This window comes from Agaribacter flavus (assembly GCF_042646125.1).
GTDB lineage: Bacteria > Pseudomonadota > Gammaproteobacteria > Enterobacterales > Alteromonadaceae > Glaciecola > Glaciecola flavus.
Map to the genome: position 1 here is coordinate 288,358 of NZ_JBHRSW010000004.1, position 57,671 is coordinate 346,028.

The 57,671-nt window shown below is 42.8% G+C and carries 44 protein-coding genes and 6 tRNA genes (2 of these 50 only partly in view); 17 read left to right on the forward strand and 33 right to left on the reverse strand.

The window, feature by feature from the left end:
• Positions 1-762 carry the 5' portion of an MATE family efflux transporter gene (locus ACFOHL_RS01310; protein ID WP_376918395.1) on the reverse strand. It extends 663 nt beyond the left edge of the window, so 762 of the gene's 1,425 nt are visible here — the first part of the coding sequence; its start codon is at positions 760-762; its stop codon lies off the left edge, out of view.
• A gap of 475 nt (positions 763-1,237) precedes the next feature.
• On the opposite strand from ACFOHL_RS01310, the gene cysK reads away from it, so the two are divergent.
• Entirely contained in the window at positions 1,238-2,203 is a 966-nt protein-coding gene (gene cysK / locus ACFOHL_RS01315) for a cysteine synthase A (protein WP_376918396.1), read from the forward strand.
• Between the two features lie 74 nt (positions 2,204-2,277).
• Here cysK and ACFOHL_RS01320 read toward each other — a convergent pair whose 3' ends face one another.
• A complete protein-coding gene (locus tag ACFOHL_RS01320) occupies positions 2,278-3,825 on the reverse strand; it encodes a methyl-accepting chemotaxis protein (RefSeq protein WP_376918397.1) in 1,548 nt (515 codons plus the stop codon).
• 194 nt (positions 3,826-4,019) lie between these two features.
• Between ACFOHL_RS01320 and ACFOHL_RS01325 the strand changes: the two genes are divergently transcribed.
• Entirely contained in the window at positions 4,020-5,546 is a 1,527-nt protein-coding gene (locus ACFOHL_RS01325; protein WP_376918398.1) for a tryptophan halogenase family protein, read from the forward strand.
• A 13-nt stretch (positions 5,547-5,559) separates the two neighbouring features.
• Here the strand turns inward: ACFOHL_RS01325 and ACFOHL_RS01330 are convergent, their stop codons facing one another.
• Complete coding sequence (locus ACFOHL_RS01330) at positions 5,560-5,808, reverse strand: Rho-binding antiterminator (RefSeq protein ID WP_376918399.1); 249 nt, start codon at positions 5,806-5,808, stop codon at positions 5,560-5,562.
• Positions 5,809-6,041: 233 nt separating this feature from the next.
• Here ACFOHL_RS01330 and ACFOHL_RS01335 point away from each other — a divergent pair, with 233 nt between their 5' ends.
• A complete protein-coding gene (locus ACFOHL_RS01335) occupies positions 6,042-6,494 on the forward strand; it encodes a hypothetical protein (RefSeq protein WP_376918400.1) in 453 nt (150 codons plus the stop codon).
• 13 nt (positions 6,495-6,507) lie between these two features.
• Here ACFOHL_RS01335 and ggt read toward each other — a convergent pair whose 3' ends face one another.
• Positions 6,508-8,244, reverse strand: coding sequence for a gamma-glutamyltransferase (gene ggt / locus ACFOHL_RS01340; protein ID WP_376918401.1), 1,737 nt, complete (start codon positions 8,242-8,244; stop codon positions 6,508-6,510).
• 169 nt (positions 8,245-8,413) lie between these two features.
• Here ggt and rrtA point away from each other — a divergent pair, with 169 nt between their 5' ends.
• Positions 8,414-9,001, forward strand: coding sequence for a rhombosortase (gene rrtA / locus ACFOHL_RS01345; RefSeq protein ID WP_376918402.1), 588 nt, complete (start codon positions 8,414-8,416; stop codon positions 8,999-9,001).
• 19 nt (positions 9,002-9,020) lie between these two features.
• Here the strand turns inward: rrtA and ACFOHL_RS01350 are convergent, their stop codons facing one another.
• Positions 9,021-11,528, reverse strand: coding sequence for a S9 family peptidase (locus tag ACFOHL_RS01350; protein ID WP_376918403.1), 2,508 nt, complete (start codon positions 11,526-11,528; stop codon positions 9,021-9,023).
• 442 nt (positions 11,529-11,970) lie between these two features.
• Here ACFOHL_RS01350 and rimO point away from each other — a divergent pair, with 442 nt between their 5' ends.
• Entirely contained in the window at positions 11,971-13,419 is a 1,449-nt protein-coding gene (gene rimO / locus ACFOHL_RS01355; RefSeq protein ID WP_376918404.1) for a 30S ribosomal protein S12 methylthiotransferase RimO, read from the forward strand.
• Between the two features lie 13 nt (positions 13,420-13,432).
• Here rimO and kdsB read toward each other — a convergent pair whose 3' ends face one another.
• The 5 genes from kdsB to ACFOHL_RS01380 all read right to left on the reverse strand — a co-directional run bounded on the left by kdsB (position 13,433) and on the right by ACFOHL_RS01380 (position 19,557).
• Entirely contained in the window at positions 13,433-14,185 is a 753-nt protein-coding gene (gene kdsB, locus ACFOHL_RS01360) for a 3-deoxy-manno-octulosonate cytidylyltransferase (RefSeq protein ID WP_376918405.1), read from the reverse strand.
• 1 nt (position 14,186) lies between these two features.
• Positions 14,187-14,387: a Trm112 family protein gene (locus ACFOHL_RS01365; RefSeq protein ID WP_376918406.1), complete on the reverse strand. Its 201-nt coding sequence runs from the start codon at positions 14,385-14,387 to the stop codon at positions 14,187-14,189.
• Positions 14,377-15,405: a tetraacyldisaccharide 4'-kinase gene (lpxK, locus tag ACFOHL_RS01370; protein ID WP_376918407.1), complete on the reverse strand. Its 1,029-nt coding sequence runs from the start codon at positions 15,403-15,405 to the stop codon at positions 14,377-14,379. The genes ACFOHL_RS01365 and lpxK overlap by 11 nt, the downstream gene beginning before the upstream one ends.
• An 18-nt stretch (positions 15,406-15,423) precedes the next feature.
• Positions 15,424-17,163: a lipid A export permease/ATP-binding protein MsbA gene (gene msbA / locus ACFOHL_RS01375; RefSeq protein WP_376918408.1), complete on the reverse strand. Its 1,740-nt coding sequence runs from the start codon at positions 17,161-17,163 to the stop codon at positions 15,424-15,426.
• A gap of 90 nt (positions 17,164-17,253) precedes the next feature.
• The gene (locus ACFOHL_RS01380) at positions 17,254-19,557 is read right to left on the reverse strand and encodes a DNA internalization-related competence protein ComEC/Rec2 (RefSeq protein WP_376918409.1); all 2,304 of its coding nucleotides are present in this window, start codon (positions 19,555-19,557) and stop codon (positions 17,254-17,256) included.
• Positions 19,558-19,606: 49 nt separating this feature from the next.
• Here ACFOHL_RS01380 and ACFOHL_RS01385 point away from each other — a divergent pair, with 49 nt between their 5' ends.
• A complete protein-coding gene (locus ACFOHL_RS01385; protein WP_376918410.1) occupies positions 19,607-20,143 on the forward strand; it encodes a DUF2062 domain-containing protein in 537 nt (178 codons plus the stop codon).
• A gap of 38 nt (positions 20,144-20,181) precedes the next feature.
• Here ACFOHL_RS01385 and ligA read toward each other — a convergent pair whose 3' ends face one another.
• The 8 genes from ligA to gltX form a co-directional block, all read right to left on the reverse strand.
• Positions 20,182-22,209: an NAD-dependent DNA ligase LigA gene (gene ligA / locus ACFOHL_RS01390; RefSeq protein WP_376918560.1), complete on the reverse strand. Its 2,028-nt coding sequence runs from the start codon at positions 22,207-22,209 to the stop codon at positions 20,182-20,184.
• A 39-nt stretch (positions 22,210-22,248) separates the two neighbouring features.
• Complete coding sequence (zipA, locus tag ACFOHL_RS01395; RefSeq protein WP_376918411.1) at positions 22,249-23,787, reverse strand: cell division protein ZipA; 1,539 nt, start codon at positions 23,785-23,787, stop codon at positions 22,249-22,251.
• A 22-nt stretch (positions 23,788-23,809) separates the two neighbouring features.
• Positions 23,810-27,259, reverse strand: coding sequence for a chromosome segregation protein SMC (smc, locus tag ACFOHL_RS01400; RefSeq protein ID WP_376918412.1), 3,450 nt, complete (start codon positions 27,257-27,259; stop codon positions 23,810-23,812).
• A 198-nt stretch (positions 27,260-27,457) separates the two neighbouring features.
• The gene (locus ACFOHL_RS01405; protein WP_376918413.1) at positions 27,458-28,396 is read right to left on the reverse strand and encodes a tRNA-dihydrouridine synthase; all 939 of its coding nucleotides are present in this window, start codon (positions 28,394-28,396) and stop codon (positions 27,458-27,460) included.
• Positions 28,397-28,498: 102 nt separating this feature from the next.
• Positions 28,499-28,574: transfer RNA gene (locus tag ACFOHL_RS01410), tRNA-Glu, on the reverse strand.
• A gap of 71 nt (positions 28,575-28,645) precedes the next feature.
• Positions 28,646-28,721 (reverse strand) — tRNA-Glu (locus ACFOHL_RS01415).
• A 148-nt stretch (positions 28,722-28,869) separates the two neighbouring features.
• A tRNA-Ala gene (locus tag ACFOHL_RS01420) sits at positions 28,870-28,945 on the reverse strand.
• A 101-nt stretch (positions 28,946-29,046) separates the two neighbouring features.
• Complete coding sequence (gltX, locus tag ACFOHL_RS01425; protein ID WP_376918414.1) at positions 29,047-30,456, reverse strand: glutamate--tRNA ligase; 1,410 nt, start codon at positions 30,454-30,456, stop codon at positions 29,047-29,049.
• Between the two features lie 235 nt (positions 30,457-30,691).
• Here gltX and ACFOHL_RS01430 point away from each other — a divergent pair.
• Both ACFOHL_RS01430 and ACFOHL_RS01435 read left to right on the forward strand, forming a co-directional pair.
• A tRNA-Val gene (locus ACFOHL_RS01430) sits at positions 30,692-30,767 on the forward strand.
• 40 nt (positions 30,768-30,807) lie between these two features.
• Positions 30,808-30,883 (forward strand) — tRNA-Val (locus tag ACFOHL_RS01435).
• A 384-nt stretch (positions 30,884-31,267) separates the two neighbouring features.
• On the opposite strand, the gene ACFOHL_RS01440 is transcribed toward ACFOHL_RS01435, so the two are convergent.
• The gene (locus tag ACFOHL_RS01440) at positions 31,268-32,086 is read right to left on the reverse strand and encodes an aldo/keto reductase (protein WP_376918415.1); all 819 of its coding nucleotides are present in this window, start codon (positions 32,084-32,086) and stop codon (positions 31,268-31,270) included.
• A gap of 92 nt (positions 32,087-32,178) precedes the next feature.
• Here ACFOHL_RS01440 and ACFOHL_RS01445 point away from each other — a divergent pair, with 92 nt between their 5' ends.
• From ACFOHL_RS01445 to ACFOHL_RS01465, 5 genes are all read left to right on the forward strand, one after another.
• Entirely contained in the window at positions 32,179-35,481 is a 3,303-nt protein-coding gene (locus tag ACFOHL_RS01445) for an nSTAND1 domain-containing NTPase (protein WP_376918416.1), read from the forward strand.
• A gap of 68 nt (positions 35,482-35,549) precedes the next feature.
• A complete protein-coding gene (locus tag ACFOHL_RS01450; RefSeq protein WP_376918417.1) occupies positions 35,550-35,912 on the forward strand; it encodes a DP-EP family protein in 363 nt (120 codons plus the stop codon).
• A 260-nt stretch (positions 35,913-36,172) separates the two neighbouring features.
• Positions 36,173-37,249, forward strand: a complete 1,077-nt coding sequence (locus tag ACFOHL_RS01455) for a sensor domain-containing diguanylate cyclase (protein ID WP_376918418.1) — start codon at positions 36,173-36,175, stop codon at positions 37,247-37,249.
• Between the two features lie 92 nt (positions 37,250-37,341).
• The gene (locus ACFOHL_RS01460) at positions 37,342-38,541 is read left to right on the forward strand and encodes a glycoside hydrolase family 117 protein (RefSeq protein ID WP_376918419.1); all 1,200 of its coding nucleotides are present in this window, start codon (positions 37,342-37,344) and stop codon (positions 38,539-38,541) included.
• Positions 38,542-38,702: 161 nt separating this feature from the next.
• Positions 38,703-40,496 carry an ABCB family ABC transporter ATP-binding protein/permease gene (locus tag ACFOHL_RS01465; RefSeq protein WP_376918420.1) on the forward strand — a complete coding sequence of 598 codons (1,794 nt, stop codon included), beginning with the start codon at positions 38,703-38,705 and terminating at the stop codon, positions 40,494-40,496.
• A gap of 84 nt (positions 40,497-40,580) precedes the next feature.
• Here ACFOHL_RS01465 and ACFOHL_RS01470 read toward each other — a convergent pair whose 3' ends face one another.
• The 3 genes from ACFOHL_RS01470 to ACFOHL_RS01480 form a co-directional block, all read right to left on the reverse strand.
• Complete coding sequence (locus ACFOHL_RS01470) at positions 40,581-40,958, reverse strand: hypothetical protein (protein ID WP_376918421.1); 378 nt, start codon at positions 40,956-40,958, stop codon at positions 40,581-40,583.
• A complete protein-coding gene (locus ACFOHL_RS01475; protein ID WP_376918422.1) occupies positions 40,955-42,598 on the reverse strand; it encodes a S41 family peptidase in 1,644 nt (547 codons plus the stop codon). Before ACFOHL_RS01475 ends, ACFOHL_RS01470 begins: the two co-directional genes overlap by 4 nt.
• Before the next feature lie 215 nt (positions 42,599-42,813).
• On the reverse strand, positions 42,814-43,224 hold the full coding sequence (locus ACFOHL_RS01480; protein ID WP_376918423.1) for a GFA family protein: 411 nt from the start codon (positions 43,222-43,224) through the stop codon (positions 42,814-42,816).
• A gap of 141 nt (positions 43,225-43,365) precedes the next feature.
• Between ACFOHL_RS01480 and ACFOHL_RS01485 the strand changes: the two genes are divergently transcribed.
• The gene (locus tag ACFOHL_RS01485) at positions 43,366-43,947 is read left to right on the forward strand and encodes a TetR/AcrR family transcriptional regulator (protein ID WP_376918424.1); all 582 of its coding nucleotides are present in this window, start codon (positions 43,366-43,368) and stop codon (positions 43,945-43,947) included.
• 85 nt (positions 43,948-44,032) lie between these two features.
• Here the strand turns inward: ACFOHL_RS01485 and ACFOHL_RS01490 are convergent, their stop codons facing one another.
• From ACFOHL_RS01490 to ACFOHL_RS01505, 4 genes are all read right to left on the reverse strand, one after another.
• Positions 44,033-44,959, reverse strand: a complete 927-nt coding sequence (locus ACFOHL_RS01490) for a hypothetical protein (RefSeq protein WP_376918425.1) — start codon at positions 44,957-44,959, stop codon at positions 44,033-44,035.
• A 16-nt stretch (positions 44,960-44,975) separates the two neighbouring features.
• Positions 44,976-45,653 (reverse strand): hypothetical protein, encoded by a 678-nt coding sequence (locus ACFOHL_RS01495; RefSeq protein WP_376918426.1) that lies wholly within the window; start codon positions 45,651-45,653, stop codon positions 44,976-44,978.
• Positions 45,646-46,188 (reverse strand): RNA polymerase sigma factor, encoded by a 543-nt coding sequence (locus tag ACFOHL_RS01500; protein ID WP_376918427.1) that lies wholly within the window; start codon positions 46,186-46,188, stop codon positions 45,646-45,648. The genes ACFOHL_RS01495 and ACFOHL_RS01500 overlap by 8 nt, the downstream gene beginning before the upstream one ends.
• A gap of 150 nt (positions 46,189-46,338) precedes the next feature.
• Positions 46,339-47,166 carry a helix-turn-helix transcriptional regulator gene (locus tag ACFOHL_RS01505; protein WP_376918428.1) on the reverse strand — a complete coding sequence of 276 codons (828 nt, stop codon included), beginning with the start codon at positions 47,164-47,166 and terminating at the stop codon, positions 46,339-46,341.
• A 140-nt stretch (positions 47,167-47,306) separates the two neighbouring features.
• Here ACFOHL_RS01505 and ACFOHL_RS01510 point away from each other — a divergent pair, with 140 nt between their 5' ends.
• Positions 47,307-47,786 (forward strand): YHS domain-containing (seleno)protein, encoded by a 480-nt coding sequence (locus ACFOHL_RS01510; RefSeq protein ID WP_376918429.1) that lies wholly within the window; start codon positions 47,307-47,309, stop codon positions 47,784-47,786.
• Between the two features lie 56 nt (positions 47,787-47,842).
• On the opposite strand, the gene ACFOHL_RS01515 is transcribed toward ACFOHL_RS01510, so the two are convergent.
• The gene (locus tag ACFOHL_RS01515) at positions 47,843-48,580 is read right to left on the reverse strand and encodes a DNA glycosylase AlkZ-like family protein (RefSeq protein WP_376918430.1); all 738 of its coding nucleotides are present in this window, start codon (positions 48,578-48,580) and stop codon (positions 47,843-47,845) included.
• A 239-nt stretch (positions 48,581-48,819) separates the two neighbouring features.
• Between ACFOHL_RS01515 and ACFOHL_RS01520 the strand changes: the two genes are divergently transcribed.
• Together ACFOHL_RS01520 and ACFOHL_RS01525 are read left to right on the forward strand one after the other, a co-directional pair.
• Positions 48,820-50,841 (forward strand): putative bifunctional diguanylate cyclase/phosphodiesterase, encoded by a 2,022-nt coding sequence (locus tag ACFOHL_RS01520; protein WP_376918431.1) that lies wholly within the window; start codon positions 48,820-48,822, stop codon positions 50,839-50,841.
• 139 nt (positions 50,842-50,980) lie between these two features.
• Entirely contained in the window at positions 50,981-52,318 is a 1,338-nt protein-coding gene (locus ACFOHL_RS01525) for an alpha/beta hydrolase-fold protein (protein ID WP_376918432.1), read from the forward strand.
• Positions 52,319-52,499: 181 nt separating this feature from the next.
• Here the strand turns inward: ACFOHL_RS01525 and ACFOHL_RS01530 are convergent, their stop codons facing one another.
• The 6 genes from ACFOHL_RS01530 to carB form a co-directional block, all read right to left on the reverse strand.
• Positions 52,500-53,849 (reverse strand): class II 3-deoxy-7-phosphoheptulonate synthase, encoded by a 1,350-nt coding sequence (locus ACFOHL_RS01530; protein ID WP_376918433.1) that lies wholly within the window; start codon positions 53,847-53,849, stop codon positions 52,500-52,502.
• 117 nt (positions 53,850-53,966) lie between these two features.
• Positions 53,967-55,262 carry a DNA (cytosine-5-)-methyltransferase gene (dcm, locus tag ACFOHL_RS01535; protein ID WP_376918434.1) on the reverse strand — a complete coding sequence of 432 codons (1,296 nt, stop codon included), beginning with the start codon at positions 55,260-55,262 and terminating at the stop codon, positions 53,967-53,969.
• 82 nt (positions 55,263-55,344) lie between these two features.
• A complete protein-coding gene (locus ACFOHL_RS01540) occupies positions 55,345-56,073 on the reverse strand; it encodes an Eco47II family restriction endonuclease (protein ID WP_376918435.1) in 729 nt (242 codons plus the stop codon).
• 278 nt (positions 56,074-56,351) lie between these two features.
• Positions 56,352-56,428: transfer RNA gene (locus ACFOHL_RS01545), tRNA-Pro, on the reverse strand.
• Positions 56,429-56,598: 170 nt separating this feature from the next.
• The gene (gene greA / locus ACFOHL_RS01550) at positions 56,599-57,075 is read right to left on the reverse strand and encodes a transcription elongation factor GreA (RefSeq protein ID WP_376918561.1); all 477 of its coding nucleotides are present in this window, start codon (positions 57,073-57,075) and stop codon (positions 56,599-56,601) included.
• A gap of 179 nt (positions 57,076-57,254) precedes the next feature.
• Positions 57,255-57,671 carry the 3' end of a carbamoyl-phosphate synthase large subunit gene (gene carB, locus ACFOHL_RS01555; protein WP_376918436.1) on the reverse strand. It continues 2,811 nt past the right edge of the window, so the window shows 417 of its 3,228 coding nt (coding positions 2,812-3,228); its start codon lies beyond the right edge, outside the window; the stop codon is at positions 57,255-57,257.

A 57,671-nucleotide genomic window follows, 5' to 3' on the forward strand; every position in this document is an offset into this window, starting at 1 on the left:
GGCAATAGGCAAACCCAAGGACAAAAGCGTTTTAGCTTTGCTCAGCGAAGGTAAGCACCAGCGCTGATATAGCTCATACTGACGCAATTCTTTTTGCTTTAAGGTATACAAGAAAGTGGACAAGGCCATGCCATAAAAAACTAGCATTGTAGCCAAGCCACAACCTGCCCCCCCCATCTCGGGTATCCATTGCACGCCATCAACTTCTATACCGTTGATAAATAAATAATTTGCGGGAATATTGATGAGTAAACCAATAACCATAATAACCATTGTGGGTCGCGTACGGGAAAGACCTTCACAATAGTTTCTCAGCGTTTGGTATATCGCAAAGCCTGGTGCAGCAAACAGCACAAATTGAACATAGTCCAGCGTTTCGTTTCGCAAGTCAGACGCCATATCTATCTGATTAAAGACACTGGGCAAGACAAAAGACAACAAAGTAAACACGATGCCAACAAAGGTCACTAAGTAAAAACACTGTTGCACCCAAGCCGCCACATCTTGCGTGTTTTTAGCACCGTCTAAACGTGCGATTTGTGGGGATAAAGCAAGACAAATACCTTGCAAAAAAATCAGTAGCGGTATCGTTGCGCCATATCCAATCGCTACCGCTGCCATGTCCAATGAGCTATAGCGACCGGCCATAATCGTGTCAGAAACACCCATCAGCATTTGGGTAACTTGCGCAATTAGCAAAGGCCAAGCCACTGCCGCCAAGCGTTTCAACTCTAGGTAAAACCCTGCACTTATATTTATCACCGTAGCCTTTTTTTGTCATCGATAGCTAATTTGAACAGCCGAAAACCATCGCACATTTCCTGAAAAATTTCAGCTATTAATTTAGGGTCTGTTGACCTTTGGTGTGCAATTTTGCAGCGGTTTGTGCTTCATTTATACAATGCAGAGCGACTGTCGTGTAGTTGTTCTACATCAAGGAGCGATAAAGCAGTAGAAATGAAGCACAAGCCCTGCCCAGAAGGGTTCAATTATAGTCTATCTGCTCCTTGTTGCAGCCTTTTGACTTAAGCCATTAGGCCTGCAAGTCTGCGCCGCGATCAGATAGACTATAATTGAACAAAACTTGCACACCAAAGGTCAACAGACCCTAATAACATATAGCAAAAAAACACTTTCGTTTTTGGCATGAGCGCATAAGCTTAGAGATGAGAAAGAATTGATCAAGGCTACGTGCAACAACGTAGTCGTTTATTATCAGAACAAAAGGACAGAAAGAATGAGTGTATTTGATGATGCATCCCTATCCATTGGCAACACGCCACTAGTTAAATTAAATCGCGTAGTCAGCGGAAATGTTTATGCCAAAATAGAAAGCCGTAACCCGAGCTTTAGCGTAAAGTGCCGAATCGGTGCAAACATGATTTGGGATGCAGAAAAAAACGGAACACTAACCAAAGACAAAGAGATCATTGAAGCAACAAGTGGAAACACGGGTATCGCCTTAGCATTTGTTGCCGCATCTCGTGGGTACAAAATTACCTTGACTATGCCTAGTAGTATGAGTTTGGAACGCAGAAAACTGCTTAAAGCCCTTGGCGCGACACTCGTTTTAACTGAGCCACCAAAAGGTATGAAAGGTGCCGTTGCCAAAGTACAGGAATTAATGGACGCAAATCCTGGTAAATACGTGGCAATGAATCAATTTGACAACCCTGCAAACCCAGCTATTCACGAAGAGACAACAGGGCCAGAAATTTGGGAAGCGACGGACGGCAAAATTGATGCTTTTGTTGCTGGCGTTGGCACAGGTGGAACAATCACGGGTACCTCTCGTTATATCAAAAATACGAAAGGTAAAGCCATCACCGCAATTGCTGTTGAGCCTGTAGACTCGCCGGTTATCACGCAAGCATTAGCGGGTGAAGAGCTAACTCCTGCACCGCACAAAATTCAGGGCATTGGCGCTGGTTTTATCCCAGGTAACTTAGACTTGGATATCATTGACGAAGTCGAGCGTGTATCCAATGAAGATTGTATGGAAATGGCTCGCCGACTCATGAAAGAAGAAGGCATACTAGCAGGTATTTCTTCGGGAGCTGCCGTGGTTGCCGCTAAACGCTATGCAGAACGTCCAGAAAATAAAGACAAAACCATCGTTGTTTTGCTAGCAAGTGGCACTGAGCGTTACTTGAGTAGTCCTCTATTCGCGGGTGAATTTACTGAGCAAGAAGAAGTGCAATAAAAACGCCTATTAAGAAAACTGAAACGGCCAACACTTGGCCGTTTTTTTATGCGTACAGTATGATCCGGCTGAATTTACATGCCAAAGGTCTTTGACAGACCAACTAAGCCTTGAATATTAGCATTTAGCTTAGTCGCGTTTTCCTCCATTTCCATCGCAAGTTGCACATTTGTGTCTGTGCTTGAGCGCATGTTATTCACACTACCGCTTATTTGCTCGCATTTATTGTCCTGAATTTCAGTTGCTTCCACAATACCGCTCAAATGGCTTGAAATACAGTCGATCATGCCATGGATTTCTTTTATTGAATTTGCCGAATGTTCAGCTTGTTCGGCACTTATTAGCGCGTCATCACTGCTCTGTTTCATTTTATCTACCCAATCTTGCAGAGTATTACGCATTGTCTCCAAACTAGACATAATATTTGTCGCAGATTCTTGGGTTCTATTTGAGAGTGCTCGCACCTCATCAGCTACAACGGAGAATCCTCGACCGCTTTCACCCGCTCTAGCTGCTTCTATGGCTGCATTCAGTGCTAGCAAATTTGTTTGATCGGCAATCGCGTTTATTTCACCAATCGTTTCACTGACCTTGTCAGCAGCTAGCAAAAGCTCTGCCGCTGAGCATGAAGCTTTCGATACAACAGTGGATAAGCGATTAACATCATTTTTACCGGCTAAAATCTGTGTACGCGCTTGGTCACACTGCGCATTGGTATCTATCACTTCTTTATTTGTTGTTTCGGTGCTTTGAACTACTTGCCGACTATTGCTAGACATGTCTTCTACCGCTGCTTTTATTGCATGCATTTCTCTTTTTTGCGATTTAATGCTAGCACTCGTGCTTTTCACTATCGTCATTGTATGTGCTGCTATATCTTCGAGCGCTTGGCTAGCATCAATCGTGCGACCCAGTATTGTTCGTCTCATTGCTTTTTGTAAGCCCAAGTGAAATTCAAATACACCTGTCAAGCCCTCACCACACAAGACTCTTCGACTAATGCTATCGTAGTCTCTCGTTAAATCTTGGGCAAAACGCGGTACCGCGAAAAGCTCCTCTCGAAATAAAAATAAACTCAGAGAACAGAATCCCAAAAATATAGCAACAGTTAACCAAGATGAGGTGATCGAAAAATACAGAAGCATCGCCGCCATAGCGCAACTAAGCAATAAACGTTTTTGAAACGCAGATAAAGCAAAGATGCCGAGCTCTTGCCCTGCATTAATCTTATTGTATAAATGCGTAGCTCTTTGGACTTGCTCTCTTGTCGGTTTTACGCGCACGGATTGATACCCAATCAGTGTATGGCCTTCAAAAATAGGCGTAACAAATGCGTCTACCCAATAGTGATCACCATTTTTGCATCTATTTTTAACGATACCTTGCCATGATTTACCAGCTTTCAAGTGTGACCACATATCTTTAAACGCACTTTTCGGCATATCCTGATGCCTCACAATATTGTGATTTTTGCCTTCTAGCTCATCCTTACTATACCCCGCAACCCTACAAAAAGCTGGATTTGCATAGGTGATCACCCCCCTATTATCAGTAGTAGAAACTAGCTGCTCTTGCTCGCCAAAAAGCACCTCGTTACCCGTGTTAAACTGATTTCCTCGCATTCGTTCAATGAATCCACATTAACTAACTATACTTTAGTCTATATCGACAAATAACAGATATGCCTTACTAGATATTGTTTCAAAACACTTGGCTTATGAATCTGTATTGAATAAGATATCAAATGTAAAAACATAGTTTCAAATACGTAAAATAATTATTTTTAATATTTCAACAGAAACCATGAGGGTGTTTTTTGAGCTCAAAAAATAAGCGCATAGTAGTTCTTGGCGGTGGCACAGCTGGTTGGGTAAGCGCAGCAGTATTCTCTAAAGATTTAAAGCATTCAGATTATAATGTAACCATTGTCGAATCATCAGATATATTACCTGTTGGAGTTGGCGAAGCTAGTATTCCCCCTATTTATTCACTAATTGAATATCTCGGACTAAATGACAGTGACCTGATCACCAAAGTTGATGGTAGTCTAAAATACGGTATTCACTTTGAAAACTGGTCTAAACTTGGCGACCACTATATGCATGCTTTCGGAGAGTTAGGGACGCCCTTTAAAGATGTTTCATTTCTTGATTTTTGGATGGCAGCGGGAGAAAGTACTGGCGTGCATGGCATTACTCCCTTTTTTCCCACTGCAATAGCGGCATACAACAACAAATTCGCCCCCCCAGCACCACGTCCCAAAAATACACCAGAGTCAGCGTTTTACCCGCTTTGCAATCTTTCATATGCCTTGCATTTTGATGCTAAATTAATGGCTAACTATCTTAAAGATTACTCGTTGGCCAACGGAGTTAAACATATTTCTGCAACAGTACAAAAAGTTGAGTTAACTAGTACAGGTGAAATAAAAAGCCTCCATCTTGAAAGCGGGCAATCTGTAGAAGGTGATTTGTTTATTGATTGTTCTGGCGCTTCAGGTCGACTCATTCAACAAGAGTTGAAACGTGAAATCGAAGATTGGTCATCTTATTTACCCTGTGATAGAGCCATCGCAGTTCAAACTAAAAATTCTGAAACTGAGTTACCAAGCTACACTAAAGCTATCGCGATGAAGGCGGGTTGGCGTTGGCAAATTCCATTGCAGAGCCGAACGGGTAACGGTTATGTTTATTGCAGTAAATACATTTCAGATGATGCGGCAAGAGCTGAGCTTTTAAATACTCTGCCTGATGAACTGCTCACTGAACCCAGAATAATACCTTTTAAAACTGGTTGTTTAAAAGAACCTTGGTATAAAAATTGTGTTGCTATTGGCCTATCAAGCGGATTTATGGAGCCAATGGAGTCTACCAGTATTCACTTAATTTACTACTATGCCATGTATTTGCGAGAAACAATCGAAAAAGGAAAGTGGAATGACCAAGCGTTATTTAACAATACTTTTAGCTTTCAAACTGAACGAATACGTGACTTTCTCATAATGCATTATTACATTAACCAGCGGAATGACGAACCTTTCTGGTTAGACTGCCAAAACATGGCTATTCCCAACTCATTAGAAAAAAAACTAGACGAATTTAAAAAAACAGGAAAAATCAAAGTGCACTCCAGTGAATTGTTTAGTTTCGAGAGTTGGGTTCAAGTACTAATCGGCCAAAACTATTTGGAAAACTATGATCAGTTTTACAATGTCAATATCCCATGTGATGCTGCGAAACAGTTTTTCCAAAATGTATATATTGCTATACAAAATGAAGTAGACAAATTACCCAGTCACCGAAAGTTTTTAAGCGATCTGGCGAATAAGCAAACTTTGGAGTGAACTTGAATGCATATTAGTCAAATTCCACTTCATCAAAATGTGGATTTTCCACCATCACCTTTATAGACGATATGTTATCCATGACGACGATGTCGGAAGAAGAGTCGTTTTCTAGGCGCAGACATTCTTGCTTTGAGGTATTTTTTTCTATGCCGCTGGCAAGGCCTTCAATGGTTTCACCATTCTTGAGACATATTTTTAGCGGAAAACGAAACATACAAGCAATTTCTATATAGTCATAGTGTTCGCATTTAATAGCCATAGTCGTTGAGTTCTTCTTTTAATAAACATCCTACACTTTAGCATCAAGTTCATTTACCTCAACTACGAATACAAAATAGCTTAAATAAGAATAAGCTGAATTCAGAGTAAATTTAATTATTCCATTCAGAAGAAAAGATATTCGCCGATATAAACCTTGTTCAGTGCCTGTTTATGTTGTTTGCTATTTGTATCGAAGACAGCAGTCGCTCACATGTAAAGGAGCTAAGCTAAATGAAAAAATATGTATCTCTATTACTGCTTGCCGTTATTTTTATCGTCGCCTGTGGGTCAGAAGACGAGAAAATACGGGCAGGTCGCTATGGTATGATGGGTGAAGAAACCCCACAATATGCTGCTATCATGTTTATGAATGCGGTTTATACTGAAGATACACTAGATAAAGCGGTAAAGCTGTCTACTGAGCGTTTTGGCAAAGTTCTCTCCGCCTACTACACACCTAAAACAGTGCAACGACAAGTATTCAATTTGCGTTTAGACGAGATGGAAGCGGAGCCAGTTTCAGGTGGTGCTTTACTGCTTTCCGAAGCGCAAGACGAGGCTGAAATTGAAGTTAAAATAATCGGTTACTATCAAAACAACAAAGTAACCGAGCTTAAAACCTTGTCAATGATAAAAGTAAAAGGGAACTGGAAAGTCGCAAAAGTACGCAACACTGTCCCCTAGTAGTTTTTTGCGCTTACTGACCTACTGCAACACCCTCGCGCCTTGGATCTGCGCCTCCTTTCAGTGTGCCATTGTCAACGTGAATTGCGTGAATACCACTATTTAAATCTACCAATCTAACCTCATGCCCTTTTGCTTCCAATGCAGGTTTTATAGCAGCTAAGGACGTACCTTTTTCTAGCGCCGTGTAGCCATTTCGATTACTTATTCTTGGCGCGCTAATCGCCTCTTGCACATCCATTTCAAACGCTAATACATTTACGATGGTTTGCGCCACGTAATTAATGATTCTGCTGCCGCCGGGAGAGCCCACAACCAAGTGAACCTTGTTGTCTTGATCAAAAACAATGGTTGGCGACATACTGCTACGTGGGCGTTTTTTGGCCGCAACCGCATTCAAAACTTGCTTGCCATCTCTACTCGGCGACAACGCAAAGTCGGTAAGTTGATTGTTTAGCATAAAACCACCCACCATTAAGCCCGATCCAAACATGAATTCAACGCTAGTTGTCATTGAGATAGCATTGCCAGCTTTATCTATGATACTGATATGACTGGTACTGTTGAGTTCATATGCATCGTCTTGCGCATATGCAACATTTTGATAGGGCAGACCGGCTTCCGCCTCTTCCCACTTGTTTGACAATTGAACTTGCTTAGCTCTTTCGTTCAAGTAACGAGAGTTTACTAAAGGAACAGGGGAAATACCTAAAAAATCTAGATCAGCGATATATTCCTCTCTATCAGCAAACGCCAAAGCACTGGATTGTGCGAATAAGTGAGCAAACTCAGCACTTTGCGCGCCGTATTTATCGAGCCCCTTGTTTTCCAAGCCCTTTAATATTTGCAGTACGCTCACGCCACCAGAGCTGGGCGGTGCCATACCACAGACTTTATAAGTCATGTACTTGCCACATAAAGGACTTCTTTTGATCGCTTCATAATTGCTAAAATCTGAAAGTGTCAGCGAACCTGGGTTAATCTTAGCGGTGTTAACCGTATCCACGATTTGTTTGGCCAACTTGCCCGTGTAGAGGTAGTCCGCACCCTCTTTTGCTATCTGCCTGAGTGATTCAGCTAAAGCGGGATTTTTGCGTATAAACCCTGCTTTTAAGCTCTCACCACCGGGTTTGAAATAAGTGCTAGAAAGCGGAAACTCATTCAAGCCTGGGTGGTAGTCCAATGAAAGCAATCGCGCCAATCTTGGCGATACTTCAAACCCGTCATCAGCTTGCTTGATCGTATCGTCAAACAAGTCTTTCCACTCTAGAGTGCCATGTGCGTTGTGAGCCATCTCAAGTGCTTTCATAACACCCGGTACGCCAACAGATTTACCGCCAACCACGGCATCTCGCCATGACATGGGTTTTCCGTCGACCATAAACATATCGGAAGTCGCTTTTTCTCCTGCGACTTCTCGACCGTCATAAGTAAAAAGACGTTTTTGCGTATTGTCCCAATACATAATAAAGGCGCCACCACCAATACCTGAGGATTGAGGCTCAACCAAGCTGAGCATAGCTTGCACGGCAATAGCCGCATCTATTGCGCTGCCACCGCGTTCAATAATATTTTTGCCCGCCCATGAAGCATATGGATTAGCCGCGACAACCATAAACTCCTTTGTACTTACTGAGGTTTTATTATCAAAGCCAGTTGCCGCTTCGGGTTCGCGGTCTTCTAAAACGACTTGTTGAGCAAATAAACATGGCGATAGAGCCAGTATAAAAACAGATAGGATTCTTTTCATAATTAGTATTTACCTACAATATAATTAATCTGAGCGTTAAATAAGAAAAGCTTAGATAGATCAACGTGTCGTACATACACCACTTCGTTTTGTTTTTAAAGCGGTATAAATTTATAATACCTCGACTACCCTATGGATGCCACGCTCAATTACGATTATAAAAATACACATGCGCGTACTGCTATTAAAAATTTGGCCACTTTGTTTGATCGCTGGCGCTGCTGCCATTGGCGTGTATTTTGGCGAAACATTTATTCAACAATTTGCTTTTCACAAATCACTAGCCTTTCACTTTCCTTTTTATCAGCTTATTACAGGCCACCTAAGCCATGCAAATTTGAATCATTACTTGTTGAATATGGGTGGGCTCATTGCAATCGTTGCACTCTTTTACGAGTACGTTAACGCCAAAAATCAATGTGTTTTATTTGTAGCTGGCACGCTTTCAATCAGTATTGCAATGTATTGGCTCTACCCCAAAGAAATATATGTCGGTCTTTCAGCTTACTTACATTTTTTATTTGCATGGGCGGTCATCCAAGATTTGCAAACAAAACGCATAAGTACCTACCTATTAATGAGCGGGTTGATTGCGAAGGTCGTTTACGAACTCGGTTTTTATCAACCCGGCAGCACTGAAGCACTTATCCAAATGGATGTCGCCACAGAAACGCATGCAATAGGTGCGTTCTGTGGTGCAGTCGCTGGCATAATTCACATTTGGATCCGCAGAAAAAAATCAGCGTCTAGCACCTAAGATTGCTAGAGCCTGTTTATCACAAGTTTTCTTCAAACAACTTAAAAATTCTTCTGTATTCGTCTAACCATGAACTTGGCTGAACAAAACCATGAGGTTCTACAGGATAAATGGCCGTCTCAAAATTTTGTTTTTCTAATTCAATTAAACGTTGAACCAAACGTACAACATCAACAAAAAACACATTGTCATCAACCATGGGGGCGTTAATCAATAAAGGTTTACGCAAACCTTCGGCAAAATAAATAGGCGAGCTTCGCTCGTATGCAATGGGATCTACCGAAGGCGTATTCAAAATATTCGATGTATAAGGGAAATTGTAGTGAGCCCAATCTGATACTGGGCGCAGTGCTGCACCAGCTTGATACAACTCAGGCTCTGTAAATAACGCCATAAACGTAAGAAATCCGCCATATGATCCACCGTATGTGCCTATCCTTTGTCTGTCTACATTTGCATGTTCAACTAGCCAATTAACGCCATCTACATTGTCTTCAATTTCTGGCTTTCCCATATGACGATAGATTGCGGTGCGCCACTCTCGTCCATAACCTGCGGATGCGCGATAGTCCATATCCAGTACAACATATCCCTTTGACACGAGTAAGCTATGAAACATAAATTCACGAAAATAATTTGACCAACCCATGTGTGCGTTTTGCAAATACCCTGCACCATGATTAAATACCACTGCTCTGCGCTTTTCTGCAGCGAGATTTTCAGGTGTATAGAGTCGAGCATAAATAGGCTCGTTTACGTGACTGGAAGGTATCGTAATAATGCTGGGCGTTACCCAATCTATGGATAAAAAGGCTTTGCTGACAGTAGATGTCAATTTCATCGGCTCTGCAATTTTGTCCTTGTCGAGTACAAGACTATACAACTCAGGCGGCATGGTAAGCTTACTGTGAGTCAACAGCATAGTGGACTCATCTGGACTAATTTCGAAATCGCTCATCCCATTTAAATTTGTTAGCGCTTGGGTTTCACCTGTTACTGCATGAGTGCGATAAATTTCGTAGATCCCAGGGTGTTTTTTGTTTGCTTTGTAATAAAAATACGTATCATTTTTGTCGAGATAGACATCATCAACTACGTACTGTCCCTTTGTAAGCTGTGTCAAATCTCCATCAATGGGTTTGATATAAAGTTGTGAATACCCCGAACTCTCACTCAACAAATACAGATTGAGCGAATCCTCAAACCAACCAAATTGGTTATAGCGATAATTAATCCATGCTTTATCATGCATGCGATGTTGTGTTGTTAGCTTATTAGACGCTGGGTTTAAGGTAACTATCCAGCGATCTTTGTTGTCCCACGCCTCGAGCATCAATGCGACTTGCTTGCTTGAGTCATGCCACTTTATGGGCGTTTCAGTAGCGTACCAATCAAACAACAAACCAATGTCTCGCGGTAAACGATTGTCAACATAGTCCTTACCGACTTTTTTCGCATTTTCTCTTTTTACATCAGCGAGCACATCGTCGTTGTAGCCGGGCAAAGATACATAAGAAATCTCATTTTTCTCGCCGCTGTTAACATTGATTAAGTACAAATAGTGGGACTCTGGTTTAGCATCTGCCACACGTCTGCGGACTGATTTTGTTGCAATGCGGCCGTCTTCTTCTATGTAATCAGGCATGATATCCGTGTCTGCCCTCGTGCTCGTTGCTTCTCGCGTCGCCAGCACCACCCAATTTCCATCGGGAGACATACTCGCTAGTACGGTTTCGTGTTTTTTGTCCAAGTAAACAGGTGGAGGAAGTATCGTTCTATTTTCCGTCCACAAGGACTTTTCGTATGCCAGACGATCCCGCCTGTTTTTTCTCTGTACATTTTCATATTGAATAAGCCTTAACTGCTCTTGCATGATGTAGTCCTTGGCTGGCGCAAGAACTACCGGCTTGTCTTCAAACGACCATCGGATCATTTGATGCAAAAAGCCGGTTACAGCATTCACCGCATAAAAACTATTCCCAACCTGAAAAGACACGCTTTCACTGCCCATATATGCGATATTTGCAATGGGGTAAGCGTCGCGTGTTAACTGTATAACGCTTTGCGTATCTCGAAATTTTGCAAATATATTCCCTTCAAAAACCCAAGCAACAAACGACATGTCTTTGTCGTCGATATATTCATCGAAACTGTGCTCATGCAGTGAAGAAAGAGCGACTTTTTTACCATTTCCTTGCGCGACATCGGTGATATACAAGTCCTCAACAACAGAACCAAGACGCTTTCGCGTATAAGTAAATTGCTGCGTAAGCGGAGAAAACGATGGATTTTTTGGCTGCCGCCCTATCCAGTCTGGATCAGCCATAATTTGTTCTAGGCTCAGCTCTCCGTCTTTTGGATAGCTGCTTTGTGAACTGACGACTGATTGTACGTGACTGACTGCTTGCGCTTTGTTTGGTGCTTGCTCTGTCTCTGTACTCGAATTACTTTGTGAGCCTGCACAGGCGCATAAAAGCAAAGTGATGGTAAAACTACTCAGAAGTTTAGAAATTTTATTGTGATTCATGTATTTCGATTCGGGTTAGTGGACTGTTTAATATTACATCGAAATCTTATGTTCTGCTAAGTTCTTGACGCCTTTGGTCTCGTACTGCAGGCACTAAAACAGTACAAATAAAAAGGCCCCGCTTTCACGGGGCCATCAACACACTCAACTAGGAACACACCCTGACCAATGAATAGGAAACATCAGTCAGTTGTAATTATTAGTCTCTTTACATAGGGTTTGGTTCAATAAATTTTTAACTATTTTTAAAAAAATACGAAAACAAATATTAGCAATTGATTTATATGATATTTTTCTAACTTCTGTTATCTCGGCTCCGAATATCAATTGATATAAGCTTCCATTCACTCCTTGATGAACTGATCTGTTTTTTCCTTTATACTGCGCAGCCGCAATAACCCTTGTATTTAAGCTTGTATCTAACCTTGTAGGATAACTGACGATGACTGTTGAAAAATTTACCCCAAAGCAAACAACAACATTGGATGCACCTTCACGTGTTTTACAAGAACAGAGTATCGCAGTCACCGAGTTAGACGCTAATCCGAACCATCAGCGCAGCAAGCATACCTCAGCAAAAATTGGCTTTGTTAGCCTAGGCTGCCCCAAAAACTTGGTCGATTCTGAGCGCATTTTGACGCAACTGCGCACTGAAGGTTACGATGTTGTGCCAACGTATCAAGATGCCGCCTTAGTTATTGTCAACACTTGCGGTTTTATTGATTCGGCTGTGCAAGAGTCATTGGACACAATCGGTGAAGCACTGGAAGAAAATGGCAAGGTAATTGTTACTGGTTGTTTGGGTGTGAAAGAAGATGAAATTCGTGAAGTGCATCCAAATGTATTGGCGATAACAGGCCCTCACGCCTATGAAAATGTCGTGTCTTTGGTACACGAGCACTTACCCAAACCCGCTCATGATCCTTTTATGCACTTGGTCCCTGATCACGGCATCAAATTAACCCCTAAACACTATGCTTATCTAAAAATTTCAGAGGGATGTAACCACCGCTGTACCTTCTGCATCATTCCATCGATGCGCGGTGATTTGGTCAGCCGACCGATTGGCGAAGTATTGGGTGAAGCACAAAGGCTGAAAGCAGCAGGGGTAAATGAGCTATTGGTAATATCCCAAGACACCAGTGCTTATGGTGTTGACGTTAAACATAAAACTGATTTTTGGGATGGAATGCCGGTTAAAACACACATGCAACAACTGAGTGAAAAGCTCGGTGAAATGGATATGTGGGTGCGTCTGCATTATGTCTACCCCTATCCGCATGTCGACGACATCATCCCGCTAATGGCGGAAGGTAAAATCCTGCCCTACTTAGACATACCATTTCAACATGCTAGCAAGCGTATTTTACGATTAATGAAACGCCCCGGTAGCGCAGAGAGAACGGTCGAACGCATAAAGAAATGGCGTGAAATATGCCCTGACTTGGTGATCCGTTCAACTTTTATTGTTGGCTTTCCGGGCGAGACTGAAGAAGAGTTCGAGGAGCTTTTACAATTTTTACGAGAAGCACAACTCGATCGTGTCGGATGTTTTAAATACTCTCCTGTCGAAGGCGCAACGGCTAATGCATTGCCCGATCATATCAGTGACGATGTCAAAGAAGCACGATTGCAACGATTTATGCAGGTACAATCAGAAATTAGCTACCAACGCTTGCAAGCAAAAATTGGCAACGAATACAATGTCGTAATTGACGAGGTGACAAGCGAAGGTGCTGTAGCTCGAAGTTTTGGTGAAGCCCCTGAAATAGATGGCCTAATTCACATAAATGACTACTTTGAAGCCAGTCCTGGTGACCGCCTATGGGTAGAAATTATACACACAAACGAACACGACATGTGGGCTGTACCGAGCGAGCAACAAGACTAAAAGCTATTGTTCTTTATTGTAAACGCGCCAAATCTTCGGGTGTATCGACACCGTGTGGCGGCGCAGCCTTGCTCGTTTCCACATGTATAGAATGACCATTTTCAAGCACACGTAATTGCTCGAGTGATTCCGTAGTTTCTAAGCTTGATGAAGGTAACAATACATACTGTTTAACAAAACCAGCGCGATAGGCATAAATACCGATATGCCTGTAATAGCTTGTAGGTAAGGCTGCTAAGGGTTTGCTTAAACCATGATTTTGCACAAAGCCTTGTGGATAAGGAATCGGCGAGCGCGAAAAATATAACGCACTGCCGTTTGTATTCTGCACCACTTTAACCACATTTGGGTTAAATAAATCTTCGTCACAAGTAATCGGAAAACAAAGTGTCGCCATCGGGTAATCAGCATACCTCGCAAGGTTTTCAGCCACTTGCTGGATGTTTTCTGATGGGATAAAAGGCTCGTCACCCTGTACATTGACAACAATTTCGTCATCAGCAATGGCACATGTTTCTATCACTTCACTAATTCTGGTTGTGCCGCTAGTGTGATGTTCGCTAGTCATGCAAAGCTCTGCACCAATGTCCTTTACCAGCGTGGCGATGCGCTCATCATCTGTCGCGATGATGACGCGTTTGGCACCAGATGCTTGCGCTCTTTCGTACACATGGGCGAGCATGGGTCTGCCGTTAATTTTTGCCAATGGTTTACCTGGAAAGCGCGTACTAGCATAACGCGCGGGTATGACAACAATAAAAGACATACTACGCTAATTTTTCCATTTCTTCTTGAGACAAGGTTCGACTCTCTGAGACTAACAACACAGGAATATTGTCTTTAATCGGATAAGCTAAGCGCTCAAATTTACTCACCAACATTTCCTCGCCATCTATAGTCGCAAGTACCAACTTTCCTTTGCAAACTGGACAAGCAATAATGTCCAAAAGTTGCTTATTAAAGGCCATTAGGCTTTTCTCCAAGTAGTGGTTTTATTTTATTATCTAATGCCGTAAAAAATGCTTGCGGCACATCTGCTTCGACACGTAAATACCAACAGCCATCATGCGCAATTTCTTTGCACTTAACCGCATCTTTCTCAGTCATCAGTACGATAGTACTTGAGGGAATATCAGCCTCAGTAAACTTTTTGTGATCGGCAAAGGCATGGGTATGTTCAATCTTTATTCCCAGATGTCGCAAGGTCTTAAAAAAGCGCTTTGGATCACCAATTCCCGCCATCGCCTCTACTTTTAAACTAGCAAAATATTCTATGCCATCTTCAAGGCTCATGGCTTGTTCATCAAATACATTAACCCATTCAACGCCTTGCAGCGCAAAGCTAGAGATATCAGTTTTGATTTTGTTCAGGCATGTCAAATTACTGTAGTCATTGCCATTAAACAATACGTAATCGACAAGGTCGAGGCGCTCTGCTGTCTCTCGCATGGGTCCCATTGGCAACAAAAAGCCGTTGCCGATACCTCGCCCATCCATGACACAAATTTCCATATCTCTTGCGAGTGAATAGTGCTGCATGCCATCATCACAAATAATAATATCAGCATTGGTGAGCGATTGAATAAATGCCGCACCGCGAGCGCGTTTGGGGTCAATCACCACTGGAATATCAAAACGATGCCTTATTAGCGAGGGTTCGTCACCAACTAAATTTGCTGGACATTGCTTGCTGACCAAATGAGGAAAACTCGTTTGTTCTCCGCCATATCCACGGGATAACACAGCCGGTGTTAAGCCCTTGTCTAAATAGTACTGAACCAAGCTTAAGACAATCGGGGTTTTACCATTTCCACCCATGGTAATATTACCCACAACGACAACCGGAAGTGAGCTTCGGTATTGAGAAAATATGTTCAAGGTATAAGCCGTGCGCCGCAATACTTGCACCAGCCAAAAACAAAGAGAAAGCGGCGAAAGTAGCCACAACCATGTCGGCTTTTTGTACAGTGCTTTACTCAAGGACATCCTAGCGTACCCATCTACTCAGGAAAATTGCAAAGCATGAAGTTGCGCGTACATGCCATTTTTTTCAAGTAAGCTTTGGTGATCGCCAGACTCGACAATTTTTCCTTGTTCAATCACCAATATTAAATCAGCGGCCTCAATTGTGGATAACCGATGGGCAACCACTATACTGGTACGTGTTTTTTGCAACTCTTCTAGTGCTTGCTGGATAAATTTTTCTGACTCAGTATCTAAAGCTGAGGTCGCTTCATCAAGTATCAATATCGGTGCATCTGCCAATATCGCACGGGCAATCGCAATGCGTTGTCGCTGCCCACCTGATAACATCAAGCCGTTTTCGCCAATTTCAGTATCGAATCCCTTAGCTTGCTGCATCACAAATTCGGTCACATGCGCAATATTTGCCGCTTCGATAATTTCTTCACGGCTCACTTTATCTTGTCGACCGTAAGCGATGTTGTTTGCAATAGTATCGTTAAACAAGGTCACTTGTTGAGAAACAAGAGCAAACTGCTGACGTAAATTACGCAGTTTTAGGTCGACAATGTTTTCGCCGTCGATACTAATGATACCCTCATCTGCTTGATAAAAGCGCGTCATCAAACTAGAAATTGTCGACTTCCCGCTTCCCGAGCGCCCAACTAGTGCAACCGTTTGCCCGGGTTTAACCTCAAAGCTTAAATTCTCAACCGCGGGTGTATCTTTACTTGGATAGGTAAAACTCACATCTGAAAACTGGATATGCCCACTGGCTCGCGCCAAGGTTTTACTGCCCGTGTCTTGTTCAATGTCTTCATCCAATATTTCAAATATACTGGCGCAGGCTGTCATACCTTTTTGAAATTCAGTGTTAATAGTCGTAAGCTGTTTTAACGGTTTTAGTAACATAACCATGTAAACCACCACACTGACAAATACACCCGCAGTGAGGGCATCAATCATGCCCGGTACACTACTGACAAACAGCACAACCGCAAGAGCAATAGAAGCAATCACTTGTATAGTCGAGACACTCAAAATCTGAGACGAAACTAATTTCATAGATTGTTGACGATTGTGGTTGTTTTTGTCGGCGAAGCGTTTTGACTCAAGTGCTTGACCATCAAACATCAACACTACTTTGTGACCTTTGACAGCCTGCTCAACACTTGTCGTCAACGACCCCATCGCGTTTTGAATAGCCTTACTTACCTTTCTGAAGCGCTTACTGACAAAAGCGACAATGACCGCGACAACAGGGCCAATCAACAAAAATATCAGTGACAACTGCCACGAGTAATAAAACATCAAACACAACAAGCCGACGACAAACATGCCCTCTCTAACAATAGTCAACACCGCCTTGCCAGCGGCGTAACGCACTTGTTCAGTGTCGTACAGAATTTTTGACATCAAACTTCCTGTAGAATGATGGTCGTGAAACTCAACAGGTAAATGAATGTACTTTTCAAAAAGTTGCTGGCGGATCCTCATCACCACTTGGGTACTCACATATTCTAGAGTATAGGTACCGATGAAGTTACTCACGCCACGCAAAATAAAGAGAGGAACAATAATAATCGCGGCAATTCGCAAATAATTGAGATTGCCTGCATTCAAGCTACTGTCAATCAAAGGTTGTAACTGCGAGAAGAAAAACACGTCAATAGACGCATAAGCTACCATCCCTAAAACGGCCACGAATATCAGTAATTTATGGGGTGATACGTAGCCTAAAAAGCGTGTAAACGTGGTGTTTTTGATGTCAGTTTTTGCCATAAAACCGGCGTATTCCTTTTAGTTTTCTTATTGGCTATATCTAAAAATACGCAGGAGAGCCTCGGCATATTCCAGCTCAATACCGTCTCACTACGATTTAAAATACCACCGATTATACAGGTGTTTACGATAACTCGTTACCTTAATTTGAGGCTTTGTTAAATCGAATGTCACGGCGCCTTGTTCGCCAATATGAACAAGCTCAGCTCCGACCGAGCGGTAGCGCGCAACAACATCGGGATGCGGATGCTCCCATTGATTGTTCTTTGCGGTGGTGATCAACACGTACTTAGGTCGAATTTTTTCGACAAATGCTTGAGACGAAGACGAGCGACTGCCATGGTGGGGTGCTATCAAAATATCTACTGACAAACCATCTAAACGCCCACTTGCTAGCAACGCTTGCTCAGCTTGCTTTTCGATGTCACCTGGCAGCAGTAAATTTGCAAAAGGGGTTTGGATATATAGTACACAGCTTTGGTTATTTGTTTCGCCATTTGTTATTTGGCGTGGCCACAAGGCTTGAATCGAAATCGTCATGTTTTGCTTTTGTCGCAGATAAGTATGACGCCACTCGCTTCCCTTCACACAGGTATTGGATGGCGCGTGAAAATTATCTATAGGTATTGCCCGACGCGCGGCATAAACACCACCGGCATGATCTTGGTCAAAATGACTAATAAACAAGTGAGTCAATTGAGTGATATTGTTAGCTTGAAGGTATTTAAAAATAATTTGGTCAAATAGGCTGAATTGATTGGGCTTACCTGCCCCTGTATCAAAAAGCGCGGAAAAATCTTTGGCAAAAAGTAAAGAAGCATTGCCATGACCAACGTCAAAGACCTGAAACACAATCTTGTCTTCATCTGACCTGTTCGCATGTGTAAGCGCGATGAGCAATAGTATGGCTGTGCCCGCCATGATCCGTTTTTTTGCTAATAATCGAGGTAAGCTCATAATCAATAAGGCCACCATAATGAGTAATACACTGGGCAGACTTATTACAAGTTCGACAGGGTAACTCGGTAACTTGGCATGAAAATAGTGCAGTACAACAAGCACCATCTGCATCAAAAAATCAACAAACGTAAAATACCAATCAATCTGGACATGCAAAGTGAGTAGCAATAGCATAAACAGGTTGGCTGGCAGCAAAATCAAACTCACAAACGGTACCAGAATTAAGTTTGCGGCCACCGCACTGAGCGAAATCGAGCCAAAGGCATAAAGGACAATCGGTAATGTGGCGACACTCAAAAAGCATTGAAGCTTGATCATTAACCACATTTTTGCTTTCCATGAGGATAAATCTGAAGAAGGAAAACGCCATATAAACAGTAATATTAGCAGCACCGCCAAGAAGCTAAACCAAAAACTCAAACCCAAAATACTGTAAGGAAACAAGAGACAAAAAATGAAAACAAGCACGGTAAAAATCATGCGCGAAGGCCAATTGCTACCCGCGATTGAAAACACGCTCAATACTATCACGGTGATCAATGCCCTGATCACGGGTACCGCCATGCCTGCAATCCAAGCATAAACAAAGCAAGCAAGTACGACCAAGCACCTATTCGCCCATACCATGCTTCGATTGTGTACGTTAAAGGCAGCATAAAGACCGCCTAGCAATGGCTTCCCAATCCAAACAGCGTACAAAGCGAATAACGCTAAATGCATCCCAGAAATAGAAAACAAATGCGCTGTACCGGTTGATTGTAAAAGCTGCCAATCTTGCTGGCTTAATTGATTTCTGTAACCCATAGCTAGTGCCGCTATCCAAGCTTTGTGAAACAGATCTAGGTCAAAAAGTCGATTGACCAGCGTTTGCCGCAAACTTGGGCAAGCGTGTAAGATTCGGTTTGAAGGACTGACGATTACCCTTCCGGTCGCAACGATGTTTTTACTGGCTAACCATTGTTGACGATTAAATGTATAGGGGTTGGCTTTGCCACTGGTATCTTTAATGGCAATAAACAAGCGTACTTTATCACCTTGTTGTAAAGAAAAGTCTGGCTTAAACCAAGACACCAAAATTTTGGGTTTATATATTCGGTAACGTTCTACGCCATATTGACTGACTTTTAATAAAAAATTAATTTGATCTGTTTCGCTCTCGTCCTCTATGATGCTAGCCACATTAGCTTCCACAAGGACTTGTTGGTGTAGCTGCGCAGCGGACAGCTGCCCATACAAATACCAACCTGCACTTAAGTTTGACCATATAAATCCCAGTAATGCACCGGCTAAAATTGTCGATACATTAGGGTAAGTATTCGCATAACGACCAAATAAGCAAGGAATCGCAAAGACTATGGCAATAATTGAGAGTGAAAAGTGGGGTAAAGTAGGCCATAATGCACTGGTAAAAAATATTGCTATAAATGCAATCACGAATTTTTCTAGTCTTGTCAGCATTAGCGTTAAATGAGCAGTCCGTTGTATGCCTAAAAAATTTATCAGACGGTTTTTACCCAGCCACGAGCAAATCAAATCTCAAAAAGCGCTAAAACTATTCGGTGCACTTTTGCATGATCCCAACTTGTGGCATTTAAACCGCCGTTCTGCGAAAGGCGCATTTGGCATTGGCTTGTTCTTCGCTTTTTGGCCTGTGCCTTTTCAAATGTTTTTATCTGCGGGCATGGCTATCCCCTTGCGTGTCAACTTACCTTTGTCTGTCGCAACGGTCTGGATCACTAATCCCCTAACCATGCCTCCCATATTCTATGCTGCCTATCTAGTCGGGAGTACTGTACTTGGGACGGAAATGTCCGCGTTTCAGTTTGAGTTAAGCTGGTCTTGGGTCGTCGAATCCTTAAATACAATTGGCCCAGCTTTTTTACTGGGCTGCTTTATATGTTCAATTGTTGCAGGACTGATTGGCTATTTTGGTTTGGATTGGGTCTGGTGTTGGTCCGTTAGGCAGGCGTGGAAAACACGCCGAACCGGAGAGAACACCTCGAAAACTAGAGACTGTTGATACCCGTAACTGCTAATTCGGGGTGTAAGTTACATATCCTAGTTCAGCTTACTTAGATAATCGACAAATTGTTGTTCATCCCAAGTTTCAATACCTAACTCAGCGGCTTTCGCTAATTTTGATCCCGCTTTTTCGCCGGCAATCAGTAAATCAGTTTTTGCCGAAACACTGCCTGTCACTTTCGCGCCAAGTGCCTGCAGTCTCGCTTTCGCTTCACTTCGTCCCATTTGACTTAAGGTGCCTGTGAGTACAATGGATTGACCAGCAAAAGGTTGTTCGTCTTCATTGGGTGCCTCTATCTCAGGCCAATGAACACCCGCATCACTTAATTGACGAATGATCTTAACGTTAGCCTCTTCTCCCATAAAATTAACGATATGCTCGGCGACGACGCCCCCGACATCATTAACTTCGATTAGCGCGTCATGATCAGCAGCAATTACCGCATCCAAGGTTTTGAAATGCATGGCTAAGTTTCGCGCGGTTGCCTCCCCTACTTCACGAATACCCAAGGCATATAAGAATTTAGGCAAGGTCGTCGATTTCGCAGCATCGATGGCTCTTAATAAGTTAACCGCAGACTTATCTCCCATTCTTTCTAGCGCAACCAAATCGGGTAGCGATAAATTAAAGATATCTGCAGGTGTATTAATGAGTGCTTTATCGACGAGTTGATCGACAATTTTGTCGCCCAAGCCCTCAATATCAAAGGCTTTTCGCGAAGCAAAATGCTTAATTGCTTCTTTTCGTTGGGCTTGGCAGACCAAACCACCGGTACAACGCGCGACTGCTTCTCCTTCGAGCTTTTCAACATGTGATTCACAAATTGGGCAAGCCACGGGGAATACAATATCTTTAGCATCGCTTGGCCGCTTGGATTGAATGACTGACACCACTTGTGGGATCACGTCACCTGCGCGACGAATCACCACCGTATCCCCAATTTTAATATTCAGGCGCTCAATTTCGTCTTGATTATGCAAGGTTGCATTAGATACGGTCACGCCACCTACAAAAACTGGTTCGAGTCTCGCAACGGGTGTGATTGCACCCGTACGCCCAACCTGAAACTCAACATCATTTAATATAGTCATTTCTTCTTGGGCGGGGAATTTTTGCGCCATCGCCCAACGAGGTGCTCTGGACACAAAACCTAATCGCGCTTGAAGTGACAAATCATCGACCTTAAATACCACACCATCTATGTCGTAAGTTAGGGTATCTCTTATCTCAGCGACACGCTTAAAATACCCTAAACACTCGCTCGCGCCGCTAACTTTGCCACTTTCTGGGCATATGGGTAAGCCCATTTCTGCTAGCAAGGCTAAACGCCCGCTATGAGTCTGTTCATTGGCAATATCACCACCTTCAAGCACGCCTACCGAATAGGCGTATAACCTAAGAGGGCGACTGGCGGTAATTTTGGAGTCGAGCTGTCGCAATGCACCTGCTGCTGCATTTCGAGGATTGACAAAAAGTTTTCCTCCGCTCTTGCGTTGCTGATCGTTTAGCGCCTCAAACCCTGCTTTCGGCATAAACACCTCACCCCTGACTTCTAGGCGAGTGGGAATAGATGCGCCACGTAGACGCAGAGGTACATTGGCTATGGTTTTGACATTCTCGGTTATGTTTTCACCAACTTGACCATCACCTCGGGTAGCGGCTTGCACTAGAATGCCGTTTTCATAAAGAATGGACACAGCCAGACCATCCAATTTAGGCTCACAAGCAAACGTGATCGTTTCGCGCTGATTTAAGCGATCCTGTATCCGCTGTTCAAAGTCATGCAGATCTGCATCCTCAAAACCGTTGTCCAGAGACAACATGGGTATTTCGTGCTGAACTTGCTCAAACTTTGACAAGGCTTTACCCCCCACTTTTTGAGAGGGTGAATCAGCTGTTTTGAGTGCGGGATATTGCTTTTCAAGTGCAATCAATTGGCGCATTAAGCGATCGTATTCCGCATCAGGCACACTGGGTGCGTCTAAGACGTAGTATTGATGAGCAAATTCTTCTAATTGTTGTTTGATATTGTCGTAGTTAGCTTGTTGGCTTTCGATTGTCATGCTAGGTAATAGTGTCAATGTGAGTGTTTATGCGGTTAACTATTGTGTTAACTTACGGCGTTCAAATTCGCGAATGCGCTCTGCGTATTGTTGCAAACTTTGTTTGCTAATTGGGACTTTGTTCCCGTCAAGTATTTTGCCACCAAATTCTTCCGATAGCTTACGCGCGGCATTATGCATCATGTTAAACACTTGTTGAGCGTCACCGTCAATGGGTAACATCATGAACAGGGCAATACCTTGGGTAGAAAAGTTTTCCATATTATCGATATCGAATACGCCAGGTTTAAACATATTCGTCAAACTAAACAGTATGGGACCTTTTCCATTAGTGTTCACGTGTCGATGAAAAATATCGTGCTCACCAAACTTAAAGCCAAGAGTAAGCAGCATCGGTAATAAGGCCGCACCCGAGATGGCTTTGTCGTTGGGAGTTTGGACATTTAATATTAATACATCAGAGCTGACTGTCGATTGACCCTTATTGCTCGCCGCGCTTCTTGTACTATCGGTGTTCTGCTTACTTTGAGTATGCTCTGCTTTGGCTTGTGTACTGTCAAAATCAATTCGCATCTGATCATCTGCGGATTTTTTATCGGTAATAACAGGCTCTTTTCTAATTTTTTCAGCCACTGTTTTCTTATTCCGCCGAACAAAACGCTTGGCTTGCTCAGTCAAGCTGAGCTCTTTTTTGGGTTTCTCTATTTCGTTTTTTTCAGTATTTTTTGCTCGCAATGAAGCGACAGTCGGTTGCTCGAATGCTTCAGCATCCAAGCTGAATTCTGGGCGCGGCATTTCAGGCGTCGCGGCTTTCGGTGCAAGCGGTTTATCTGTGTTCGCGCCCTCTTCGTCAGCTATTGAAGACGCATGCTGAACAGCGTCTTTTTTCAATAAAAACGCGGGAGGTTCAGGTATGTTATCATCCTGTATCGCTGACTCTACCCTATTTTTCGCAAACTCAGGTTTAGGTTGTGTCACAACACCCGAATATATCGGGGCTTGTACTGAGTTTTCTGTTTCCCCTTCTTCAGGTATTTGTGTTACTTCACTTTTATCGCTACCTTGCCCGTCCTGAGAGTCTGCAGAGTCAAGCGCATCTTTTGTCTCGCTGTTATCGAAATGTTGGCTTGTTGGCTTAGTTTCTACTTCACTGTCTTTAAACGTCTCATCCTTATTACCCTCTTCACTCTCATCCTCGTTTGCAATTGCACTCTCCGCCTTATCCTCAGTGCTTTCTATACCCGATACAGGTGTGAATGAGTTAGTGAGTTTGTCGTCTTCCCCCATACTGCTTGTTTCAGTGTTGGAAGACAGCGTATCCACGGTGTTAGAAGACGCTGACGAACCTGTTTTTTTGCTCGGATCGTCAATGACCCTAGCGGAACTGATCACCACATCATCATATTCAATGTCTTCATCGCTCTCACTGAAGGTTGGTTCCCAATTTTTACGTGTCTCGTAGTTGCTTGGGTTGTGGCGTTTATTGTTTCTTCGAGTAGACCAAATACCGTGTACTAACACACCAATAATAAACAGACCGCCGATGATAAACAGTGTAATTTGCAGCTCTTGTTGCATAACAACCCTTTTCTTTTACTTCTTATTCTGCAATTGCTAAGGCTTCTTCCATATCTACAGAAACCATTCTAGAAACACCAGGTTCTGCCATGGTTACACCCGTTAGATGTGTTGCCATTTCCATTGCTACTTTGTTGTGTGTGATATAGATAAATTGCACCGTTTTCGACATTTCTGCAACTAGTTTACAGAAGCGCCCCACATTTGCATCATCCAGTGGCGCATCCACTTCGTCGAGCAAGCAAAATGGCGCAGGATTCAATCTAAATATAGCAAACACTAATGATAATGCGGTTAAGGCTTTTTCTCCACCAGATAGTAACTGAATTGTGCTATTTTTCTTTCCTGGTGGTCTTGCCATAATGGTGACACCCGTTTCGAGTAAATCATCTTCCGTCAAAGCTAAATAAGCAGAGCCTCCCCCAAACACCTTGGGGAACAGTGATTTTAAGTCGTCATTTACCTTGTCAAACGTTGCCTTAAAACGGCTGCGTGTTTCTTTGTCAATCTTGCGCATTGCGGCCTCTAACGTGTCAAGCGCCAGTGACAAGTCGTCGTTTTGAGAGTCGAGGTGTTGCTTGCGTTCTGCTTGCTCTTCGTACTCTTCTACTGCTGCTAAATTAACGGCTCCAAGACGCTGCAATGCAGCGCTGACTTTTTCGAGTCTGTCTTGGTATGCCTGTTCATCTGCGTCCTCGGGTAAGTTATCCAATACGTCTTTGATAGACTGCTTCATTTCGGCTAATTGCTCGATAAACGACTGTGCGCGAACCCTCGCTGTTTCGCCTTGCAACCTTTCACTTTCAATCTCTGCTTTGAGCGCATCAACACGTGCATTTATCCCTGCTTGCCCTTTTTCAATATCACTGATTTGTTCTTCAACTTTTGCAAGCTGTAATCCTTCAGAGCGCTGCTTTTCAGCCAATGACTCTTTTTCTTGCAACATCGTCTGTAGCTTTTCATTTTGCCCTTCTGTAGGCATCAGCAAGGTTTCTGCTTCTTCCCTTAACAAACTGAGCTTTTCAGTAAAGTCGTTCATTTGTTGAGATTTGTTTCGTTTTTGTTCATTCAACATTTGATACGAATTTTGCAAGCGCTGCGTCATTAAGGCCTGTTCGTGCGTTTTTCTTTGTATTTGATTGTGTTGTACATTGATGTCTTGAATTTGTCTGCTGCGTTGCTCGCGCACGGCATCTCTTTCCTGCCGCTCGTCCTCTAATTCTGCGACTTGTACACTCAGCTCTTCAATCTGTTCATTGATGAGCGCTAAGCTTTCTTGTTCTTCTAGTAAGGTTTGTGTTTGCTTGTCTAATTCTTGCTGAACGCGTTGTCGGCGTTGCTGCTCTTGCTGTTGACGCATTTTCAATAATTGCCATTGGCTTTCTAGATGCTGCGCTTTTTGCTGAGACTGCCGCAGTGCCTCGCTAGCATTATCGAAAACAAGCTGTGCACGGCTAACAGATTGTCTACTTGTTTCAAGTGTGGCTTCTGCGTCTGATATTGATACATCTAGGGCATAGAGCTCTGCTCGAATGTTTCGCATGGTCGCCGCACGTTCCACCTTGCTGTCTTGCTGCAGCTCACCGGTAATCATAGTACCAGTAAAAATCCATCGCCCGTCTTTTGTTATTATGCTTTGCTCGGCTTGTAATGACGTATAATAATTTTCTAGCGCAGACTCGTTCGAAGCGACAAAAATACTGTTAAAAAAAGCGGGAACGCGTTCTTGAGTGATTAATGCTGCTAAAGTATTCGGCGTTTTTTCGACAGTAAAGTAGCGACTAAATAAGACAGATGTGCTCGTAGATACAGACAAATCCATCTCTAATTGCGTATCGCAGACAAGCGCGTCACCAAACAGGCGTAACACGGTCTCAAGTGCTTTTTCATAGCCTTCTGGCACACTAAACGCTTGCCAAACTGGACGAGACACGTCTTGCAGATTCGCGGGTAGCTTGTTTTTGTTAGAGGCCTGCATCGCCGACAAAGTATTGTACTGCGCTTGCAAAGTTAACTGCTGCTTTTCCAGATCACGATACCTGGCTTCGTTTTCAGTTTCGTTTTTCTTCACTTCGTTAAGTGCTGACTGGGCGCTGTCTTTACCTTCTTCTTGTGTAAGCAAGACGATGTTTGCTTCCTCGATTTGTTCTTTCAATAAGCAAGCTTCTTCATCTCCTTCATCAACAAACTCAGCCAGTTCATTATTTAGCTCGGTAATTCTCGTTTCTGTGCGCTGTTGCAAACTCAAGGTTTGTTGCATATTTCCATGCAATTTCTGCAATGCTTGTTTTTGTTGTAAATACGCTTCATCTTGCAGTTTGTATTCTCTATTTAAGGTTTCCAATGCTGATTCAGCGTCTTGTTTACGTAGGCTAATATCCTCCAATTGCTCTTCGAGTGTGAGTTGTTCAGGCTCTGCTTCCATGAGTTGCTGCTCGGTATTGTCTAACTCAAGATCAAGTGCGGACAACGCCAGTTTTACTTCACCTGATTGAATCGATATCTGTTCAATTTCGACTTGAATTTGTGAGCCACGTTTTTTTGCAAATAACTGAGATTGTTCTAACTTGGTAATGTCATTTCCCAAAGCGTAAATCTGCTGCTGAATATCACTGATATTTTGTTTGCACATGACCTGCTCATTTTTTAAAGACTGCAAACCAGATTCATCCTGTTGCTTGCCAGCCATCAAATCATTGAGCTGCTCGCGCAATGCCAAAATGATTTTATCTGATTTTTTTACTGATTCGGTCTGTGCAAGCCAACGCAGCGTTGCTAGTTGCGCTTTTAGGCTCCGCTCTTCTTGTTTTAATTCTTTATATTTGGTCGCCGCTGCTGCTTGCCGTTTTAACTTTGCTAATTGTTCACCTAGCTCGGCACGCACATCTTCCAAACGTGCTAGGTTATCTTTGGTATGTTGAATCCGCGTTTGTGTTTCTTTTCTTCGCTCCTTGTACTTTGATACTCCTGCTGCTTCTTCAATAAATACTCGTAGTTCTTGAGGCCGAGATTCGATTAGCTTAGAAATCATGCCTTGCTCAATAATGGCGTAGCTGCGAGGTCCCAAGCCGGTACCTAAAAATAAATCGGTTATATCGCGACGGCGGCACTTAGCGCTATTGAGTAAATAAGTAGAAATCGCATCTTTGGTGACGATGCGTTTGATGGACAGTTCGTTATATGCAGCATATTCGCCAGCGATCCGCCCAGAGGTATTGTCAAAAACCAGCTCTACCGAACATTGCGAAACCGGTTTTCGTGCGCTAGAACCGTTAAAAATGACGTCAGTCATGGCATCGCCACGTAAGTTTTTTGCCGAGCTTTCGCCCAAGACCCACCTCACCGCGTCAATGACATTCGATTTTCCGCAGCCGTTAGGCCCGAGTATCGCTGTCATATCACCGGGGAAAGGAATAGTCGTCGGATCAACAAAAGATTTGAAACCCGCTAGTCGAATTCTTTTTAGCCGCATTATTAACTTAGTTTGCTTGAAATTTGCGTTTAGCTATTTCTTTAACTGTTGTTTTCCTTCATTTTCTGCAAACTTTCAAGTGCTTTTTGTTGTTGTTCGACTCGCTAACGGTGATTTTTTCAAATTTTTGCCTTTGCGCTTGTGTTTCTCTTGAACTTTTCAGTTAACACAAGGCGAGCATCCTTTACTAATGCTGAGTTAGTGGCGCAACACCTGAACGATTTCGTTCGCGCTTTGTAAGCGACGAATATCATTGAATAATACCTCTGCTTCTGAATACTGTCGCTTCATGTACCCTAACCACTGTTTGATGCGGTTAGGGTAGTACCTACCCTTATCACCAAAAATTTCGTATCCAGAATAGTCGATTAGTAGTTGCTTAACCTCTGCCCACTGCATAGGATTTTGATTAAATTTAATACACGCGGCTAAATTTGGTAGTGCAAGCGCGCCTCGGCCGATCATAAGATGAGGGGTGTTGGATTGTTCAACACAGCGTTCGGCGTCAGATTTCGACCAAATTTCACCGTTTGCAATTACCGGAATATCAATAACTTGGCGGATTTTAGCAATCCACTCCCAATATGCAGGGGGTTTATATCCTTCTACTTTAGTGCGAGCATGCACCGTCAACAAATTTGCACCGGCTTGTTGTATCGCATATGCGTTTTCTAAGGCCAGTGCTTTATCGTCAAAACCAAGCCGAATTTTTGCACTTACGGCTTGGTCTTTTGGCACAGCTGATCTTACGGCCGTAACAATCTCATACAGTACATCGGGTGTTTTCAGTAATACGGCACCACCTTTTGATGTATTCACCGTTTTAGCCGGACAACCAAAATTTAAATCGATTCCCGGAGATCCTAAGTCAACCGCTCTAGCTGCATTTTCGGCGAGCCATTCGGGGTGTTGTCCAAGTAATTGCACTCTAACCGGTGTACCTGAAGGGGTTTTTGCACCAAAACGCAGTTCAGGACATATTCTGTAGTACGTTTTTTCGGGAAGCAATTGCTCAACTACACGCACGAACTCCGTAATGCAATAGTCAAAACCACCTAAACGCGTGAGCATGTCTCGCATGAGATGGTCTACTACCCCTTCCATAGGCGCTAAATACACTTGTGACTCAGAAAACATAGTTGTGACTCGCATAGTGAATGAGAGTAGTCGATGGCTAAGCTTAGTCGTAACCAATACTTACATACAAAAAAACCACCATAGCGGTGGTTTTTTTGTATTTGGCGTCCCATAGGGGATTCGAACCCCTGTTACCGCCGTGAAAGGGCGGTGTCCTAGGCCTCTAGACGAATGGGACATCAACTTGTTTGCAAACCATGGCTTGCGTTCACCGCACAGATTACAGGCCTAGTGTAAGTGTGCTGAATATGGCGTCCCATAGGGGATTCGAACCCCTGTTACCGCCGTGAAAGGGCGGTGTCCTAGGCCTCTAGACGAATGGGACAAAAATCTTTAACTTAAAATGCGCTGCATTTTAGATTTTTGTAAAACTAAGTATTTTATTAATCGCTGAAAGGCCTAGTTTTCAGTTAGTCTATACAGACAAATTACTTAGCGTTACGGCTATCACCCTGCTTGAATTACAAGCAATTTGGTGGAGCTAGACGGGATCGAACCGTCGACCTCTTGCATGCCATGCAAGCGCTCTCCCAGCTGAGCTATAGCCCCAGTCTTTGGAGCTGTTTTCTTACCTGAAAAGTAAGTTTGCTACAGTTCCGTGACAGCGGGGCGCATTCTAGGCATCAGGCCGATTTATGTCAACGGTTTTTTTAAGAATTTTCGCGATTTTCAATAAATTCTATCGCTTTGCTTATTCTTTCTACAACTTTTGTTTGTTCAAGCAACACAAGGGTTACATCCAAGGAAGGCGAGTTGCCAGAGCCTGTTACCGCCACCCTTAAAGGCATACCGACTTTGCCCATGCCAACCCCCAATGCCTCTGCGGTTTGATTGATCGCTTGTTGAATGTTTTCTGCCGTCCAATCCGATAAAGCAGCCAAATTTGCACTCACCGCAAGTAAGTTTTCTTTTACTACTGGACGCAAATGTTTTTTAGCGGCAGCAGCATCAAACTCTTCAAAATCCTCATAAAAATACCGACTGATTTGCGCAAGTTGTTTTAAGGTTTCTACGCGCTCGGCTTGCACAGATACAACGTCCGATAGAGCCGGTCCTTGACTTGTATTTATCCCTTGCTCAGAAAAATGCCAAGCTGCGTGCTCCGCCACCTCTTCTGGCGGCAGTGTTTTTATATAATGCTGATTAAGCCAAATAAGCTTTTCGCTATTAAATGCGCTGGCAGACTTACTAATATTATCTAGACTAAATAGCTCTACCATTTCATCCACGCTAAATACTTCTTGATCCCCATGCGACCAACCCAGCCTGACTAAATAGTTGATTACCGCTTGTGGCAAATAGCCATCATCGCGATACTGCATAACACTTACCGCGCCGTGACGTTTAGATAGTTTTTTCCCATCATCACCAAGAATCATTGACACATGCGCATACTCGGGCACTGGTGCATTGAGTGCTTTTAATATGTTAATTTGACGAGGCGTATTATTGATATGGTCTTCTCCACGCACAACGTGTGTGATCCCCATTTCCCAGTCATCAATCACCACACAAAAGTTGTAAGTGGGTGCGCCGTCAGTCCTGCGAATGATCAAGTCATCTAGTTCTTCATTGGCGATGCGAATTTCCCCTCGCACGTGATCCTTAAAAACAACCTCTCCTTCTTTAGGATTTTTAAACCTGATCACATATGGCTTGCCAATAGGATGGTCAGTACGATCTCGCCACGTGCCTGGGTAGCGAGGCTTTTCTCCACGCTTTTCTTGCTCTTCTCGAATCGCATCCAGCTCTTCGACTGTCATGAAGCACTTGTATGCTAATCCTTGTTCTAATAGTAGGTCGATATAGTGCTCATACCGGTCAAAACGAGCGGTTTGATAATATGGCCCTTCGTCATGCGTCAGACCTAACCACGTCATCCCGTCTAGAATCGCTTGTTTTGCATCTTCAGTTGAGCGTTCTATATCGGTATCTTCAATACGCAGTACAAACTTCCCACCTTGGCTTTTTGCATACAACCAAGAATAAAGCGCTGTGCGCGCGCCACCGACATGGAGATAACCCGTTGGGCTGGGGGCAAATCGAGTAACTACAGACATTTATTTTTCGTCTCTTAATTCTGTTGAACATAAATTGGCGGGCATTTTACCCGTTTATTTACGTATTCTAAAGCCTTATACCGCGCAAGATGTAAAGTATTGCATGGTGTCGAAACGAAGAGGGATGGCGTTTTTTTATTCACTCAAACGTTTTTTTTAACTTAGTTATTGACACGCAAGCGTTCAACTCTATAATACGCCTCCACTTGCTAGCGACAAGCTAATAGCAAGTAACGGACGCTTAGCTCAGTTGGGAGAGCACCGCCCTTACAAGGCGGGGGTCACTGGTTCAAGCCCAGTAGCGTCCACCACTTCTTCTCTACCCTCTAGAGTTGAAGAAAATTCTGAATTGGACGCTTAGCTCAGTTGGGAGAGCACCGCCCTTACAAGGCGGGGGTCACTGGTTCAAGCCCAGTAGCGTCCACCATCTTTTATTTCAAGAAACATTCTTAAAATGAATTAAGGCCATAATTCTTAGTCCTTTAAACGAGGCTGGCTGAAAACCCTGTTAAAGAATAATATGATTAATATTAAGTTTTTGTATTTACGTGGCCTTATTTGTTTACTTCTTCTTGTCAGTGCTATTTTTATAGATGTAAGTATATTTGTAAAAGCGGTAGCGTTGATTATTTTTGTTGTTAACGCAATCTGGTCATATAAACAAATACAAAAAAGTATTGAATCAAAGTAAAGTCGACAAAGGCTGGCACGATCGCTTTTGCAAAAGATGCCACCTTTGTATTCTATCGCTGCTAAATAACCTCAACTAGGCATAAGCAACTCCGTCCAGCCACACCCTAAATACCAAACTCTACACATCCCACTGGGGACACCAATCTTCATCGACTAAACGTAAGCCTCGTTCTAGTTTGCGAATAGCTAGGATTTCCTGCTTTGATAAGTGTATGTCAGTCGATGCTAAGTTTTGCTGACTGCGCCACTTATTGGTAGATGAGGGAATAACGATATGCCCTTCTGCCAATAAAAATGCCAAGGCAATTTGTCCGCTGCTAGCCGAATGATTTTCAGCTATTTGACAAAGGACTGTATCGTTTATCAATGCCCCTCGCGCTAGAGGAGAATAAGCGGTTGTGCTAATACCTAACTGTTTGCAATAGTAAACAATCGGTTTATTTTGCATATAGGCGTGAATCTCAATTTGGTTATTAACAATAGCATCGCGCCCTAATACGTCGATAGCGGTGTCCAAATATACTCGTGTAAAATTGGAGACACCTACATATTTGGCATAACCAGCCTCATATGCCTCGCCCAGTTGACTGATGTAGTCTTGCGCTTGGTACTCATCATGCAACGATGGAAAATGCAACAATAGCAAATCTACCTGCTCAACTTGTAAATCAGCCAAGCTTTTTTCTACACTGGGTTTAACACAGTTTGGTGCGAAATTGACGGGATCTACTTTAGTGGTAATAAAAACCGCTTCTCGACTTATACCCGAAGCTTGTATGGCGGCGCCTACTTCTTTTTCGTTAGCGTAAGCCTGCGCGGTATCTATGTGTCGGTAACCCAATTCAATTGCGTCGGACACTCCCGCATATGCTTCATCACCAGAACGATTCCATGTTCCATAGCCCATTGAAGGAATACTTTGTCTAAAACTACTCATTTTTTTACTCTCTGAAGCTACTGGCACTTTATTTCATCACCAACATATGATGTATTAGATAAGGTCTTGAAGTAGCCGTACAAATTAAAATAATGATCAATCATCCCTTCTACATTGGCGAATGGCAAGTTACTCCCTCAGAAAATGCGCTTCGCAAGGGCGATACAATCAAACAGCTTGAGCCAAAGGCAATGGATGTGTTGGTCTTGTTGTGTAAACGCAATACCGAAGTCTTGAGTGCCGATACCATAATTGATGCTTGCTGGGGCAACGCAGATGTTGGTGACAACCCTGTGCATAAGGCCATCACGCAAATACGCAAATCGTTGGGTGACAAAGCTTCAGCGCCGACTTACATCGAAACCATTCGAAAACGCGGTTATCGCGTTATTGCGTCACTTAGCTTTCCTTTTGAGCAAGATAACACACTCGTTAAAACGGTATGGCGAGGTGGCTCACCTTTTCCCGGCTTAAGCGCGTTTGAATCAAAAAATGCAGATGTATTTTTTGGACGCAGTGAACAAGTTGTCAAGGTTATTGAACGTATATCCCAACAAGTCTCTCGCAATTATGCCTTTACGTTGATCCTAGGCCCCAGTGGAGTTGGCAAATCCTCGCTGATTAACGCAGGGATATTACCCGTACTTTGCCACCCCAATGGTTATAACGGCTTTAGAATACTTAGCCACGTTAGTATTGATTTTGCTGTTCTTACCGCGAGCTCTGTTTTCTTGGATATAGCTGGTGCGTTGCTGGACTGGGAAATTGATCAGATTCCAATTTTTGAAGGTTATAGCGCCACTAAGCTAGCGACAGTGTTGCAAGAAGACCTTGAGGGTGTCATCGCTTATTGCCAAAAAGCATTGGCTTTGAATAAGCCAGCGGAATCATTCCAAGCCAATAATATACAAACAAGCAAGCAATATTTGAGTATTTGCTTCGAACGCTTGGAAATATTCTTGTCTTCCTCTGAATACTCAACAGAATTGCGTCAAGCAATACTGCAAATTATCGAGCGTTTTGCATGTTCTGGCTGTATTCTAGTCATCAGCGCTTGTCGAAATGAGTTTTACCCTCTGCTCGCTAGCCATCCAATTTTAATGGCAGGCAAATCAGGCGGTTCACATTTCGACTTGGAAGCCCCTGACTATGCCTCTCTCTCGCAAATGATCAGGCTGCCAGCATCTGCCGCGCAACTCTCTTGGGAAAAAGACGCGGTAAGCGGTGTGCATTTAGACGAAATGATTGTAAAAGACGCCTTTAACAATCCAGATGCACTACCCATGCTCCAATACACACTTCAGCAACTTTATTTGAGGCGTAACGACGACAAACAACTACTCATCAACGAGTACAATAAATTAGGTGGATTAGAGGGGGCAATCGGGCAAAAAGCCGAAGAGGTGTACAACACTTTACCCCAAAATCATCAACAAGAATTTAGTTTTGTGCTCTCACTTCTGGTAAGTTTACAAGTCAGCGACGAGAGTATTACAAGCAAAACGGCTTATTGGTCACAGTTAAATACCGCAAATCAACGTAACTTTGTGCAAGCCATGATTGAAAGCCGCCTTTTTACGTCTCATTTATTCAAAGGCGAACCTTGCTTTAGTGTGGCACATGAGGCACTGTTGCGATGCTGGCCTCGCGCCAATCAATGGATAGCGGCGCACAGAGAAAACATTTTACTCAAGCGGCAACTTCACGAGCAGTCCACTCATTGGCTGAAGGAGAGCAAAAGCAAAGCCTTCTTGCTGAGTAGTGGTAAGCCTTTGCAACAAGCCTTATTACTCAAAGCAAATAAAGCATTTACGCTTGAACCGCAAGAACACGCATATATTGATGCTTCAAAAGCGCGCAGCAAGCAAAACAAATGGCTAAAACAGGCTGTGATTGCCCTGTTGTGTGGGCTAACAATTTTGTCTGTTGGCATGAGCTACAAAAGTCAACAAGTAAGCTACTTGGCGCAACAAAAACAGCTTGAGGCAGAAAATTTGCTTGGCTTTATGGTCGGCGAATTTGCCGACAAACTGCGTAGTGTAAGGCGAATGGATTTACTAGATGGTATTAGCAATAAAGCCATTGAGTACTTTGCTGCGCAAGACACGGCATCTACATCAAGACTGCCTTGGTTGTTTGACAATCAAGTGCATGGCTTTAATACACGTTTTCAACACTCTCAAACCTTAGCGGCCATGGGGGAAGTCGCATATTCTCGTGGTAAAACAGACGAAGCGCGCCAAGCATTCGAAAAAACCAGCGCGATTTTGCAAGCACTCTTACTTGAACATCCCAATAATCTTGAGCTCTTAAGGGTTGCTGGTGCGAATGCCTTTTGGCTGGGGCAATTGGATTACGATGACAACAATTTAAAACGCGCCGAAACGTTTTTTTTAGCTTACTACGAATACAGCCAACGCATGCATGACATCGCGCCCGAAAGTGAAGAGACTATTCAAGAATTATCAGATGCCAATAGCACCCTAGGCGCTTTGTATTTTCAACAGTTTGACTACTTAAAAGCCAAAGCTTCATTTAGTAATGCTCTGAACTACGCGAATTTACTACCGAGTTCAGAACATGGTAATGGAACGGTATTGTCGAATAAAGCTGGAGTATACAATTGGTTAGCTGAAGTAGAATACCAATTAGGCAATCTTAGACCAGCTTTGGTTTATCACCAAGAAGCGCAAGCACTCAATGAGGAAATTTTACGAGCTTCCCCAAATGATGCATACGCCCTAGAAACCCTCGCCTATTCACTGTGGTATCAATCACTGCACTTGTATTTACTGCAAGACTATAAACTAGCCGCTCAAAAAGCCGCTATGGCGCACAAAGTTTTATCTGAAGCTTTTTATCAAGATCAGGGCAATAAGGCATGGCAAGAAGAAACCCGTAGATTGTTACTCTTCAAGTTATTGCTTTCAAGCTATAACGACAATACGCTATTTGACAACTTAGTAAGTGACTTACAGGAATTGTCTGTAGACAAAGTATTTTGGCACCCTACGCCCACAAAAGAGTTGATTTATTTGACGAGGGTCTACCAAAAACACGGACGTTGGGACTTAAGTAACGAACTCTTATCAACAATGAGCGATAAGTACACCGCATTAACCGAGCAAGCCAACCCAACTCTGACTGAATGGCTTAGGTTCGCGGAATTCAAATTGTTAGAAGCCAAACAATATCAGTACAAAGGTAAAGCATCAAAAAAAATAGAAAGCTGCCATTTGGCAAAAGACTCACTTGTTTCATCAATGAATAAAAGCAATGACCCAATTTTATTGCTAGCGTATGTCCGTGCAAATATCTGCACCAATACTTTAGACGACGTCGAGGAGGAGCTGGAGATTTTAGAAAACATGGGGATTGTCGATATTGCTCTGTAGGCCGATTCAAAAAAGTTGAAGCTTTATCTAAATTCACATCAACCTTAAATAGGATACAGAGCAGTAACATGAAAAAAATTAAATTTGGCACCACCGTCGACACATCAATTGTTCCACCCATTTTTACCTTTTACAACGAAGACAATCAAGCAACCAATGGCAATGTCACCGTATACCATGGAGAAAAAGCGAGTATTGATTACACACTAGATACCCCAGGTTACTATTTTGTAGTACCCGCGATTACCAATAATTTTAATCAGGATGTGGAATATGTAATCTCAGAAAAAGCCCAAAAACTCAGTATCTCCTTTACGCCCAGTGCAGACTATGAAGATATCGGCTTACAGTTGATCATTCAGCACATTTGCACGGGGCAAAAGTATGCGAGCCCTGATCCAAAAATTAAAGCAAAACCAGGCAGAACATAAGCTCTAAATCACGCATACTCAAGTTATTCAAGCCACCGCAAAATGACGATTCTTTTGCGGTAGTTCCCTCACATCCCCCTTTAAAAATAAGACTTTTGCCTTTATCTCGCCGAATGCGACGATACAAAAAATATATTTTTCTTTTTATTTTCAAACAGATAAAAATCAGAAGGAAACAGGAAGGTAAACAATTCACAGATTTAATAGATTAAGCGCTCATCTGGTGTTCACTATGTATTATTCACTATGAGGGACTCGCTTTGACGAATTGTAAGCAATGTAATCTTCAGGCCATATCTGCATCACAATCTACATCGACGCATCCAAATAAACCTGAAACTTCCGAAGTTCCCAGAGGAGACACGCTAGATAACTTAGCCTCAGCTTTGTCATTGATTTGTTCTCAAGACTCAAACAACTTTTTAAGCGCTTTATATCAGATCATCAATGTGCTTGCAGTCGGTGTATTTATTGTTGATGAGAACGGTCAAGTAACTGTCGCAAACGCGCATACCGCAAAAATAGTTGGCAGTTCAAAAGAAGAGCTGCTCGGCAAACAGTGGTGTGAGGTATTAAATGACTGCCACAGAGATGAATACAAGCAACTTTTTAACACCCTAAAACACGATGCTAGTAAAAAACTTAGCCACGGCCCCAAGGAGGTCGTGATTAATCGCAAGGATGGTAAATTTAGCTATGCGGATCTATCCATATCTCGTCTTCCTCAGACAATGGTAAATGCGCAATCAATGTTTATCGGGGTGTTGCATGATTTGTCTAGCCACCACGCCAAATACATGAAGTTAAAAAGACTCTCACGCACCGATCACCTTACCGGCCTTGCTAACCGTAATGCCTTTGATGAAGCATTGAACGAATTATGGATAGAATGCACCAGCAACAATCAGCCCATCAGTGTTTTATTTATTGATATTGATTACTTTAAACAATTTAATGATAGCTATGGTCACGTAAACGGTGACAAGTGCCTCAAAAAGGTAGCAAAAACAATCGCATACTGCGTGCCGTCTCGAGATTGTGTAACCGGTCGATACGGTGGCGAAGAATTTGCGATGATCCTCCCCCGTTGTAACGAGCAAATTGCCGAAGTGGTGGCTAAGCAAGTCCGCAGAAGTATTAATCAACTCAACTTTATTGACCAAGGGCTTCAAGCTCATGCAAAAGTTACCGTAAGCCAAGGTATTGCCTGTGCGGAGAAAGGCAATTTTGAGCAAGTGGAATCCTTACTGCACAGTGCCGATAAATCCTTGTATAAGGCAAAATCAAATGGCCGCGATCGAATAGTGTGTAGCTCCAATCCTGCGATCAGTGATTAGGGTATCGAGGGTACGGAGATAAAATACGACACCTTGCAAAATAAACCACGCAATGGTAGCGTCAATCTAGTTTAAACATTGCCGTTCAAAACATGATTCGACTGATTCTACCTCTGTGCATAGCTGTATTTCTCGCTGGTTGCTCCTCCAATACAAGCAAAACCGAAGACAATAAAGACAATAATAGTATTTATACGCAAGCAGATTATGACTACTTAGCGATTTCAAACCCCGAGACCATGAGCTTGGCGTCAAAGCGAGCGTTAGAGAGAAATTACCATAAATATGAAGAGTGGTTTGGCCGCTTTTATGAGCATGATTTAGGTGGTGACTTTGCGTATGAAAAAGGCGTAATCAGACGAGACCCTTCAAGAGTTTTATTCATCGATGGCTTGTATTATACATGGTACACCCGTTCTACAGGCGAAACATTGGGTTTTGGAACAGGCGACCCTGAGGCCAAAGTTTTCCCTTGGGACAAATCAGAAATATGGTACGCGACCTCCAAAGACGGCTGGGAATGGGATGAGCAAAAAGCAGCCGTTGTACCCGGCGTTAATGGGCGCTACGACGACCGCAGTGTTTTTACCCCCGAAGTCCTCGCGCATGAGGGAAAGTACTACTTGGTATATCAAGCTGTTAAAGCGCCCTACACCGATCGCGTAAAAAACACCGTAGGCATGGCGGTTGCGGACAACCCTGAAGGGCCTTGGCAAGTATTGGATACGCCCATTTTAAGAGCGGCGGATAATGGGCAGTGGTTGGGAGAAGAAGACAATCGCTTTGCGGTGGTCAAACAGGGAGACTTTGATAGCCATAAAGTGCACGATCCAACACTCATGTATTACAAAAATAAGTTTTATCTCTATTATAAAGGCGAGAGAATGGGCGAGCGCATAACAGCTGGCGGACGAGAAATTCGCTGGGGTGTAGCCATCGCAGACAACCCCCTTGGTCCATATGTTAAATCGCCTTACAACCCGATCACCCAGAGTGGCCACGAAATCTGTATTTGGCAACACAAAGAGGGGATGGTGATGATTTCGACAGACGACGGTCCAGAAGCAGGTACGGTACAATGGGCAGAAGACGGCATCAACTTTGAAATTCGAGCCTATATTCCTCATACTCCTGAAGCCATGGGACTAGTCGAATCACTTGATGACGATGCACACCCTATGTCTGCTATTAGCTGGGGCTTGTCTCACCAATACATACTAGCCCCCAATCAACCATGGTGGGCGGGCGACAATGTTATTCGACGTTTTGAGTTTAATCCAATCCACCAGTAAACCGGTTTACGGTTAAATATAGTTACTGCAACAAATGGTATAAGGATAATTTACTCCAGCTTCTTGACATGGTTTAGCTTGGCTGACACTTGAATTATAAACAAGCTGTCACTATGTCTGACTTTCTATACAATTTGACAATTTACTAAGAGTGATTGTTTTTGCGCCCATCTAGATTTCCGCTCAACGAAAATACTGACTTCAATTGGAAGATCATTCGTAAACTCTGGCCTTACCTGCTTGAATTTAAATCTCGCGTTTGGCTGGCTATGTCATGCTTAATTGCAGCAAAACTCGCAAGCATTGCGCTACCCTTTGTACTCAAACACATAGTCGATGATTTAAACACAGACAACGCCATGACACAGGCTATATCTGCAATTGTTGGTCTAATCGTTGCCTATGGTGCTTTGCGGTTGGCAAATGTCTTATTTGGCGAAATCAGAGATACCCTATTTGGCCGAGTCACCGAGCGCGCCATGCGACGCTTAGGGCTGACTGCATTTAAACACTTGCACAACTTAGAGCTGGAGTTTCATCTATCTCGGCAAACCGGTGGTTTGTCTCGCGATATCGAAAGAGGTGTTAGCGGCATTAGTTTTTTAATGCGCTTTATGGTTTTTAATATTGGCCCTACCCTCCTAGAACTCGCTATGGTTGTGGGTGTATTACTCTACAACTACGGCTTTACATTTGCTGGGATCATCCTCGCTTCTGTCGTTGCTTATGTTTGGTTTTCGGTAAAGGCAACAGATTGGCGTACAAAGTATGTAAAAGCACAAAACCTGGCTGATAACGCCTCTAGTACTCGAGCGATTGACAGCTTACTCAACTTCGAAACCGTCCGCTATTTTAGTAACGAAGCCTTTGAAGCCAAACGCTATGATCAAGGCTTGGCGGATTGGGAAACAGCGCGCCGAAAAAACCGCTTATCTTTATTTGCCTTAAACGGTGGGCAAGCCCTTATTATTGCACTAGCCATGACATCCATGTTGGGTCTGGCGGCATACGAAGTCGCGCGTGGTAATATGACGATTGGCGACTTTGTGTTGGTCAATGCCTTTACTATGCAAATATTTATGCCCTTGAATTTTTTAGGCTTTGTGTACAGAGAAATTCGAGGCTCGCTGGCGAACATTGAAAACTTGTTTGAACTGCTCGAACGCAAACCCAAAATTGCCGATATGCCTGATGCACCCGCCCTGCAAGTAACAGAAGCGAACATTAGATTTTCCAAGCTATCATTTGCCTACACGCCTGAGCGTCCAATACTCAAAAATATTGACCTCACTATTCGCTCAGGGCAAAAAGTAGCGGTTGTAGGAGAAAGTGGCTCAGGCAAGTCCACCTTAGTTAAACTCTTATTTCGGTTTTATGACGCACAAAGCGGTAGTATTTTGATTGACGATCAGGATATTAAAACCGTCAGCCAGCTAAGCTTACGAAACGCCATTGCCATCGTGCCGCAAGATACCGTACTGTTTAATGATAGTTTGTACGAAAATATACGCTATGGCCGCCCAGACGCCACTGATAGCGACATTCAGCAAGCCATTGAATTAGCGCACTTGACCCACTTTATTGAAAAGTTACCCAAGGGTCTCGACACACCCGTTGGTGAACGTGGTTTAAAATTATCAGGTGGCGAAAAACAACGTGTCGCCATTGCCCGCGCAGTACTCAAACAATCCCCTATTTTGGTCTTTGACGAAGCCACCAGCTCGCTCGATTCGCAATCAGAAAGCGCCATACTAGGCGCCCTCAAAGCGCTAGCCAAAGGGCACACAAGTCTGGTAATCGCGCACAGACTATCAACTATCGTGGATGCCGATTTAATTGTCGTCATGCACCAAGGAGAAATCGTCGAACAAGGTAGACACGACGAGCTGCTAGCGCAAGGAGGAAAGTACTACGATTTATGGCGCAAGCAGCATGAAAAGCAAACAAGTGATTAAAATAGTATTGCTGTTAATTACTGATAATCGAAGCACCAAATACTGAAAACTTGACCTTATCCTATTCAAATATTAGTGACATGTTTAGTTAATTCCTCTACAAGTCACCCCAAGTAATTTAATACTATCGCCCGTATCAGCGCGCTGTAGATAGCATGCTTCTTGGCTTGTATACAAATTAAACGTGATAGTTTTTACTTTCGTTTGGGGGTTATTCAGCAACTTTCCCTGTACATCATTATTATATGCTTGTTCAACACTCACAGAATGGCTCTGCGTAAATGCTGATTGAGAAAACCTGATATGTCGTCCAAACATGAGCTTACTTGCTGCTGCCTCAATGCTCTGCTTTGTGTCTAGTGAGGTTTCCGTTAAGACTGCAGGAGTTGACTCCGCCTGCGAGGTAAGCTCACAAGCAGTAGTCAAGGATAAGACAGCCATGAATAAAAATGCGTTTTTCATCGTTCCTGCTCACTCGGCTCTTTTACGTCAATGTAGATACTATTTTCTAATAAAAACGAACGATAACGCGCATCATATATACTGACATCAGGCCTTTTTTCAGAGACTTTTTTGGATGCAAATGCAGTCGTTGTCTGGCTTGAAAACACAGGACAAGTCCTATTGTTTATGTGGTGTAATGCAGTTGCGAGCATAGCCTCGTTTTCGTTACCTAACAATTGCTTGAAATCATCGTTTGCGCGACAGCCAGGCAATTCGTCATCAAAACGTGGATTGTCACTAACTTTAAAGCCATCAGAGAACTCACCAAAACCTTTGTCGTTCACACCTTGAAACTGAATAGTAAAATATGTGGTTCCACAATTGTCTGTTGGTTCGAAACCAAAGGGTTTGCCGCAGGTAGTACCACCAATTTGTACGACCTCAATATCGATGCCGCGTAAGCCATTAATTAAAGACTCACTCGCTGAACAAGTGTCTTCAGTGGTGATTACGTAGACTTTGGACAAACCCAAATTAGGTAACGTATTATTCGTAAAGACACCATTTTCCCAATCGATTTCTCGGTCAAAAAACGGGATAGGACGGATTGTGTCGCCTGTCAGCGGATCAATAGTTGGGTGTTGGTCATTAAACTGAAACAACTCAAATACTCGATTATTCGTCTGATTTGGCCCCGCGATCATGTACCCCAGCTGTGCTGACATCGCCACTAATCCGCCGCCGTTGTAACGTAAGTCAAGAACCAAATCGGTGACATTTTCATCAACAAAATACTGAAATGTGTTAATCAACGGGGCTTGAGCCGTGCGTTGGAAACCATCAAAGCGAACATACCCAGTCCGACCGACATCAGTGTCAATAACCTTTGCATTGTTAACGAACGAACTGATAAATGTCCCCGAGGTCAGCGTGACACTATATTGGCTGCCATCTGTTCTCTCAAACGTGAACAAAGTTTCGATACCATCTTCGCTTGGAAACAAAGCCTCATTTATACTGTCAATTTCAGACTGAATATCACTTTCAACAAAATCGATGCTATTGATTTCTACTATTTTATCGCCTCGTTGAACACCGCTGTTTGCATTAGGTGAACTTGCCTCAATAGACGAAACTGTGAAGTTTCTGGGAGGTGCACTTTCAATGAATGCCCAATTGATGCCATAGCCTGAACTACTGCCAGTTTCTGCAAAGGATTCGAACTCTTCGGTTGGCTGAGCAAAATGAAAATTGTCTTTTCTAGCGCCAGACATCGTTCGTTCATTTGTAACTAGCACATCAAAGTATGCCAAGGGAGTCTCAAAGTCCTCTGGGTCTCTGTCAGTAATTTCGTCATACCACAGGTAGGTATTGTTGCTCCATGAACGGAGCCACATTTTTTCGTCAAAACTTGTACCTCGTGTGTCAGGGTAGGCTTCACCATTGATATCCGGCATGGTTCTAACAATTTCGCACTTGTCTTTAAACTCAGACTCGTCGGGAAAAACACCGAATTGCCATTGATTGCCATCAGGCGCCACTGGAGGTGGGTTTGGTGTGGTGGGTTGACGAGTTTGTGATGCACTACCGCCGCCATCGCCGCAGGCACTTAAAAGTGCAGAGAGAGAAAGCGCAGCAAGAATTGGTATGATTTTCATAGAATCTCCGTAAATCCATTTTATACAACATCCTTACCCGCAATGAGCAGGAAGTAAGAAAAGTATACTTAATTCTGCTCGGGTTACAACATTGCAGCTTTCCAACTGAAGCTTGAAAGTCAGCTTCATGGGTGCATTGACTCAAGCGTTTTCAATTGATAATTACTGCATATTCCGTTTTTAACCCCGCCTTAGCAAGTGACAAATCACTATCATCACTTCCACGGCGGTAAAGTATCAAACTTAGGCACATTCTCTGGAAAAATAGCCCATGGCGGGGCAGAGGCAGCGTAGATAGACATCTTGGGCGTATAAGTATTTTTCTTAAGTGAAGTTGCGGCAACGGAATAAAAATTACCCGCGGTAACTTCGGCGCACAACACCGTGCTGCAAGAGTCACAAAAGTGATAGTTGACCGCTTTACCTGAATCACCAACACGGCTGTACAACAATGGGGTACCTTTGGTAAAAGTAAAGTTATCTTTTGGTATCCAAAGCCCAAACCATTTATCTGCTCCTGTGAGAGCTTGGCAGTCTTTGCAATAGCAAAAAATTGAATTAATCGGCTTGTGAACAAAACAAAATTCAATGTCACCACAGTGACAGCTTCCAATTTGTGTTTCCATAATTTTTCCAATTTGGCTTATGTATAGTGGTTATGGGATAAAAAGTTATAATGTTTACTTTCTATTCCAAAGGGAGATTCCATACTAAATTGAATTTATATATGATAAAGAACATATATTAATTTATGACGGCAAAGGCAAATGCCTTATTCAAAAGCACATAAGGACAAAACCCGCGAAAAAATCCTTGAAAACTCATTTGTTCTGTTTGCTACAAAAGGTTTTGAAGGTGTGACCATCGATGAGTTGATGAAAGATTGCGGACTTACCCGAGGGGCGTTTTATGCGCACTTTGCCAGTAAAGCAGAGCTTTACCGAGAGGCTTTAAAATATAGAGCCTGCAGTACCAAACTGGCTAATCTTAAGCCGGATAATACATCCAATAGACAATGGTTAAGCTTGTTACTTAATGCATATCTAAGTTTGGATCATGTCAACGGAGAGCGCACGTTATCCTGTCCATTGGCGTTTTTAGCCGCAGACATAAATATGCAGGACGACACAATAAAAACAGCCTACGCAGAGGTCTACTACGGTATGAATACGGCCATTTTAGAATATGCAATAGGCTACTGTGATTGTGACGAACAGGATGTTCTATCTGTGACGGCAATGATGATTGGCGCGGTCGCGATCGCCAGAACACTTCAAGACAAAGCATCGATTGATAATTTGCTCTGTGCATGCCGGCGAGAAGCCGGCATCAAATTGGGAGGGATATGACCTTGAATAAAGTAGAGGCTGTTTTCATTTGCAATTTTTGCCTTTCAGTCGAGTTTTATTTCTCATCCCAAGTTTAGCTTACTGACTAAAACTCGTACACCTCGGCTTTACTCAACAAGGTATCGGCTTTGATTTTGCTTTGAACACAACGCTTTACTTGTTCATTTGAAAAGACATAGACGCGGTCTTTATTTTTCTTTGCAGAATCCAAACTAAAATTTTGCAATACAAAGGTAATGTGCTCGTCATTCGGCAAAGCCTTTAAGCCACCACCAAAACTACACAAAGCTTGGCTAACTCGGTCTTCGAAGCTTACTAAGAACGACTTGTAGGCTTTCTCACGGGCTTCTTTTTGCTTAGTTACTTGCTCCTTTTTTACGGTCGCAATCTTCTCAGCTCGCGCTTTGATTTGTGCTTCTTTTTCTTTCACTTTGGCAATCGCTTTCTCAAGTGCTTTGGTTTCTGTGTCTAATTCTGCCTTTGCATTTCTATCGGCTGCTCGTTGGCGGAAACGCAAGTCCCTAAGCTCGCGCTCATACTCGCGTGATTCCCAAGCCAGTTCACGGCTCTCGTTTTTCAACTCACGCAAGTGCTCACTCAACTCATGCATGCCCTCTTCAATTTCGATCATTGCATCCGCTGTGACTTCATTCCAATCGACATCGGTTTTAACTTCAAATGAAAAGTCTTCCCCACCGTTAGTGTTAATAGAGAAAATAGGGGTATTAATACCCTCAGGGAAGAATTCGATAAAGCGTTCTGTCAGCCCATCAGAAAAAATAAAGCTGCTCCCAGTGGTGTTAATTTTAAAAACCACGCCTTGTTTTGCCAAGTATGATGCATCAATTGAACGATACCTGACGCCCTTGGGGTCGCTTTCTTGTTTTAAGCTGGTATGAATAATGCCAGACATAATTTCTAGTTCATTGTCCAATCTTTCTAAGTCAGCAGATACAGCCTGATTGATTGCCGCAAGGCTTAACAGGCTAGATAAGGTGAGTGCTCTGATCATGATGATATACCTCGGCTTATTCTTCATTTAAGGTGTCGTTCACTGGTAGCAATGGATCCTGATACGGCGTATCCAGTGAATAAATTTCTTGTTGCAATGAGTTGAGTTGCCTCGCGTAAAAGCGCTGATCATCTTCTCGTTGCTCATTGATAAACTTAATTAATTCGGCAAAATCTTCTCTGCGTTCTTGGCGACTTGAGCTCAATAAATACTCTGTGAGCTGAGCACTACTTTGCTGTTGTTGAGCAGTAAGAGCTTCCACGTATTGCGAAAACATCGCCTGATTTGCTTGCTGGTAGTCAGCAATTTTTGTATCAACGAGTGCTGTCATTTGCGCTTGCGAGGGTGCTGACTGAAATCCCATGGTGATGCGCCCTGCTTCAACATGGATGTTAAAGCCCGTCACGACCATTGCTATCGCCAACACTGACATCGCCATTGACGTTACTGGCATGCCACTCCATTGCCACCACTTTACTCGCTCGGTTGCAATAAAGGTGCTTTCCTTATCCCACGCAGGAATATCACTTTGTTCAAATTGTTGTGCGGTAAACGCAACACTGTTAGCCGTTTCGACATGCTGAGAAAAGCGCTTGTCATGTAGACATAAGTACTCAAATGTTTGTCGCTCTTGCTCGTTTAAGTTGTTCTCCAACCATTTTGCAAGCAGCAGCTCGCGGTCAATATCAAGCATTTTCGACCTCCAAATCCAATTTCAATTTTGCTAAGGCACTGTATAGACGGGATTTCACAGTGTTCGGCGAAATCCCAAGTTGCGCAGCGATTTCATCAAACGTGAACTGACCAAAAAACTTGAGTTCGATGATCGCTTTTTGTGCCAGCGGCAGTTTTTGCATGGCATGAGTTAAGGTCGCACTCGCACAGTCACTCAACATCGTCTGTTCAGGCGTTGCTGCTTCACACGCGGCCTCTGGAATATCTTCATATCCCTGCTCAGGCTTTTTACGCCGATAAAACTCCATACAACGATAATGCGCTATCCTAAATAACCAGCCCTTAAAAGCGCCTTCATTACGGAAATTGCCCAAGCTTCTAAACACCGATACAAAGATATCCTGCATTAAATCAGCGGCATCGTGCCGATTCCCCGTCATCCTCAAGCCATAGTGGAAAATAGCTTGTTCATAGCGCTTTATCAGTGCGAACCAAGCTTTTTTGTTGCCCTTTAGAGCCTGTTGAACAAGCTGTTCATCACGCTTTTCAAACACATTCCTGTCCTAAAACCCGTTTATTGTTTGAATATAATGTCGATGTCATTGCGGATAAAGTTTGATTGTTTTGCTTTTTTTTGAAGTCGGGTGGTGGTCGATGTAATGGTGGCATTACGCACCCATCGATTTTACTGTGCGCGCGCAGTACTATTGATCTCCCCTCAACTGAAACTGCTTGGGAGACACACCCACGACTTTTTTGAATACGCGAGCCATAGCTGAACTATTTTCATAGCCAATCGCTTCAGCCACTTCATTTACCGGTTTTCCCTTTTTAAGCATTGACCTTGCTAAGGTCATTCGCCAGTCCAGTAAATAACTTGCAGGCGTTTGTCCAATCACGTCTTTAAATGAAGCGGCGAATTTGGCTCGCGACATAAACGCTTCGGCTGCCAGTGAGTCCAGTGTCCAATGCTTTGCTGGCTCAGTGTGAATGGCCGCCATTGCCTTCGCTAACTTAGGATGCGCCAATCCCGCCATTAAACCTGTGGTAATTAAATTGTTTTGCAAACATGTACGCAGTATTTCAATAAGAAACAAATCGAGCCAGCGATTAATGGCGGTAATACGTCCATATTCTTCGCTAAACGCCTCCGCAAAGAGTGCATCGCAGATAACCGGAAACTTGGGATATGCTTTCATGGGTAACAATAAATGCGAAGGCAAAGCTTTAGCGATAGGGCTGGTACTTATCTTAGCGTATTCCAAGGTTGCGCATACCAAATCTGCACCAGATTCGGCATCTGGAATAAACCGGTGCTGCTCTCCTCTTGGGAAGAAAATTACGGTAGGCTCTTCTATTCTTAAGCGTTTGCCACGCTTGTCAATGAGGTCAAGGGCACCAGATTTGAGAATGTGTAAGTGCCCGCGCTGACCACTCTCTTCAGAAAAATCTTGAAGGTTACACAAATTACCCGTGAAAAAAACGTCAGCCCTCACGCCAAAGGTTTGTAAAACTAAAGATAAAGGATCCATATCGTTCCAATTATACTAACTGCACACTTTTATAGACCAATTGCGGTTTTATGTCTACAAAAAAACGTATCTTATACCTCGTAGTCGTTGAACAACTTATTTAGCAAAAAAATCACACTTACTAATGAGAGGATATAAACATGAAATTATCAGCCATATTAAAAGCAGCAGCAGTAGCTTCTACACTTACTCTTAGCTCTTTTGTTTTTGCAGCCGACATCGATATGAATGCAGATGCAAATGATGTTGCCATTAAAGGTTATGATACTGTCGCGTATTTTACGCAAGGTAGTGCTGTAGAGGGCAGCAGCAAGTATACGGCAACGTATAAAAATGCCATTTATCAGTTCTCATCAGAAAAAAATCGCGATCTGTTTCGCAGCAACCCAGAAAAGTATGCACCCCAGTACGGCGGTTTCTGTGCCTTTGGCGTAACAATGGAGCGCAAGTTCGATACTGATCCTACAGCATTCAAAATCGTGGATAACAAATTATACTTAAACTTGAACTCACAAGTGCAAGAACGCTGGCTAACTGATGTGCCTGGATTCATCGGCTCAGCTGACGGTATTTGGGGCGATATCAAGTCAAAAACAGACGCTGAATTAGAAGCAGAATAAGCACGCTACAGACCCACAATAAAAAGCGGAGTACAGGTGTAAACAGCCCTACTCCGCTAGTTTATTTTTGGATTTAGCTCTGTCATTGATTCGAGTATTTCCTTTAAAAACTTTGGCCTTGCTCGATGCACCTTTAGTCTTTGACACTGATTAAAAACCATAAACCCTTGCAACTCTCTCCTAAAAGCATGAGCAAAGGCTTCTATTTTTGTTAGCCATGGTTCGACTACAAGATGTTTTATGTTCAGGGTGCCCGTCACTCTATTCACTTTACAATCCACCCTCGCTGTTAATCGCCCATCCCACAATATAGGCAATGAGAAATACCCATATTGCCGCTTAACTTCAGGCACATAACACTCAAGTGTGTAGTCGAAATCTTTTGCCATTAAGGAACCTTCTTCTTTTATGCGCGTTAGCACGTGGTCAATAAGTGCATCGTTGCGGGGATACCAATGCTTTAGGGTGCCGTTTTTCATGGCGTGTTTTCTCGGTAGGCTAAAGCGATAGTCTCTCATGGGTAGGTAAGCCGCGGCATGTGACCAGTATTCAAATGCTTTACCCAATATGATCAGCTCATCCAATTCTTGTTTTTTGTATCGTGAATTTCTGCTCCACAATGTGTGGTGATGCGCTCGCTCGACGACCGATATAGTATCGATTTGGACATAGCCCAAATGCTCAAGGGCTGCGAGTGTTGCGTCAATACTCCGCCCCTCTATGTTATTGTGTGTTAACTTTTGTGATAACAAAACAAGCTTTCTAGCTTGTACGACAGAGATCGATTCGGTCAAAGTTTCATCCTTTACAAATAGTGTATCAACCAGAAATCAGGGTTAATTGTTCAATTTACAAGCACTCACCTTGTGCTATAGTAAATTCAACAATAATTTAACAATAAACCGCAATATACGTTTTACTTAAGGTCTGCTTATATTTTTTTCACTTATACATGGACACCAATAGCGCCGCAGATGACTGTATGCTCTCACATAGGTATAAATTCCACCAATATTAGGGTGTACTTTACTTTATGAGAATTGATTTTGGCATAAAAGCCATTTTCATATTATTGATATTGACGCTTTGCGCTATATTTTTGCATCGAAGTGGTGCCCTAATAATTAGTAAAAATTTATTTGAAAACAATACCATACTTGGATTTTACAAAGTAGATGTTGGAGGTACGCAGTCTTTTTTAGACGACAGCCAGGGCTACTATATTAGTCGTTGTCACATCGACACTTTTGTAGAGGCATACGCGCATTGCGGCTTTGTTTTAAAATTCAGTGATACCGACGAGCAAGGTATTAATCTATCTCATTACGAAAATATAAAAATTGAGGCATCAGTCGAAGGGCCGGACAAATCAATACCTATTCGCTTTATATTACGCAATTTCAACGACAACTACTCTAAAGTCGATGAATATGAATCGCTCAAGTACAATGCACTCGAATACAACCCCAATGACGTGCCGCAAGTCGCTTCTGCGCCTTTGAGTGCCTTCCAAGTGGAGCGATGGTGGATCAAGCAGCGTGACATCCCTTTTGACGAAGCTCAGCCAGAGTTTACCAATATAGTCGAACTTGAGTTAGTCACCGGTGCGCTGAAAGAAACAGGTACCTATGTACTGACCTTAAAACAAGCCACTTTTTCCGGCAATTTAATATCGGAAAGCTCACTTCTCAAACTAGTTATGGTTGCTTGGCTGATGATCATTTTGATCATCAGTTTTCATCAACACTCTCAACTTGAAAAAATTTCGAATACAGACTCTTTAACGGGCTTACTTAACCGAAGAGGGATCATAAAACTATTCGAAAACAAGCGTTTGAATATTTTCTCCAAGCAAAAGCTAACCATGTTTTACTTTGATATCGATGATTTTAAAAGTATCAATGACACGATGGGACACTTGATCGGTGATGAACTGCTGATTAATTTTGCCAACAACATAAAGCAACTCATCACCCGAGAAACTAAAAAAAAGTCCTTATTCTCCAGATTGTCAGGAGACGAATTCGCACTAATATTATTTGATTTTGACAAACAACAATCCTGTGAACTTGCTGAAACAATCATCTCAGAGGTAGCCAAGCCTATTCGCCTGAGTTCGTGCGAATTTACCGTCCATGCGAGCATTGGCATTGCCTCTAAAAATAGCCAAGTAAGTACTTTTCAAGAGTTAATGGGACATGCCGATGCGGCAATGTATCAAGCTAAAAAACTGGGAAAAAATCAGTACAAATATTACGACAAGGAAGTCGAAGAAGCAGTGTACTTGCGAAAAAAATTGGCAGAACACGTTCACAAAGCGGTAAATGAAGGGATGTTCAATTTGCTATTCATGCCTATTGTCGATACCAATACGAGAACCATTGAAAGGGCTGAGGTACTGATTAGGAGTGATTACCCGCCGCTAAAAAAAGCAGGCCCCGCTGAGTTTATTCCCGTTGCTGAAGAATATGGCATCATTGAGAAAATAGATTTGTGGGTATTGGAAAGCGTTTGCAAAATCATCCAAGAGAATACAAAAACCTTCAGTCGATACTCCGAATTTAAAATATGCGTGAATATATCTTCTGTCGAATTACACAACAAACAATTTGTCGAACAAGTTAAGCTATTGTTGAAAAAATATGCAATCAATCCTCGCTTCATTGAGATAGAGATAACCGAAACAAGTTTGGTGTCAACCGATCAAATGAGCTGTGACGTGTTAACTGAGCTCAACGAACTAGGCTTTTCTTTAGCGCTTGACGATTTTGGAACGGGATACACAGCATTTAGCCAGCTCGTCAATTATCCCATTCACTGTTTAAAAATCGATCGGAGTTTTGTGTCTGAAATTGGCAATAAGACTAAAGATGGCGCAATTGTGATCAACGCGATATTGTCCATGGCTAAATCTTATAAACTGGAAACCATAGCAGAAGGCATTGAAACCGACGAACAGTATCAGTATTTAAAGCAACACGGTTGCATGATGATGCAAGGCTACCTATTTTCAAAACCAATGCCGTGGGACGATATTCATCAGTTCATCCTGTAATCTCCCCTAAACTACGGCCTGTTTTCTCGCCATCACTGAAAAGGAATATAGCGGATTGCTTTTATAACATAGCATTCACATTTGAATAAAATAAGCGCATACTGCTAACACCATAGACAACTCAATCGTATTGTTTGACATGAACCTGCTATCTCGGCATTTTGTTCACAAGTGCTTATTGTTTTTTACTTCATTTCTACTATTCGCTTGTGGTGGCTCGTCAGGCTCTACGGATCAATTAGAACAGCCGGCTCCAACACCCTCCCCACCCTCTGCCCCACCGTTAGAAACGCCTGAAGTGCGTGTGGAACTGGAGAGTTGGACTAACACCGGTGGCACATATGATGGTTTTGGTCGTTACGACTTGAGCAATGGCGGCGCGATAAATTTTAATCAGGCAGGTGATTTTGGCGAATACGAAGTGGAATTGCAAAAAGGCCAGTATAGAGTGGTACTTGAGGCATCCACACCAATCATAAAAACACCTACCCAAGTCCAGTTACACATCAACGACTGTTTGGTCACGACGGCAAATGTGCGGGGTACTGAGAGTTGGAATTTATTTGAAGACAACCTCGTTACTGACGAACTTGTGGTCAATACGTCGGGCAAACACACGCTAAAAGTGATTGGCTGGGGAGAAGCAGGTACTTGGCAGTGGAATGCTGATCGCTTAGTGATTACGCGCTTGGGTGATAGCCCTTCAGCCCCTCCTAGCTGCGTCGAACCGCCGGCTTTACCGCCCAAAGTACCGACTGTAGAAGAGGGTTATGATTATGGCGAAATCGTTACTGGGTTTTCTATTTCGCCGAGTCAATATTCAGCTTCATATGCCTATCAAGTATATATCCCCCACACCTACAATATGGATACCAACAAAGGCTTCGATCTCATTATTGTGACGGATGCCGAATGGCATTTTGATAGTTTTGTACGTAATGTTGATCGTCAACAAAGGCAGCTTATTGTGGTAGGCCTAGAAAATTCAGGCCGGAGGAACACTGATTTTAGGCTGCCTTTTGCGCCTACATATATTGATTTTCTCAGTGATGAATTTTTACCTCAAGTATTGAACGCATACAGGGTTAAACAAGACAATATTACTCTAGAAGGCTTTTCTTTCGGTGGTCTAATGGTGGGTTTGGCTTTGCTACTTGATGACACAGAGCAACCCAAATTTAAAAATTTACTGTCTGTTGACGGTGCATTTTGGGATCGTTCAAGCGAGATAAATACGCTACTACAACAAAGGCACGCATCAAATGAGGCCTTAAATGTAAAGGCGGTGTTCGTTGGTGCCAGCACGCAACAAGGAAATGGTACTGTTGTGCGTTCCTTTGCAAACAGCTTAAGGCAAGCCGGCTTTATGGGTGTCGATATTCAAGAACTGTATTATGACGTACCCCACGAGCAGGCCGTGGACATCAGTATTAATGAAAGTTTGAACACGATATATGGTTCTGGAGGCCCTGAGTAGAATTGTGCCAGAATAATTGTTTGGCAAGACTATTGTCTTTTTAAGTGTTTATACTCGCAAAGCACTTAGCTTTTGACAAAATGGGGCGGGACTATTCTTTTATTTGCATATGCAGTAAAAAATAGTCCCGTTATCGTTTTATATAAATATTTGAATTAGAAATGCTGGCTAAAACCTCTAATTACACTTTTGCATTTTTGAGGTAGTCAGCAACCAAAAACGCCATTTCAAGCACTTGATCTGCATTCAAGCGTGGATCACACTGCGTTTTATAAGCCTCAGCTAAATCATCGTCACTAATTTGGTAAGCGCCACCAGTGCACTCTGTAACATGCTGACCGGTCATTTCTAAGTGGATCCCACCCGCATGCGTCCCTTCTGCCGCATGAGCGTCAAAAAATTGCTTAATTTCTCGCAAAATCGCATCGAAGTTTCTGGTTTTAAAGCCACTTGATGCTTTGAAGGTATTGCCGTGCATGGGGTCTGAACTCCACACAACGTGACGTCCCTCCGCCTTTACCCTACGTAACAGTCTTGGTAGGTTATTTGCTAAGTTATCCGCGCCCATTCTTGTGATCAGGGTCAGGCGACCGGGGATATTATCTGGATTTAAGGCATCAATGAGTTGTATCAACTCATCTTCACCCATAGTTGGACCGACTTTGACACCAATTGGATTGTTGATTCCACTAAAAAATTCGACATGCGCGTGATCGAGCTGACGCGTGCGCTCACCGATCCATAGCATATGAGCAGAACAGTTGTATGGCTTGCCTGTTAAGGTATCAATTCTTGTTAGTGCCTGCTCATAGTTTAACAGCAAGGCTTCATGGCTTGTGAATAACGAAGTCTCGTGTAGCGCTGAAGTGTTCTCACTGTTTAGACCTATCACCTCCATAAAACCAAGTGTATCTTGAATGCGCTCGGCTAAATCTTGATACTTATCTTTTAGAGGATTGTTCTCCAAAAACGTCATGTTCCAGCGATTAACTTGATGTAAGTCCGCTAAGCCACCTTGGGCAAACGCCCTTAGCAAATTGAGTGTAGAAGCACTGCGGTGATAAGCGTCGAGCATACGTTGCGGGTCAGGTTCACGCGCTTCTTTAGTAAATTCAAAGCTATTGATAATGTCACCGCGATAGGAGGGTAAGGCAACGCCATTTATTTCCTCAAAATCAGCAGAACGCGGCTTGGCATATTGCCCTGCCATACGCGCGACTTTAGTAACAGGACATCTACCCGCAAAGGTTAACACGACAGCCATTTGCAGCATGACTTTAAAGGTATCCCTGATTTTAGGCGCATTAAACTCGTCAAAAGACTCAGCACAATCCCCCCCTTGCAGTAAAAAACCATGTCCCATTGCCACGTCGCCAAGTTGCTTGTAGAGTTGGCGCGTTTCTTCTGCAAATACAAGTGGCGGATAGCTTGCCAGTTTGTTTTCAACCTCAAGGAGTTTAGCTTTGTCATTGTATGAAGGTTGTTGAAGAATAGGCTTTTGTCGCCAGCTGTCTACACGCCAATCAGTCACTGTATGTCCTCTTAAAATGTTGTGCCAAAATTTGGGCGATAAAGGATACCACAATATGATTAAAATATCGTATCAAGCGGTGAATATTTCTTTTTGAATGTAGGGTTGGATTATCCTTTAACAAAGCATTAATTGCGATTCTTGGCGAGTAACGGGTAAATCGTCTAAGTCTGCACTAAACGATTTGTCTAGCTGATTTAACAAATCAATCAATGCACGCCCCACGGCATAAGCAAGGTTTACTGGTACTGCATTACCTATTTGTTTATATTGAGCGGTTATGGAGCCACTGAATGACCAATCGTCAGGGAAGGTCTGAATACGAGCATATTCTCTAACAGTCAAAGGCCTTGTCTCCTCAGGATGACACCTCTCAGTTTGTTTTTGTGCTGGTGCACAAGTCAAGGTCAAGCTAGGCTCATCCCATGACAATCGCCGTGCCATTCCGGTTTTTCCACCGCCTAGAAAGTAACTTTTTTGCATATATTCACGTTGGATGTCATCTGGCAAGTCTCGCCAATAACCGCCTTGAGGGACGAGTGCCAATATCTCTTTTTTTCTTTTTGGGTATGATTGACCGATTGAATCAGGAACATCTGTCGAATACAAGACGCCTTTTTTCAGTGCATCTTTTAAGGTCAATATTCTGGTGAAAGGTGAAGGCCAAGTAAACTTGGCGTCACCAGTCAGGTCTTTTCTAATACCAACCAAAAATAAGCGTTCACGCTTTTGAGGGACTTGGTAAAATACAGCTTTAAGCACTCTCGGCTCAATCAATTCATAGCCAAGTTCATCAATCACGTTTTTAATAGCACTCAGAGTTTTTCCGTCTTCATGATTCAATAATCCTCTTACGTTTTCGGCGACAATGACTTTCGGGTTTGTTTCTTTCACTGCTCGAGCAAATTCAAAAAACAGTGTTCCTCGAGTATCTTCAAAGCCTAGTTTTTTTCCGGCATAAGAAAAAGCCTGACACGGAAAACCGCCCGACAATATATCTATCTTATTTTTGTATGGGGTAAAATCGATATCTGCCACATCACCTTCGACCACGTTCCAATTTGGACGGTTCGTTCTCAATGTATTACAAGCATGCTTATCAAATTCGTTTAAAAATACAGATTCAAACCCTGCTTTTTCGAGCCCCAGAGCTAAGCCGCCTGCGCCTGCGAATAACTCTAACAATCTATAATTTCTATTCGGTTTAATAGAAATTTCGTTATCCCAGTTACTGTTAAACAGCACTTGAGCTTGTTCAAAGTGTTCTAATTGCGACTTATGATATACCCGATAATTGTTAATTGGATGACGTTGAGGAATGAGGGTGCCATTGTTGTCCCATCGACGCAAAGTTTCTTTAGAAACACTTAAGATATCTGCCACTTCGGCAATTGAGTAATATTCTGGAGACATAATAGTAGGGACATACTGCTAAACTATGATCATGGTTACAACTGTATAAAGTAACAGTTGTTTTGTCAAACCTTATTCATGGTTATTTTTCTATGTAGGCATTGACGAAATACTGCTTAAACAAACTTTTATCTTGTATTTCAAAATTAGGCTCGTTGAAGTCGTTTCGATAAATGTCTTCTATGATATCTGGCAGTGCTTCATACAACTCTGATAGCGCATTTTTTCTTCCAGTCACTAGCTGATAAAAACTTGCACCATCAGTGATTCTAATTAACTCATTCGGTGGGCATTTAATCCCTTTGTCTTTGTCAGATGGTTCAAAAGTCGTATCAAATCGCTCTGGCTTTTTAGGAATTATATTGACAAAGTATGAGGTATAACCTTTATATTGGCTTGCTTTTGGCGTCACCAAACGTTCTAGGGAGTTATATTGATCTGCTAGCTTTCCACCAGTTACGGTATTGTATTTATTTTTTACTTCCGCAATAATTTTCTTTTCATGGCAAACTAAATCTACTACACCACCGGTGCCCAAATCTTGCCAACCTACAACACTACCAAGTATTTTTTGGTGTAAATTACCTATGTGATTGGTTAGTGTTTTTTGACACTGTCGAACCATCTCAGAATTTTTCCACGTTTCGTGGTTTACACCTGACACTGCTGAGTCGAATAATGAAGAAAAAGGATCAATGACGTTTTTTTCGAAATCGCGAATAACAGCTTGCTTTTTTTTGCGGCCGATCATCAGTACGTCTTTGACTAGGCCTTGGATAATTTCATCTTTTAAATAAGGGAGATATGCCAATTCATTAATTTCCTTATCTTTTTTTGTTTGTACACGACGTGATTATAGTTTGAAGTTTATCCTCTTTCGTCGCAAGATTTATTTTTTATGGATAAAACATCAAACCCTATATGATACTCGCAGTGGTTTTGCTTACAATGCTGAGGAAGTCCGCATACACCCTGTCTTTTCAAAAGTATATGGCATATTCGCACTACAGGCTATCATCTGCGCAAGCTAAATTTGCATATTGCTACTTACAAGCTTGCTTAAAGAAAGTATGTGGAGTGAAATTGAATTGGTCGGTGTGAGAGGATTTGAACCTCCGACCCCTGACACCCCATGACAGTGCGCTACCAGGCTGCGCTACACACCGACCGAAGGCTGTGAATTATATTGAATATTTGCGCTATGGCAAGACATTTGTTGCAGATTATTCAATGCCTTAAAGAAATTTATTTGTTCGTTCAATATTCGTACGAAAAAATGAAAAATCCATGCTTAATGCTGGATTTTTCATATAAATATAGGCGTGTTAGCCTGGCTCTATTTGTATTCGACTTCGCTGATTTCGACTTCGACGACACCTGCTGGGGTATGAATTGACACAATATCGTCGAGTTCTTTGCCAATTAAGCCTCGTGCAATGGGTGAATTTACCGAAATCAGACCTTTTTTAATGTCAGCTTCGTCATCACCTACAATGCGGTAGCTTGTTTCTTCATCTGTATCAACGTTAATAAAGGTGACTGTGGTGCCAAACACAACTTTGCCTGTGTTTTGTAATTTAGTTACGTCGATTACTTGTGCATTAGACAATTTGCCTTCTATGTCTTGAATTCGACCTTCACAAAAGCTCTGTTGTTCACGCGCAGCGTGGTATTCGGCATTTTCTTTTAGATCACCATGCTCGCGGGCTTCTGCAATTGCAGCAATAATACGTGGGCGCTCTACGCTTTTTAGATGTTCTAACTCTTCGCGCAAGCTTTTCGCGCCTTCCGCTGTCATTGGATAGGTTGTCATGTTTCTTTCTCTTCTTATTCGACTGCGATAGTTACAGATATTCAAAGGCTTTGAAGCAGCAGACATAAAAGAATCCAACTACTAAAAAGCAAAACGAATGCAATAAGCATTCGTTTTATTAGATTTATAATTTTGCGTAAGTATAGTGCAAAATTAGTTGGGTATCATTCTTTTTTGCGCTATTTGATAGACTCTACCCGCTTGTGTAGCTCTTGCACAGACTGCACATTGGATAAAGCATCTGAACTGTTTGAATTCAAAGTAGCAAAAGCTGCATTTAAGGTAGTCGTGTAAGCACATTTGCTGAGCAATGCTTCGCGTCGGATATACACCGAATCGTTTATCGCTTGACGTCCTTCAGTTGTATTCACCACGTAACAATATTGACCATTTTTAATCGCATCAACAATGTTAGGGCGGCCTTCACTTAGTTTGTTTACTTCTTTACAGTTTATCCCTGCAAGCTCTAGCGCTTCTGCTGTACCTTTTGTTGCTTCAAGTACAAAACCTTTATCGAGCATGAGTTTCGCTAATTCAATCAAGCGCACCTTGTCTGTGTTTCTTACAGAGAGCAGTACTTTACCTGCTTCTGGTAA

Coding starts and splice junctions, on each gene's coding strand:
- cysK (WP_376918396.1), top strand. CDS start 1,238: ATGAGTGTATTTGATGATGCATCCCTATCCATTGGCAACACGCCACTA.
- ACFOHL_RS01320 (WP_376918397.1), bottom strand. CDS start 3,825: ATGCGAGGAAATCAGTTTAACACGGGTAACGAGGTGCTTTTTGGCGAG.
- ACFOHL_RS01330 (WP_376918399.1), bottom strand. CDS start 5,808: ATGGCTATTAAATGCGAACACTATGACTATATAGAAATTGCTTGTATG.
- ACFOHL_RS01335 (WP_376918400.1), top strand. CDS start 6,042: ATGAAAAAATATGTATCTCTATTACTGCTTGCCGTTATTTTTATCGTC.
- ggt (WP_376918401.1), bottom strand. CDS start 8,244: ATGAAAAGAATCCTATCTGTTTTTATACTGGCTCTATCGCCATGTTTA.
- rrtA (WP_376918402.1), top strand. CDS start 8,414: ATGCGCGTACTGCTATTAAAAATTTGGCCACTTTGTTTGATCGCTGGC.
- ACFOHL_RS01350 (WP_376918403.1), bottom strand. CDS start 11,528: ATGAATCACAATAAAATTTCTAAACTTCTGAGTAGTTTTACCATCACT.
- rimO (WP_376918404.1), top strand. CDS start 11,971: ATGACTGTTGAAAAATTTACCCCAAAGCAAACAACAACATTGGATGCA.
- kdsB (WP_376918405.1), bottom strand. CDS start 14,185: ATGTCTTTTATTGTTGTCATACCCGCGCGTTATGCTAGTACGCGCTTT.
- ACFOHL_RS01365 (WP_376918406.1), bottom strand. CDS start 14,387: ATGGCCTTTAATAAGCAACTTTTGGACATTATTGCTTGTCCAGTTTGC.
- lpxK (WP_376918407.1), bottom strand. CDS start 15,405: ATGTCCTTGAGTAAAGCACTGTACAAAAAGCCGACATGGTTGTGGCTA.
- msbA (WP_376918408.1), bottom strand. CDS start 17,163: ATGGCAAAAACTGACATCAAAAACACCACGTTTACACGCTTTTTAGGC.
- ACFOHL_RS01385 (WP_376918410.1), top strand. CDS start 19,607: ATGCCTAAAAAATTTATCAGACGGTTTTTACCCAGCCACGAGCAAATC.
- ligA (WP_376918560.1), bottom strand. CDS start 22,209: ATGACAATCGAAAGCCAACAAGCTAACTACGACAATATCAAACAACAA.
- zipA (WP_376918411.1), bottom strand. CDS start 23,787: ATGCAACAAGAGCTGCAAATTACACTGTTTATCATCGGCGGTCTGTTT.
- smc (WP_376918412.1), bottom strand. CDS start 27,259: ATGCGGCTAAAAAGAATTCGACTAGCGGGTTTCAAATCTTTTGTTGAT.
- ACFOHL_RS01405 (WP_376918413.1), bottom strand. CDS start 28,396: ATGTTTTCTGAGTCACAAGTGTATTTAGCGCCTATGGAAGGGGTAGTA.
- gltX (WP_376918414.1), bottom strand. CDS start 30,456: ATGTCTGTAGTTACTCGATTTGCCCCCAGCCCAACGGGTTATCTCCAT.
- ACFOHL_RS01440 (WP_376918415.1), bottom strand. CDS start 32,086: ATGAGTAGTTTTAGACAAAGTATTCCTTCAATGGGCTATGGAACATGG.
- ACFOHL_RS01445 (WP_376918416.1), top strand. CDS start 32,179: ATGATCAATCATCCCTTCTACATTGGCGAATGGCAAGTTACTCCCTCA.
- ACFOHL_RS01450 (WP_376918417.1), top strand. CDS start 35,550: ATGAAAAAAATTAAATTTGGCACCACCGTCGACACATCAATTGTTCCA.
- ACFOHL_RS01460 (WP_376918419.1), top strand. CDS start 37,342: ATGATTCGACTGATTCTACCTCTGTGCATAGCTGTATTTCTCGCTGGT.
- ACFOHL_RS01470 (WP_376918421.1), bottom strand. CDS start 40,958: ATGAAAAACGCATTTTTATTCATGGCTGTCTTATCCTTGACTACTGCT.
- ACFOHL_RS01475 (WP_376918422.1), bottom strand. CDS start 42,598: ATGAAAATCATACCAATTCTTGCTGCGCTTTCTCTCTCTGCACTTTTA.
- ACFOHL_RS01480 (WP_376918423.1), bottom strand. CDS start 43,224: ATGGAAACACAAATTGGAAGCTGTCACTGTGGTGACATTGAATTTTGT.
- ACFOHL_RS01485 (WP_376918424.1), top strand. CDS start 43,366: ATGCCTTATTCAAAAGCACATAAGGACAAAACCCGCGAAAAAATCCTT.
- ACFOHL_RS01490 (WP_376918425.1), bottom strand. CDS start 44,959: ATGATCAGAGCACTCACCTTATCTAGCCTGTTAAGCCTTGCGGCAATC.
- ACFOHL_RS01495 (WP_376918426.1), bottom strand. CDS start 45,653: ATGCTTGATATTGACCGCGAGCTGCTGCTTGCAAAATGGTTGGAGAAC.
- ACFOHL_RS01505 (WP_376918428.1), bottom strand. CDS start 47,166: ATGGATCCTTTATCTTTAGTTTTACAAACCTTTGGCGTGAGGGCTGAC.
- ACFOHL_RS01510 (WP_376918429.1), top strand. CDS start 47,307: ATGAAATTATCAGCCATATTAAAAGCAGCAGCAGTAGCTTCTACACTT.
- ACFOHL_RS01520 (WP_376918431.1), top strand. CDS start 48,820: ATGAGAATTGATTTTGGCATAAAAGCCATTTTCATATTATTGATATTG.
- ACFOHL_RS01525 (WP_376918432.1), top strand. CDS start 50,981: ATGAACCTGCTATCTCGGCATTTTGTTCACAAGTGCTTATTGTTTTTT.
- dcm (WP_376918434.1), bottom strand. CDS start 55,262: ATGTCTCCAGAATATTACTCAATTGCCGAAGTGGCAGATATCTTAAGT.
- greA (WP_376918561.1), bottom strand. CDS start 57,075: ATGACAACCTATCCAATGACAGCGGAAGGCGCGAAAAGCTTGCGCGAA.